The organism is Candidatus Schmidhempelia bombi str. Bimp (genome assembly GCF_000471645.3).
In the GTDB taxonomy this organism is placed as follows: Bacteria; Pseudomonadota; Gammaproteobacteria; order Enterobacterales; family Orbaceae; genus Utexia; species Utexia bombi.
Window position 1 is genome coordinate 1 of sequence record NZ_AWGA01000073.1, and the last position, 51,284, is coordinate 51,284.

Here is a 51,284-nt window from a genome sequence, read left to right on the forward strand (position 1 = left end):
GGCTAGCAAGCTGGTTGCCATGTTCCTAAAAGATTAACTTACGGCTAAATGAGTAAAGTTATTTAAGACCCTCAAATGCGATCATAAAAATTAAGCAACACGGTTATTTACCAATACAAAACGAACCAAAAATTTTGCCTAGTAAATCATCAGAAGTAAATGCACCTGTTATCTGACTTAGTGCTTCTTGCGCTAATCTCAGCTCTTCTGCTAATAATTCACCCGCATAAAACACAACTAATTGCTGGTGACCTTGTTCTAGGTGCTTAGCAGCCTGATCTAAGGCTTGCAAATGCCGACGACGAGCAAGAAAGCCCCCCTCGGTACTGCTGGTAAAACCGATACTCGCTTTTAAATGTTCGCGTAATACCTCAACCCCAGCTCCAGTACGCGCGGATAATTTTATCAGAGGATAACCATCAACCTCAGTGGCGCCTAACGCTTCGCCTGTCATATCCGCTTTATTACGGATCACCGTTATCGGTATTCCCTTAGGTAAGCGCTGTATAAATTCTGGCCATAATTTTTCCGGACAACTTTCTTGTGTTGTTGTACCATCGACCATAAATAATACCCGATCAGCTTGCTCGATTTCCTGCCATGCTCTGGCTATCCCAATACGCTCTACTTCATCGCTTGCTTCACGCAATCCTGCTGTATCGATAATATGTAACGGCATACCATCAATATGGATATGTTCGCGCAACACATCACGCGTGGTACCCGCAATATCAGTCACAATCGCGGCATCGTGACCTGCTAATGCATTAAGTAAACTTGATTTTCCCGCATTAGGACGCCCTGCTATGACCACTTTCATCCCTTCTCGTAATAGCGTGCCTTGTTTCGCCTCTTGGCGTACTGATTGTAAATTGTTCATCACTTTATTTAATTGTGACTCAATTTTTCCATCCGATAAGAAATCAATCTCTTCTTCGGGGAAATCAATCGCGGCTTCGACAAAAATTCTTAGGTTAATCAATTCATTAACTAATTCATTGATCTTTTTTGAAAAATTACCTTGTAAAGATAACATTGCTGATTTTGCCGCTTGTTCTGAACTCGCATCAATTAAATCAGCTATCGCTTCGGCTTGGGCTAAATCGAGCTTATCATTTAAAAATGCCCGTTCAGAGAATTCACCGGGTTTAGCAATTCGTACATCACCAACTTGCAATACCCGTTTTAATAACAGATCTAAAATAACCGGTCCACCATGGCCTTGTAATTCAAGCACATCTTCACCTGTAAACGAATGAGGATTAGGAAAAAATAAGGCAATACCCTGATCTAAAATAGTTCCATCTTGTTGATAAAAAGGCAGATATTCAGCTTGTCGCGGCTTGGGCACTTTGCCTAAAATGGCTTTTGCTACGGTTTGAGTATGAGAACCTGAAATACGCAGTATACCTACACCCCCGCGTCCTGGGGGAGTGGCCTGTGCAACAATAGTGTCTAAATTCATATTTACTTTTACAACTTTAACTTAATCATTATTTCATCACATCATAATAACATGTTCAAAAAAATAAACTATTTTCGTGATAAAAATTATGTCGTTGAAATGAGTTTTCAATTAGCTAAATTTAAAGCAAATACGCACGTTTTATACAAAATAATAGCGATTATCCACTATTTTTAATGGACTGGCGCAAATAACCCTATACTTATTTATTACCTCAGTGCCAATAGATCACGTCATGTGAAAAATAAACATATTAGCCATTTGGGGTTGGCTAATCATGGGCTTCTAAGCAAAAACCATCAATTATCCTTTTAATCAAACTATTTTCCGTTTTTTAGCGATAGGGGATGACTAACACAGGTCACGATATGATCATTAACCAATCCCATTGCTTGCATAAAAGCATAACATGTTGTTGGACCAACAAACGCAAATCCTCGTTGTTTCAGCGCCTTTGACATTTTTTCACTTATCGGTGTACGGGTTGGGATATCTTCAAGACGGCAATAATGATTAATAATAGGTTGATGATCAACAAATTGCCAAATAAAATTAGAAAAATCTTCACCATGATGTTGCATAGCTAAATAAGCAGAAGCATTCTTAATAATTGCCTTGAGTTTTAAACGATGGCGAATCAAACCTTTATTGTTTAACAAGGCTTCTATATCCGTAATAGTAATCATTTTCTGAGGGTTAAAGTCATAAAAACAGCGTCGATATTCAGACCGTTTCTTTAAAATAGTAAGCCAAGATAATCCTGCCTGCTGGCCTTCCAAACAGAGTTGTTCAAATAATTTTTGACTATCTTTTTCAACGTGTCCCCATTCATGATCATGATAATCAATATCTATAGGATCAGCGCTAACCCAACCACAACGTCGCGTTTGATTTTCCATGTTTTTTACCTTTCTGATTTACCTTCAATGTAAATTTTTTATTTTATAGTTAATTTGCTAAGATTAGCACTTCCCCTATAATTACGAAACAGGATAGAATAGTAGGCTATTCTATCGCTTTGTTATTTTAAAATAACCTAAAATATAAACAGATACTAATCATGCAAAAGTTTGATGTTAAGACCTTTCAAGGGTTAATTCTTACCTTACAAGCCTATTGGGCTAATCAAGGTTGTACCATTATACAACCATTGGATATGGAAGTGGGTGCAGGGACATCGCATCCCATGACGAGTCTACGAGCGTTAGGTCCAGAGCCTATCCGCGCTGCTTATGTACAGCCGTCAAGACGACCAACCGATGGACGTTATGGTGAAAATCCAAATCGTCTACAACACTATTATCAATTTCAAGTTATCTTGAAACCCTCACCAGAAAATATTCAAGAACTTTACTTAGGTTCTTTGCAGCAACTTGGTCTTGATCCGACCATCCATGATATTCGCTTTGTCGAAGATAACTGGGAAAACCCAACTTTAGGTGCTTGGGGACTTGGCTGGGAAGTTTGGTTAAATGGTATGGAAATTACGCAATTTACCTATTTCCAACAAGTGGGTGGATTGGAGTGTAACCCTGTGACAGGTGAAATCACCTATGGGCTTGAACGCTTAGCAATGTATATTCAAGGCGTAGATAGTGTTTATGATTTAGTTTGGAATAAATCACCCACAGGTTTAGTGACCACTTATGGTGATGTCTTTCATCAAAACGAAGTAGAACAGTCAACCTATAATTTTGAATACGCGAATATCGATTTCTTATTCTATAGTTTTGATCAACATGAAGCTGAAGCCAAATACTTACTAGAGCAAGAGAAACCGTTACCCCTTCCTGCTTATGAACGAATTTTAAAAGCCGCACATTGTTTCAATCTACTTGATGCTCGTAAAGCCATTTCGGTGACCGAACGTCAGCGTTATATTTTACGTATTCGCACGTTAACCAAAATGGTGGCAGAAGCGTATTACGCCTCGCGTGAAGCGCTGGGCTTTCCAATGTGTCAAAAAGAGAATAATCAGGAGCGTAAGTAATGCAACAAACATTTTTAGTTGAACTTGGCACAGAAGAGCTACCACCAAAATCGTTGCGTCTATTCGCCGAAAGTTTTGCTGCTAATTTTATTGAACAATTAAATCAACATCACCTTGAGCATGGGCAAGTAGTTTGGTACGCCTCTCCACGTCGTTTAGCACTAAAAGTGCTTAATTTAAATGATACACAGCCTGATACTGAAATCGTTAAACGTGGTCCTGCCGTCGCACAAGCTTTTGATGCCGATGGCAAACCCACTAAAGCTGCTGAAGGTTGGGCACGTGGTTGTGGGATCACAGTTGAACAAGCACAACGCATTGCCACCGATAAAGGTGAATGGCTCTCTTATACCTTAAAACAGAAAGGCAAACCGGTTGTTGAATTACTCAGTGCAATGGTCGAAACGGCTCTAGCCAAGTTACCCATACCAAAACCAATGCGCTGGGAGGCCAAAAGAACCCAATTTATCAGACCAACGCACACTTTAACTATGTTATACGGTGATCAGTTAGTACCAGGTACGATTTTAGATGTAACATCTGATCGCATAATCCATGGTCACCGCTTTATGGGACAACAACAAATCACCATTACTCATGCGGATCAATATCCCCAAATTTTGGAAGAAAAAGGTAACGTCATTGCCGATTATGATAAACGAAAGACGATTATTCGCGAACAAGCAGAATTAGCCGCTAAAGCGTTGAACGGTCGTGCTGACTTAAGCGATAGTTTATTGGAAGAAGTGACCTCATTGGTTGAATGGCCGGTTGTATTGACTGCTAAATTTGAAGAGAAATTTCTTGATGTCCCCGCTGAGGCCTTAGTCTATACCATGAAAGGCGATCAGAAATATTTTCCCGTTTATGATCACCAAAATAAATTATTACCTAACTTTATTTTTGTAACCAATATCGAATCTAAAGATCCGTCCGTTATCATCAGTGGTAATGAAAAGGTGGTTCGCCCACGATTAGCGGATGCAGAGTTTTTCTATAGAACCGATTTAAAACAGCCTTTAGCGGCGCGCTTACCAAGTCTAGATACGATTTTATTTCAACAGCAGCTTGGTACAATTGGTGATAAATCGAAACGTATTGAACATTTAGCAGGATATATTGCCGATAAAATTGGGGCAAATGCTATCGATGCTAAACGGGCTGGTTTATTATCGAAATGTGATTTATTGACGAATCTCGTCTTTGAGTTTCCTGAAACCCAAGGCGTAACTGGTATGTATCTGGCCTTGCACGATAATGAAAATTCGGTCGTTGCAACAGCCATTAATGAACAATATATGCCACGTTTTGCGGGTGACCAATTACCTAGCTCGTTAGAGGCCGCCGCGGTGGCGATAGCCGATAAAATAGATACCTTAGTCGGTATTTTTGGTATCGGTCAACACCCGAAAGGGGATAAAGATCCCTTCGCGTTAAGACGTGCGGCTATCGGGGTTTTACGTATTATTGTTGAAAAACAGCTACCATTAGATTTGGTTGAATTAGCGCAAGAAGCAGTAAAACTTTATGCGGATAGGCTGACTCATCAGCAAGTGATGACGGATGTGGTTAACTTTATGCAGGGGCGTTTCCGTGCTTGGTATCAAGAAAGAAACTACGCGATTGATACGATTCAAGCTGTGTTAGCACGTAACCCCACTCGCCCAATTGATTTTGATGCGAGAGTAAAAGCAGTAACCCATTTTAGAACATTAGATGCCGCCTCAGCCTTAGCTGCCGCTAACAAACGGGTATCCAATATTCTAGCTAAAGCTGATATCACAATACCAGACACCGTTAATCATGATTTATTGCAAGATAATGCAGAACAGCAATTAGCTAAGACATTAATGAACTTAACTGATAAATTAGCCCCTTATTTTACTCAAGGTAATTATCAGCAAGCATTAATTGAATTAGCTACGTTACGTGAGCCTATCGATAAATTCTTTGATGAAGTCAAAGTAATGGATGATGATCCGCAAATTAAGCTTAACCGTTTAGCATTACTAGCTCAACTGCAAGGTTTATTCCTTAAAGTTGCTGATATTTCGCTTTTACAATCTTAGTCTAAGTAACGATGGGTCATCTGACCCATCTCCTTAAGAGAATTTTAAATAAGGAATTATTTCATCATGCAATTATCCTTTTCCTCTCTTTTGTTGGATACCAAAAATTTTATCCATAATAAATTTAAAATCATATTGATGGCCCTAATCGCTGTCGCCGTCATTGAACAACTCATTTGTATGGTTTTTATGCCTGATCCTGCTACATTAGCGCCTATTCAACATCTACTGAATCACACCATTAGCACTTACGGTGATAATTCAATGCAATCTATGCAAAAGATGATAGAAAGTATGTCTCCTGAGCAGCAAAAACAGCTGTTTAGCACGATATTTTCTTATGTATTTCAATTTGTCACGCTTGCTATTGCTATTTCATGTTTGACCACGGCGTTTAATTTGTCTCTAATTTCCAATTTGGTTAACTATACTCCGCTTAATAGTAAAGAGCTGTTTTCAAAAGCGACAAAAAGCCTATTGACCATATTCTTATCTTTGTTGGTAGGTATTCCCTATTTCGCTATATTATTTATTTTAGCCTCCCTGCTGTTTCCACTGATGTTCTATATTATTGCTGCTGGTGTCTTGTTTTATACCATTATTTTTAATCTATTTATCGTTTATGATGTTGAGGCACACAACCTACGTTTTGTTGAAAAATTAAATAACAGCTGGCAAATATTTAAAGCGCAATATAAATCAATCTTACTGATTACGGCTATCTGGTTGGGATTGTTGATGGTATTTAATTTGCTTAACTCCCCGTATGATATAGATAATCACTTTATCTTAAATGTAGGGATTAGTTTTAGCAGTTTATTGATTAATTTCTTTATGTTTACCTATCTATATAGACTATGCTCGCTGATTAGGATAAATAATTAATGACGCCAGCTGTCGCGATAGTAAAAAAACACCACATCAAATTTTGTCTCCATCAATATGAGCATAATGCTAGTGAGACGCATTTTGGTGCAGAAGCGGTTGCCAAGTTAGATCCTAAACTTGGTCTAACCGCTGACCAAGTATTTAAAACATTAATTGTGCAATTGAATGGACAAAATAAGCAATTGGCGGTTGTTGTACTGCCAGTTTTAAAACAACTTGATTTAAAAGCTATTGCTCGTATTCTCAAATGCAAAAAAATTGAACTAGCCGATCCGAAACTCGCCGAAAGATCATCAGGATATGTTGTTGGTGGTATGAGTCCGTTAGGTCAAAAACGGCAGTGGCCAACTTTAATTGATAGCAGCGCCCTTAATCAATCAACTATAATCGTTTCTGGTGGACGAAGAGGCTTAGAAATTGAACTTAATCCTCAAGATTTAGCCGCGTTACTTCAGGCTAAGTTTGAAGCAGTGACAATCTAAATCTCCATCTCTTACCTTAGCTCAATATGATGGCTATTTTTTAGCGTGGACAATATCAATTTAATCGATGCAACACACTTGATTACGTCTGGCGGTGACGTGCCATTATTCATTAACCAATAATCCGTAGTCCAAGAAATAAAAGCAACGATATTGCTTATAAATAGCTTATCAAGTAATACGTAAGTACATGTAATAAAAGTGTAATTGTATAGATTAGCAGCTAAATGACGGTTGCAGTTCAGCACATTATCCCTGATAATTTAACCTATACATAAAAATTATTTTTTTGCTTATTTAATTAATAATAACCACATGAAAAAAAATCAAGAAATACACGCTGTTTTCTCATTTTCGCTATTACATCCTCGTTACTGGTTAACATGGTTAGGCATTTTTAGTCTCTATTTGGTCGTTATATTATTACCCTACCCGATTATTCGCTTTATTGGTAAACAATTCGGTTTACTGACCATGACGTTGTTAAAACGTCGAGTCAATATCGCGAGACGTAATTTGCAACTCTGTTTTCCCAACATGCCCATTACTGAACGTGAAACGTTATTACGTGAAAATTTTATCTCCACGGGTATCGCTATTTTTGAAACAGGAATGGCATGGTTTTGGTCAGATAAACGGGTGCGTCGCCATGCTGAAATTGTTGGTGATGAGCATATTCGACACATTCAAGCCACTAAACAAGGAGTACTTTTAGTTGGTATTCACTTTTTAACGTTAGAACTGGGTGCTCGCATTTTAGGCTTAAGTCATCCTGGCGTTGGGGTTTATCGACCTAACGATAATCCTGTTATGGATTATATACAGATTAAAGGTCGTCTAAAGTCAAACAAATATATGTTAGACAGAAAAAATATCAAAGGAATGATTCGTGCCCTTAAACAAGGGGAGCTACTTTGGTATGCGCCAGATCATGACTACGGTCCTAAAAATAGTGTCTTTGCGCCGTTTTTTGCAGTTGAGAACGCCGCGACAACTATCGGCACCTCAATTTTGGTCAGAATGGCCAATCCAGCGATTATTCCATTTATTCCCAAACGCGTTGGTCAACATTATCAGGTGATCGTTGAAGCACCATTAGTTGGATTCCCTAAACAAGATGAAACAGCGGCGGCCATTTTTATGAATAAAGCCATCGAGAAAGAAATATTAATGGCGCCAGAACAATATATGTGGTTACACCGACGATTTAAAACCCGTCCACAAGGTGAACCCTCTTATTATTCCTAATCAACATCAATCGTTAACATCAAATACGTAGATATCACTGTCTACGTATTTGGCACGATATCCCCCTCCCAATAAAGCTATCTTTAATCCATATTAATTTTTTACTTTCTGTTTTATTCTTCCTTTCAGCATAAATTGCGATTATCATTAACAAAAGAAGGGATATATTATCCCGATAAAAATAAAGCAATGAAAATTTCAATGTCAGTCTCTATTTAAGGAGTCCGTATGCTAGTTAGCCGTAGACAGTTCTTTAAGATCTGTGCAGGGGGCATGGCTGGAACAACGATTGCTGCATTAGGTCTTGCACCCAATGTCGCACTTGCTCAGACACGTCAATACAAATTATTAAAATCGAAAGAAACGCGTAATAATTGTACTTACTGTTCAGTTGGCTGTGGTATGTTACTTTATAGCCGTACTGATGGCGCAAAAAATGCCGTTTCTTCTATTTTCCATGTCGAAGGTGATCCCGATCATCCTGTTAGTCGTGGTTCGCTATGCCCTAAAGGTGCGGGTGTGTTGGACTATATAAAAAGTGAAACACGACTTAAATATCCAGAATATCGGGCTCCTGGCTCTAACCAATGGCAACGTATTAGTTGGGATGAAGCGATTGATCGTATAGCGAGACTGCTTAAAGCAGATCGTGATAAAAACTTTATTACAAAAAATGAACAGGGCACCACGGTTAATCGCTGGACGACAACGGGTTGGCTAGTTACATCCGCAGCCAGTAATGAAACAGGTTGGCTTGCGGCGAAAGTTGCCCGCTCATTAGGTCTACTTCCCTTAGAAACCCAAGCCCGGGTCTGCCATGGTCCTTCTGTCTCCAGTTTAGCTGCTACCTATGGACGTGGCGCCATGACTAACAATTGGAACGATATTAAAAATGCCAATGTCGTAATTATTATGGGAGGCAACGCCGCAGAAGCACATCCTGTCGGTTTTAAGTGGGTTATTGAAGCTAAAATTCATAATGGCGCAGAATTAATTGCCATTGATCCCCGTTTTCAGCGTACCGCCGCAGTCGCTGATCTTTACGTGCCTATTCGCACCGGTTCTGATATTGTGTTTTTACTTGGTGTGATTAACTATCTTATCACGCATAATGAAGTTAATTTTGATTACTTAATTGCTAATTCCAATGCCAGTTTGCTTGTGGATGATGATTTTGACTTCCACGAAGGCCTATTTAGTGGCTTTGATTCTCAATCAAAAAAATATGATCAAACCACATGGGCTTATCAAACCGATGCCGATGGCTTTGCCTTAAGGGATAAAACACTGAAACACCCGCGCTGTGTATGGAATTTATTAGCGAAACATGTTAGTCGTTACACGCCCGACGTCGTCAATAATTTAACAGGAACGTCCATTGAACACTTTTTACATGTTTGTCGTTCACTCGCGAGCACTAAAAGTAATGATAGAGCCGCCACCTTTTTATACGCATTAGGCTGGACACAGCATAGCTACGGTACCCAAATCATTCGCGCAGCCGCCATGATTCAACTTATTTTAGGTAATATTGGTGTAATGGGCGGCGGGATTAATGCATTACGCGGACATTCTAATATTCAAGGTTTAACGGATGTTGGATTGCTGTCAAATCGATTACCTGCCTATCTCGATTTACCAAAAGAATCCCAACCGACATTAACCCAATACTTGCAAGAAAAAACCCCAAAAGCGTTAGGTATTAACGAGGTCAATTTTTGGCACAACTACTCGAAATTTTTTGTTAGCTTGATGAAATCAATGTATGGCGATAAAGCAACCAAAGAAAATAATTGGGGTTACGACTGGTTACCAAAATGGGATAAGGTCTATGATATCTTGCAATTTGGTAAAATGATGCGAGACGGAGAAGCTAATGGACTGATTTGTCAAGGTTTCAATCCATTAGCCGCGATCCCAGATAAACAGAGTGTACGTGAAGGTTTATCAAAATTAAAATTCTTAATTAGTATTGATCCCTTAATGACCGAAACCGCTGAATTTTGGCAAAATCATGGAGAAGTCAACGATGTTGACCCAAGTACCATTCAAACCGAAGTCTTTAAATTACCATCTAATTGCTTTGCCGAAGAGAATGGGACGATAGTTAATTCAGCACGTTGGTTACAATGGCATTGGGCCGCTGCCAATCCCCCTTATGAGGCGATGAATGATCCAGATATCATTGCTCGTATTTTCTTACGTATCCGCGAACTTTACCAACAAGAGGGGGGGACTTATGCTGAGCCTATTCATTATCTCACTTGGGATTATGCCGACGCCAATGCGCCCTCAGCCGAAGAGCTAGCTAAAGATTATAATGGTAAAGCATTAGCTGATCTTACCGATCAAAATGGGAATATTGTTGTTAAAAAAGGACAACAACTAAGTAGCTTTACCCAGTTGACCGATGATGGCAAAACGTCGTGTGGTATTTGGATTTTCTGTGGCAGTTGGACCGAAGACGGTAACCAAATGGCAAGACGCGATCCGATTGACCCTTCAGGGAAAGGAATTCATTCAGATTGGGCTTGGGCGTGGCCGCTTAATAGACGTATCCTCTATAATCGTGCTTCTGCGGATGCCAATGGACAACCTCTTGATCCAAAACGTTTATTGATTAAATGGAATGGCGAGCGCTGGGTGGGCAATGATGTACCTGACTACACATTAACCTTAGCACCAAGTGCAGAAGCGGGACCCTTTATTATGAATAATGATGGTTTAGGTGGGCTATTCTGTCTTAATCGATTAGTTGATGGTCCTTTTCCTGAACATTACGAACCGTTTGAGACACCCATTAAAACCAATCCATTACACCCAACTCAGATAAATAATCCAGCAACGCGTGTCTTCCCAGAAGATCGTGCAAGATTAGGCACCGCGGATAATTATCCGTATGTTGCCACAACCTATAGTTTAACGGAACATTTCCATTTTTGGACTCAGCACTCCCTATTAAATGTCATTGCTCAGCCAGAACAGTTTATTGAAATTGGCGAGAATTTAGCGCAGCAAAAAGGCATTAAGTTAGGTGATACCGTCAAAGTAAGTTCAAAACGTGGCTATATTAAAGCCAAAGCAGTGGTAACAAAACGGCTACCTACTTTAACCATCAATGGACAACAGGTCGAAACGGTTGGTATACCGATTCCATTTGGTTACGCAGGGGTAATGAAAAAATCATTTTTAGTTAATACCTTAACCCCTTACTTAGGCGATGCCAATTCACAAACGCCTGAATATAAAACATTTTTAGTCGATATCAAAAAAATCTCTGAATAGTCAATAGGAAATTATTATGTCATTACAATCTCAAGACATTATTAAACGTTCAGCCACCAATCAATTGACGCCAGCCCCTAAAGCAAGAGATTTTCAACAAGAGATCGCAAAATTGATTGATGTTAGCGTCTGTATTGGTTGTAAAGCTTGTCAGGTTGGTTGTAGCGAGTGGAATGATCTGCGTGATAAGCCGGGCCACAATGTTGGTGTTTATGATAACCCCGCCGATTTAAGTCCTAAAAGCTGGACCGTTATGCGTTATTCTGAAGTAGACGTGAATGGTAAATTTGAATGGTTAATACGCAAAGATGGCTGTATGCATTGTAGCGAACCAGGATGTTTAAAAGCTTGTCCATCAGAAGGCGCAATTATTCAATACGCTAATGGTATTGTTGATTTTCAATCTGAGCACTGTATTGGATGTGGTTACTGTGTTGCCGGCTGTCCATTCAATGTGCCCCGAATTAGTAAAGAAGATAACCGTGCTTATAAATGTACCCTTTGTGTGGATCGGGTCGCGGTTGGACAAGAGCCCGCTTGTATCAAAACCTGCCCAACAGGTGCGCTACATTTTGGTACTAAAGCAGATATGATCGAATATGCCAATCAACGTGTTGCTGAACTTAAACAGCGCGGGTACCAACAGGCTGGATTATATAATCCAGAAGGCGTCAACGGTACTCACGTGATGTATGTATTACATCATTGCGATCAGCCTCAACTCTATCATGGATTACCGAAAGACCCACACATTAGCCAAGCCGTCAATTTCTGGAAAGGCGCCTTAAAACCGCTATCTGCCGCAGCGTTTTTGACAACCTTTGCCGGTTTAGTCTTCCACTATATGGCTGTTGGTCCCATTGAGGTCGATGAGGAAGATATCAAAAATGAAAAAGAAGCAGAACGCCAATTAAATCAGCAGTTTAGTAAACCAACTAATCATTCACAGGAGAAATAACGTGGAGAAAAAGAAACTTATTTATCGTGTTTCATTACCAGTTCGTTTTTGTCATGTTTTTATTGTGATTTGCTTTGCTTTAGCTGGATTATCGGGCTTATCGCTGTTTTTTCCATCACTATCAATTTTAGGGAAAGTCCTTGGTACACCACAATTATTACGTGTATTACATCCCTTTATTGGCGTAACGGTTTTTCTGCTACTAGTATTTATGTTTATTCATTTAGTTAAACATAATATTCCTAATCGCGATGATCTACGCTGGATTAAACGAATAGATAAAATTATTGCGGGCAAAGAGCCAGAAGATATCCCAATAGGTAAATATAACGCTGGGCAAAAATTCCTGTTTTGGTGCATTATGGGGCTAATTTCTGTGCTCCTGATAACGGGTCTTATCATGTGGCGACGATATTTTGCTGATTATTTTCCGATTGAAATTGTCCGTTTTGCCATTTTAATTCATGCGATGGCGGCTATCAGCTTGATACTTTTAATTATGGGGCATGCTTATATGGCTATTTGGGTAAAAGGCTCAATTAAAGGAATGATTCTTGGCTATGTTTCACGTCCGTGGGCTAGAAAAAATCATTCTCAATGGTATGTCGACGAGATGCAAAAAACCTATAAAACTAAAAAAAATCTACCGCCATCAAAGGAGGCCTAATTAGGAATATTGCGATGACTATTCATATCACGCCACAACAACAGTTAGAATCTAAATCACAGCAAGGTATTAATCAGGGAGCGAAGCTCCCATTACTCTACTTACCTCATCCGAAGCGTATCTACCAACATAGAAAACAGCGATTTATGCAATTAGCCAAAGCCAATCCACTGGCGCATTATTTTTCACTATGTGCTAAAATTAATGCGTTACAATTGACCATCGTTGATCAATCGCCTATTACCCAAAACATTAAGGTTGCTGCTAATAACCTCATTACCGCTAACAACTCTGCATTACTATCCGCCAATAACTTATTCAATCAGCAGTGGCAAGATTATTTAACCCAGATTATTAATGGGTTAACTGATTTTCAACCTCAAATTGACCCCATTATTCAGTCATTAAATAATAAAACGCGCCAAGAAAAACAACAGTTGGCCACCGATTTACTTAGTGGCGCCTTTACAAAAGTAAATAGCGGTGAAGCACTGTTTATTTGGTCTGCTTTAGCCTGCTATTATACGCAGCTTGCCGCGCAGCTAACGGGGGAAACGGCAGCAATAGCTACACGAGCACATAATTCTCCTTTATGTCCCCTTTGCCATAGCCATCCTATAGCGAGTATCGTCCATTTAGGATCTGAAAACGGTCTACGCTATTTACAATGTAGTTTATGTGAAACACAGTGGTATAGCCCACGTGTAAAATGTACCAACTGCCAAGATATGTCCGCTATTGATTATTACTCTCTGGATAAAGAATTAGCCGCGGTTAAAACCGAATGTTGTCATCATTGTCATGGCTACTTAAAAATATTCTATCAAGATGTCGATCCCAAACTGGATATCGTCGTCGACGATTTAAATACCCTTATTTTAGATCAAGAAACAGAAAACGCTGGTTTTAGTAAAACGGGTTTAAACCCTATGCTATTTCCTTAACTAATTTTACTGCTTTATAATAGTGCTAACGACATTAATATTAACTAGAAAGGAAACTTATTTTGACTAACGCCAAACACTATTTTTTTACTGCGTTGATTCCAATGATGCTATTTTTTACGGCATGCAGTTATGCGCTACCCACTCCTATTCCTTTCCGTTTTATCCAAGAAGCCGCGAAGGAAGGAGATGCAGAGGCACAGTTACTGGTAGGCATTGCTTATGATAAAGGCGATCCATTAGAAAAAGATCAGGATAAAGCGGTCTATTGGTATTTAAAAGCAGCCGATCAAGGTAATGCTAAAGCGCAGTACAATTTAGCATTAAGTTATGAGCATGGCGAAGGGGTAGAAAAAGACATGGAGATGGCGCTACTTTGGTATACCAAAGCGGCGGAACAAAATAATAGTAATGCTCAGAATAATCTAGCGGTTATGTACCAATATGGTGAGGGGACAAAAGCCAATATCGATAAAGCGTTATATTGGTATAAAAAAGCTGCTGAAAATGGTAATGCTCAGTCGCAATTTAATTTAGCCAGTTTTTATTTAGCGGGTAAAGGCATGACCACCCCAGATAAACTACAAGCCTTTGCGTGGTATCATATTGCTTTCGAAAATGGTAATACCGAGAGTAGTGCTCAATTGATTCGAATCTGGAAAACATTAACCGATGAGGAAAAACATGAAGCGCGTAGATTGGCTAGTCAATATGACTTGCTTTATTTCAATTATGAAAATAATGCCATGACCAAATAAACGAGCATGATCCCACGTGTGATTAATCCTCTCACACTCAATCAGCTTAAAACCCAATAATAAAACGCAATAAAAACATTTATGTTTAACATTAAGATATTGTGTTATTCATACTAATATTAACGAATAAGGGATTAATTTAATGCTAAAAAACAGCGGTAAATATCTTATAGCGATACTGATGACAACTACTTTTATATTCGCTACATCGACTTATGCACAATCGTCGAAAGAACCGGATGCTATTCGATTTATTCGTATCTCCGCCAATAAAGGAGATGCCGAGGCACAGTATTATTTAGCTTTAGCTTATGATGCGGGTGATGGTGTGGAAAAAGATCCAAAAAAGGCTATCGAATGGTATCAAAAATCTGCCGAGCAAGGTTATGTTGATTCCATGTTTAACTTAGCGGTAAGTTATAATGATGGCGAAGGCATTGAACAAAATAAAGAATTAGCGCTTTTATGGTATACAAAAGCCGCAGAAAAAGGGGACTCAGATGCGCAAAATAATCTTGCTTTTATGTATGAGCAAGGTGATGGCGTAGAAGCAAATATGACTTTAGCGCTTGAATGGTATCGAAAATCAGCGTCACAGGGCAATCCATTAGCTCAAGTTCATTTAGCTGAGATGTATGCAAATGGTAAAGGTTTGGCTAAGGCACATAACGTCGAAGCTTACGCGTGGTATCGGGTCGCCAGTGCCAATAACAATCAGCGCGCGGCTCAACAAGCAGATGCCATTTTTCAACAACTTAATGAGGATGAGCAAAAACAGGCTGAGGAATTAGCACAAAAATACAGTGCTGATTATCTTAAACAAAAATGAGTAGTACGCTAATTTAACCACAAAACGCATAATAACATTTTGATTATTATGCGTTTTTTTATTTTTTCTTTATCTATTAGATATATAATACCCCGTCTTTAATATTTTTATATTGTTATTATTACTATTTATCGTTTTAACCAATACCCACAAATTATACTTAACTTTTAGCGAAAGTAAGTTACAATACAGTATCTTTGTACTAGTTTAAGGGTATTTATGTATTATCTATTTCGTTGTATAGCGGTTATCATTTTAACTATTTTTTCGATAAACTGGACTAGTGCTAAAGAAACTAAATATGTTGCCATTACGGCCATTATTGAGCACCCTTCGTTAGATAAGATTAGGCAGGGCATTGAAGATGAACTTGTCGACCAAGGTTATACTATTGGTCAAGACCTCATTATTCGCTATCAAAGTGCCCAAGGCAGTAGCGCCACCGCCGCACAAATTGCCAAGCGATTTGTGGCGACCAAACCCGATGTTATCGTTCCTATTACGACACCAAGCGCTCAAACTGTCGCTGCTGCAACAAAAACGATTCCTATCGTGTTTGCTGGCATTACCGATCCGGTTGCGGCAAAATTAATCAAAAATTGGCAGCCAAGTAAAACCAATATCACAGGCGTTTCAGATGCCCTACCATTAGCGCCACAAGTAGCGTTAATGCTAAAATTAAAACCTGATTTAAAAACGGTCGGTTGCGTATACAGTCCAAGTGAAATAAACTCAACCACCGTATTAAAAAACTTACGCCAAGCATTAGCAGAACACCACATTGATCTACTTGCGGTCCCTGCTCAAAAAACCTCTGATGTCGCGCCTGCCGCGCGTAGCCTTAAAGGGAAAGTCGATCTTATTTATACCACGATAGATAATAATGTGGTTTCTGCTTATGAGTCCTTAGTAAAAACGGCTGTAGAGAGTAAATTACTACTATTGGCATCGGATCCAGATTCCGTTGAACGCGGTGCGGCTGCGGCTTTAGCGATCGGTTATTATCAGTTTGGACGACAAGCGGGACAAACTGTGGCACGTATTTTAGGTGGTGAACATCCTGGTGATATCGCGCCAACGATTAGCAACAGTACGGTCTTAATCCTTAATCCAGCCTCAGCCAGTCAACAGGGTTATTCATTTTCCCCTGATCTACTTAACACCGCTGACCAGATTATTTCTGCGAATTAAATGGATAAGAGCCTAGCTATTTGACGTATTCGGTTAAATGGCTAAGGCAACTAATTTCCGACACGTTTAAACATCATTAATTAGCATTGCCTATATGTAAACTTTTATTTACATATAGTGCAATTTACTATATACCTTATCATATCCATTGCATTACGGGCATTTCAACGCTAATATAACATCATTATTGTAATGTGAAATTTACAAGGTGATAATAATGAACTCACTATGCCAAAAATTTTTTACCGCTGTCATTGTACTGATGACGTCATTCATTACCTCTGCGCAGGAGAAAAGCCACTACGTTGCGATCACCGCAATTGTTGAGCACCCTGCCTTAGATAACGTCCGTAAAGGCGTAGTAGATAGACTCACCGAGCAAGGTTATATAACTGGAAAAAATCTTAAATTACAGTTCCAAAGTGCACAAGGTAGCAGTGCCAATGCCGCCCAAATTGCCAAACAATTTGTCGCCAGTAAACCTGATGTGATTGTAGCTATAGCGACCCCAAGTGCCCAAGCACTTGCCGCAACAACCAAAACCATTCCTATTGTGTTTACGGCTGTCACCGATCCGATTGCTGCAAAATTAACACGCAGTTGGCAAGCGACAGGAACTAATATTACTGGCGTTTCTGATGCCCTATCTTTAGACAAACAAGTTGATTTAATGTTAATGATTAAGCCTGATTTAAAAACCGTGGGATCGGTCTACAGTCCTAGTGAAATTAACTCTACCCAGACATTAAGACAGCTTGAGCCCCTATTACAAGCAAAAGGGATTAAATTGCTTTCAGCCTCTGCGCAGCGTACTTCTGATATTCCCGCCGCGGCAAGAAGTTTAAAAGCCAAAGCGGATCTGATCTATACCACCACTGATAATAATGTTGTCTCAGCTTATGAAGCTATCGCCAAGATTGCCAATGAAAGTAAAATTCCATTAATAGCCTCTAATCCTGATGCGGTCGCACGTGGAGCAACGGTTGCGCTTGGTATGAGTTATTACGATTTGGGTCGACAAGCAGCAGATATCGTTATCCGTATTCTTAATGGTGAAAAAGCAGGGGATATCGCTCCGCAAATTGGTAATGTCACCGAGTTAATCATCAATAAGACGGCAGCAAATCGCCAAGGTCTTGCGTTGTCTGAGGAAATCCTAAAATCAGCTCAACATATCATTGAATAATAATAAATAAGAATGATTAATTTAAATATTAAGAGGTCATGGCTAATGCGTTGTTTTTTTCTTCCAATATCTATTTTTATGGTAATCACATCCGTTATCTTTTCATGCCAAGCAAATGAAAAACCCGCTTACGTTGCAGTGACGGCTATTATTGAACATCCAGCACTAGATAGTGTCCGTAATGGCGTGTTAGATGAATTAAAACAAAATGGTTATATTGAAGGTGAAAACCTAAAATTTCAGTATCAAAGTGCGCAAGGTAGTAGTGCCAATGCTGCGCAAATAGCTAAGCAATTCGTAGCCAGTAAACCCGATGTCATTGTTGCAATTGCCACCCCCAGTGCTCAAGCATTAGTGGCAACAACCAAAACCATACCGATTGTCTTTACTGCCGTAACCGATCCCGTTGCCGCACGTTTAACAAAACAGTGGGGAACAACAGGAACTAACGTCACTGGGGTCTCTGATGCGCTACCGCTAGATAAACAAATTGAACAAATGCAAAAAATTAAGCCAAATTTAAAAGCAATCGGCTATGTTTACAGTCCTGGTGAAATTAATTCCACCCATATTTTAAAACAACTTAATGACTTATTGACTCCAAAGGGGATAAAAGTTATTGCTGCGCCGGCACAGCGTACTTCTGATATTCCTGCCGCGGCGCGCAGTTTAAAGGGTAAAGTGGATTTAATTTATACAACAACCGATAATAATGTGGTTTCTGCTTACGAATCACTTGCTAAAGTAGCAAATGAAAGTAAAATTCCTTTGATCGCATCGGACCCTGTGGTAGCGACACGCGGAGCAACCGCCGCTTTAGGAATGAGTTATTATGATTTAGGTCATCAAGCAGGGAAAATGGTTATTCGTATTCTTCAAGGTGAAAATCCTGGCGATATAGCGGTTGAAACGGGTAACGTTATGCAATTCGTGGTAAATAAATCAGCCGCTGAGCGTCAGGGCGTAACACTGTCTGATGACGTATTAGCCTCAGCGAATGAAATTATTAATTAATTATATAAAATTATAGAGGAATCACAGCTCCTCTATTGGTAAGAAAAATAAATGGATCTAATGTAATGTCTTTTGAAATCGCATTTGGAACACTGGAGATCGGCCTTATTTATGCGCTGGTCAGTTTGGGCGTCTTAATTTCGTTTAGAATACTAGACTTTCCTGATTTAACCGCAGATGGTAGTTTTCCTTTAGGTGGTGCTGTCTGTGGCGTTTGTCTATACCTAGGAGTCAATCCATGGTTAGCCACCTTATTTGGTATGCTTGCTGGTGCATGTGCTGGGGTTATTACCGCTTGGCTATATGTAAGATTAAATATTATGCAACTGCTATCCAGTATTATTGTAATGATTGCACTATACTCAATCAATTTACGTATTTTAGGTCTCGGTCCATTTTTACAGCACGAAACACCGCGTATGTCGGGATCGCCTAATTTACCGTTATTAGATGCTGAGACTATTTTCACCCCATTTATTAATGCAGACTATAGTAATCAATATTATCTTCAGCCATTAATCATATTAGCCTTTGTGGTTATATGCTGGAGTTTACTCAATTCATTTCTAAATACCCAACAAGGCTTAGCACTACGCGCCACCGGTGCCAATGCCCGTATGGCCAAAGCGCAAGGCATTGCTACGGGAAAAATGGTTATCCTTGGTATGGCCATTTCAAATGGATTAATTGCCTTAGGCGGTTCATTATTTGTACAAACCCAAGGCAATGCAGATATCTCGATTGGTGTCGGAACGATTGTTATAGGGTTAGCCGCTGTGATTCTTGGTGAAAATTTATTATCTTCTAAACGTATAGGATTAATGACCTTAGCGGTTATCTTAGGTTCAATTGTCTATCGTTTCTTTATTGCCTTAGCACTGGGTAACGAAACCTTACAACGTATTGGGATTGGTACGGAAGATTTGAATCTTATTACTGCTATCTTGGTCACGTTAGCGTTAGTTTTACCAAAGCAATTAAAAAAATGGAAAGCACGTCGAGGAGCTAACGCATGATTAAAGTGGAAAATATACAGTTAACCTTTAACGCAGGTACGCCAATCGAAAACCATGTACTGCGCAACTTAAGTTTAACTATTAAGGAAGGTGAATTTGTTACTGTTATTGGTAGCAACGGTGCGGGTAAAAGCTCACTATTAAATATTATTAGTGGCGATCTATTAGCCGACTCTGGCTATGTAATTATTAATAATCGTGACGTCACCCGCTACCCTACATGGAAACGCGCTAATTTAGTGGCTAGGGTATTCCAAGATCCAATGGCAGGTACCTGTGAAAAATTGACGATAGAAGAAAATTTAGCGCTTGCTTATAAAAGAGGGCAACCAAGAACATTATTACCTGCGCTTAATCGTCAAAATAAAGTATTATTTAAAGATAAACTCGCACGCTTAAATCTTGGTCTAGAAAACCGGTTAAATGATCTAATGGGATTACTATCAGGAGGTCAGCGCCAAGCGGTAAGCTTATTAATGTCATCTTTACAGCCATCTAAAATTTTACTGCTTGATGAGCATACGGCAGCGTTAGATCCGAAAACAGCGCAGTTTGTTTTATCCTTAACTAACCAAATTGTACAAGAGAATAAACTAACTACGCTTATGGTAACTCACTCAATGAAACAAGCACTTGAGTATGGTACGCGTACTATCATGCTTCATCAAGGACAAGTAGTGTTGGATATTTCCGGTGAACAACGTAGTAAATTAGGCGTTAGTGATCTACTAAATATGTTTGAAAAAACGCGCGGAGAAACCATTACTGATGATGCATTATTATTAAGTTAATAGGTAAAATCTGCTCACTTATTTTAACTACAGTCTTATATTGATATAAACTGTAGTTAAAATAAATTTAATCTGGAATATGAGTGAGTTTGATGACCAATACATAGACACTATTTATGTGAATCACTATCTATTCATATCGCTTATTAATAAACAATAAAAATCAGATTATTCGATTTTTATATCACCAATCAAATGATAAAGACAAAACTCATTATCCAGCTTTAATCATCTTCATATTAAATACGTATTGAGTGAATTCCATCCAATGGCAATACTAGATTATATATGGGTTGCTACAAATAGATATCCTTGACGAGGTATAGACCTCATTCTTATTTTTACAGACAATAGATAAGCAAATTTGATAAATGATTCTATTTAAGACTGTGGTTATGCAGGAAATGACATTGAAAGAATAGAATAATACGCATCAGATTTAAAAAGTATTGTTGTTTATATAAGTAGCGTAAATGAGTTAATTGAGTTTTTAAACAAGCGCAAAGAAAAGATTGATTAAGGCTTGTTACATTTATGTTCACGGCGTTTTAAATTATGCTTCCTTTCATTAAACAACCATAATCCAAAAAAGAAAGTATACAAGCAACCACACCAGCAAAAATCGAGATGACATGGTCCGATGTGAATATTGAAAATATATTAGTAATAGAAGTAGGATATGGTTTAATTCCTATGGTAGACCAAAACCAAAATGGCGAATTATTAGGACGTATTCGTAGTTTACGCAAAAAATTTGCGCAAACATTAGGATTTTTACCTCCACAGGTTCATATCTGAGACAACCTTTTGCTCTCACCTTATCAATAAAAATTTTTATAAAAGGCGGCGAAATTGTAAATAACAAATGGCTAGCAATCAATCTAGATAATGTCACAGATACCATTGAAGGCCTTTAGACAGAGTAATTACACAACAGTGGTTACCTGGTTCTGATCCATTAATGTGATAGGACTCAACATCAACTTAGAACGCCTGCTATTTATTACAAGCGTTACAAAACACCAGTAATCTAGAACTAGGATTAGCAGAACATATTATTGAACAAATGAAACAAGCCATTGAATAACAAAATGCCATTGGTGTACCGCCTGTTTTATTAGTAAACCCAATATTAAGACCAATGTTATCACAGTTTTTACGCCAGAATTTTCTACAATTATCGGTATTATCAAACTTAGAAATCATCGACAACCGAGAAATAAAATTAACCTATCAAGTTGGGGCATAATAAAATTAAATCACTATTTAGATAACCAATAGTCATTAAAAAAGCGGCAGTTTTCTTTAAAAGTGCTACATTGTCGCTATTCAATTTTAATATTCTACTCATCTGATGAATTTTTTATTAATCCATTAGCTCATTTTTAACACACCGATAATATCGATCTTGGGGGGGATTACAGTGTACATAGCAAAGACCAACCAGAAAAATCATTGATTTTATTTATTTTTTAGCAAAATCAATGATTTAAACAATTAAATAGTTAATAATATGCTTTATTTTTTATGGTTAAATAACAACGCTGTTTTAATGTATAAAATCAGATATATAAATTAAGTAATTTATTGTTACTAAAAAAGTAATTATTAAAAAAACAATTGGATAGTGTTCATCGCTATTCTAAAGTAACAAAACGTTGACATTCACAATGCGGTTATCGCATCAAGGTTTAATGATACTACACCTTATAAGCTTTTTAATGAAACATGAACCTCATCAACAATGATAAATTGACCATCAGATTGTTTTAACCAAATCTCAACATCGATACAACGACAATTATCAAAATAACACTCAAGTATACTATTATTATCAATCCATGTAACGATATGCCGCCCAAAATCGAAATCAGCATACTCTTCAGGGTACTCGACACCCAATTTTTCACTTATCTCGTAATAGCGTAAATTTAAAAAATCGCTCGCTTTGAATTCAGTTAACGGTGTACCAAAATCCGGTCGTTCCATGCTTAAATTAAATTTTTTAAACTTTTGAACTTCAACTTCATCGTGAGCTTTAAAGGCTTGAGATTTTTCTGAGTCGACGTCAACGCATGGTGCTTTCAATTTTTGGAAAACCGCGCTAAGATTCTGTATTTGCAATTTTAACCATATAAAAATCAACATAATAAAAGTGCCTATCTATTCTAATGAGATGAATTTATTTTAGTATATATTTTGATATAAAAAATTATTTAAATAAATAACTATTTTAATCATTTATTACGCAAAAAGTTGCATGCGATGCTAACTAGCAATGATACCGATTGAATACACAGCATGAAAACAAACAGCATAATTATCGCAGTGAATGCTAAGTCTAGTATAGTTTGAATTATTAACTGTTAAGTTGCTAAAATAATAGATGATTATTTAATAACTTTTTTCACTAAAAATTTTACAGAATAGGATTATTTTTATAATACTCTTTTTAATAAAAAGGATTATCCTATTAAGCGCTAAAGATAATTATCCCTTATGTTAATTAAAAAGAATGAAATTATATAATCTTCCTGGTATCAAAATTAACTGTGTATTTATATCCTCGTGTGTCAGTAATCCTTAACAATATAACTGGTTTTATTAAAGATTTAATAACAGGAATAACCATTGGTATTATTACTATACTATTAGCCATGGTAATTGCTATTACTAGTGGCGTGTTACCACAACATGGCTGACACAATCGTTACTGTGGCTACCTTAATGGTATTGATTGTTTAGTTAAAGCTAAAAGTTAAGATATCGCGACATTTACCAGCACTATAGATTGTTAGAACGTATATTAGAACAACAAGGCTCGGTATAAAGCAAAATAAAAAAAATAGATGAAAGTATTTTTGCTCATGATGCGGATATCACAACTTATGCTTGTCGTAATGGAATATCTCTTCCAGATGACGATTTTACAGAGGTCAATGGTGTAGCAGGACAAGAAAATAGTCCAGCTCAATATAAAGCCAATTATTGGGAAGTCAACGTCCGTGCTATGGAAATGCGCAGTGATTATAGTAATACCTACGGTTCAAAAAATGAGATTAAAGCTGTAGAGAATTATAATGAAGTCATAACAAATTATAAATTAGAGAAAATCATATATGATTATTTATTAAAACAATATCAAAATAAGTTGGAAGTTTATCATCAAGCAATCAGTAAGGGGCAGCAAATGGAAAAACCGCAGCCTATATCACCGCCTATAAAACCTAAAGATTACGATTTAAATAAAGAACGCTACGACAGTATAATTATAAGAGATAGGAATGAAAAAGATAGCGGGGGTCCTATTATGCCAAAAGGTGCATGGTATGCACCAAAAACAGGTAAAACACCATTAGGTTTAAAATCTGGGCTTTTAGAGTATAAACCGAAAATTTAAACAAAGGTTAAGTATGATTATAAGAAAATTTAACAGTAAAAACGTGTCAATTATAGCTATAGTGACCATTTTACTTATAAGTTATACCAGTTGGAGATATCACAAAATGAATTATCAAATGGCAATATTAGAAACAGCTACAGATTGGGACTCTCCGGATTTTCCATCCAAAAAAGTATATTTTGATGCATCAAAATGGTTAAAACAGAAACAATATATAAAAATAGATGATTACCGTCTTTTAAATTTAAACTATGAAAAATTTGATTTATTATATGAAACTGAAATGGAATCTGGTTGGTCGTTTATTTCATCAGCTTTTCTACAAGCAATCGCAGATGCTGGGGGAGATATAGGCAAAGAATTAAATGAACTTAAAAAATTAAACTCACTACAACTGAAAAAAATATTATCCCCAATCCTCAAATGGCAGTATTTATATACTGAATTCGATAAAGAGACATTGTTACCAACATTAGATTATTTTTTATTTGAATTTGATTATAAAGGTAAAATATATGAACTTTTGCTAATAAGAACAATTTATGAAGACGAATTTATATTTTTGAATTTCTTTGGTTTAGATTATAAAGGTTGGACTGAAAGAGATTTGCCAGATAATTTTCTTACCTATAAAAAGTATCTTGAAAAGAATCATTTATCTACTTTACCTGTAGATTAATTTTTTCTTGAAAAATAGATACTATTCAAGCTAAAAACATCCTCTTTGTTTATTTGTAAAATATATCTTCATCGTTAAATTAAGTACTACAAGAGCTTAATGGTAAATAGCTATTAACTAGCTATTTACTCATCACTAAACCGTCCTTTTCTGATAAGTATCTTTAATATTGACTGGCTTATTGAGCTGTCTGTCTAAAAAGTTAGCACAGTTTATTTCTATGATGTAAATAAAATATATATATTTTGCCTAAATATCTTTATTTTTATTAAAAAAATAAATCATTAATAATCATCATGTTATGATTTTTTTTGCAATTTTTCACTAATATTTTTTTATATAAAATAGTGTTAAATATTCTTAATATATTCAATCATTTAAGTTAAATATTTTTATTTTATAACGAATAAAAAACAAAATACTGTCCTAAAGTACAGCTTCTCTTTCATCTTAAATTTTGCTAGCATATACAAATTGATAACTATTTATGTGAAATGGAATTATTGGAGGTAATAGTATAATAATCTTCTTCTTAGGGAGCTAGAATAGCTACACATAATCATATAATTAATTACACGCAATAATATAAGTGACAGCGTTAACGAATTACATATTGTAAGATTGTCAGCCCTATATTTATTGTCTAATTCTTTATTTAAGAAAAGAGAGATGTTAAAAAAATGATTAAATTTAAAAATATGCTTCATACCAGAATATATCAGGTTCAGACAACCAATGTTAGCTTTAATAAAAAGCTCGGCTTATCACTGAGCTTAATTATGATTATTTAACTTTAGAAGCCGCTTATTCAGCGGAAGAATTGACATATTAAATACTACTTATGTGAAATTTTCTCAGCCACCTATTCGGCGGTGGTGAAGGATTATATCAAACGTCGTGCATTATTTTAAAGTAAAATTACGCTATTTTTAGATAAAGTACTTTTTATAAAAAAGGAGATAAATAGAAAAATGTTAAATATTAACTTAATAAAGCCATTGAAGGAAAACCGAAATGGAAAATCTTATCAAAAAGCAAAAACCCCAGATGCGGTCACATCTGAGGTAATATCATTAATTCCAACAAGACAAAGCGAAATTAACCCTATGAAGAATAACATAATTTACAGAGACAGTCCAATTATAGCCGACATCGCTATTACCGTAGATGCAAAAGGCCGTTTTAATCTTAATGCGTTGCATAAGGCGAGTGGATTAGATAGCAACAAATCACCTACGTTGTGGTTGAAGACTCAAATCACACAAGATTTAATTAAAGAACTAAGGCAGAATCCTGCCTTCCTTCAAGAATCAACCGATATGCGAAAACGTACATCACTGATGATTAAACGTGGTATTAATCAAGAATTTTTTGCCCATGAACTTCTAGCTATATCTTATGCTGGCTGGATTGGTCCTAAATTTCAATTAATGGTTAATCAAGCCTTTTTGAATTACAAAAAAGTGAAACTTGCACAAACAAAGACGATACAAAAATATTATTTACTGGAATATCGTCAAGCCAAAGCGATGGAGCTATCTGTTAAATTATTAGATACAGTGTTTAGTAACCTTACTCATTTTAGCGAAAAATCTAAGCAAGTTATTTATGCAAATACTTTAAACCTTATTGCGGGTAAGGAGATAATCCCACAACCACCATTAGAAAATAAAACATACACGGCAACAGAAGTGGGTAAACGGTTAAATATATCCGCAAATAGAGTTGGCCGTATAGCTAATAAGCTTAACTTAAAAACAAAAGAATATGGGATATTTATATTAGAAAAATTACATTCTTGCGATAAATATGTTGAGTCTTTTAGATATAATGAAAAAGCAATTAGAGAGATTAACCATTATTTAGATGAAAAATAACTGGTTTAAAAGTATGAAGGGATAACACATTTTACCAATAAAATTTATTAGGAAAATGTGTTATCCACTTACACGCTATCTTATAAAATTTTTCCTAACATAACACAACTAAAAAGTAAAATTTTTATTGGTAGAAATAAAAAATGGATTTAAATATAAAAGATGGCATTATACTAAACTGTGTCAATAGTAAAAGCGTCTGAAGCAGACACATCTACTAAATAGCGAATAATATAGTATTAATATTGCTATCTTATTAAAGTAAAAACCAAAAAATTTTATTACGATCCTCTTTTATATTTTTATAATCGGCGTATGTTATTCATGTTTTTTAATTATTAGGAACATCGTTCATTAATGAATTTAATCTTAAATAAATCCTCATTCCGTTTTAATAGTATTGGTCGATTTTTCGATACCTAATACGATAACGCGTTCTTTATTTACTGGCCCCTTATTTGGTACTGACGATGATTAGTTGTAGCAAATGAGCGATAAATTTACTTATTTAACTTAACAGCAAAAGATCAAAATGAAATGGCATCATCTTAGTCGCATACAAATAGGCAGTGCTTTTCGCGCAGCCTGCTTTGAACAAGCATATAATCGAGTACGATTTGTAAACGATCTCATTGCCGGGATCACGGTTGGCATTATTGCTATTCCGCTGTCCATGGCATTGGCAATCGCAAGCGGTGTACCTCCTCAGCATGGTTTATATACGGCAATTATTGCTGGGGTTGTTATCGCGTTAACAGGTGGTTCGCGGTTTAGTATTTCAGGACCAACTGCCGCATTTGTGGTCATGCTTTATCCAGTATCGTTACAATTTGGTTTGTCTGGTTTATTCGTTGCCACCCTATTGTCTGGCCTGTTTCTTATTGTGATGGGCATTATTCGATTAGGCCGCTTAATCGAATATATTCCGTTGCCAGTGGTTTTAGGTTTTACCTCTGGTATCGGTATTACCATCGCAACAATGCAAATTAAGGATTTTTTTGGGTTGTCTATTTCATCAATGCCTGAAGATTATATCGGGAAAATGATGGTTATTATTCGACAATTTCCTACATTATCCGTTGCGGATACGTTGGTGGCGATAAGTACATTATTGACGCTGATCGTTTGGCCAAAATTACGTTTAAAATTTCCAGGACATTTACCTGCATTGATTGTCGGTGTGCTTGTGATGTTTTTATTACAAGGATTCGGTTATTCGGTAGATACCATCGGATCGCGTTTTAGTTATACGTTGACCGATGGCTCAATTGGGCATGGTATTCCAGCTCTATTACCTGAATTTACGTTACCTTGGAAACTAACTGATTTTGATTGGAATTGGGCGACAATTTCGGCATTAATTCCGGTTTCTTTAACGATGGCAATGTTATGCGCTATTGAATCACTGCTATGTGCCGTAGTGTTAGATGAGATGACCCACACAAAACATAACTCTAATAGTGAATTAATTGGGCAGGGGTTAGGGAACGTGCTCGCTGCCTTTTTTGGTGGGATATCCGCGACAGCGGCAATTGCACGTTCGGCGGCTAATGTTAAAGCGGGGGCGACATCACCAATATCATCTTGCATACACGCGTTAGTGGTCTTATTGGCTTTAGTCAGTTTAGCTAAATATCTCTCTTTTCTACCATTGTCAGCGATGGCGGCACTGTTATTAATCGTTGCTTGGAATATGAGTGATGCTAAACGAGTCGGCTATATTATTAAACGCGCGCCTAAAGACGATATTATTATTTTATTGATTTGTATGTTATTGACGGTATTAGCGGATATGGTTGTTGCCATAACAGTAGGCATTGTCTTAGCTTCGCTATTATTTATGCGCCGTATTGCTCATATGACAAAAATTGTCGAATTGCCACAAAGCACACCAACTACCTTGGTTGTTCGTATTAGTGGTCCGCTGTTTTTTGCCGCAGCAGAAAAAACATTTTTAGCTTTATATAATCGTATTAATGGTTATCAGCATATTGTTTTACAGTGGGATGCGGTACCACTTTTAGATGCTGGGGGATTAAATGCACTTATCCATTTTATTGATGCTTTACCTGAACATGTCGATTTAGCTATTACCGAGTTACAATTTCAACCATTGAAAACGTTAGCCAGAGCCAATGTGATGCCTATACCAAATAAATTAATGTTTTATTCTACTATTGATGAAGCGTTGGCAGATAAATCGCTATAAAAGGTAATCGATCCAGTGCTGTACATGCAGCACTGACAATTCATCGCATTGTTAGGCTAAAGAGCAAAATGTTATCCCATTATACAAAATATAAACTGACTAAAGACGCTATTCAATGAAAAAAGATTGACTGGAAAATACGCGAGTTTTTATCCTTTTCCTGTTTCTCTACTAATAGTAAATATCGCACTGTTTACCATTACTCAACATTAAATAATTTAAAATAAGGGTATTGTTCGTCATTTGTTTTTAGACTATTTATTATCATCATAACTGTTTGATGGCGATAGGCTAGTCAATGGTTGTTTTGTTGTCTAATAAATGGGGGATTAAAATTAATTACCTTACCTTACCTTACCTTACCTTACCTTACCTTATCGCATAAGTTATAAGCGCTATTAGTTTGTTTTATATGCTTATTGTTCATTTTATGATTTGCTTATATCTCTAGTTTTGTACTTTACAAACTACAATCAGTGCCCTATATTCAATTAAAATCCATCATTATTGATTGTTTTTTCTTCAAAAATAACTTTTTTAACTTTATTAATTGTAGGTTTATGGATATGGCAAAAAAACCTTTAATTGCTATTCATGGCGGAGCAGGGACCATGACTCAATCATTATTGAGTAGCAGCAAAGAAACGGACTATTTAACGTCATTAAACGCGATTGTTGCTGCCGGACAAGCTATATTAGCCAAAGGCGGTAGTGCTTTAGATGCGGTGACAACGGCTGTGTGTCTATTAGAAGATAATCCTTTGTTTAATGCAGGTAAAGGTGCGGTATTTACTCATTCAGGAAAGAATGAATTAGATGCTGCAATTATGGATGGTGCTACTTTAAACGCGGGGGCGGTAGCAGGTGTTTCTCATATTCGTAATCCTATTTTAGCTGCTAAAGCAGTGTTAAACCATGGTAAGCAAGTTTTTTTAATTGGCAAAGGCGCAGAAGCATTTGCGGCGGCTAACGGTATTGAGTTAGTTGATTCCGATTATTTTTTTACTCAAGAACGCTATGATCAATTACAGGCCGCATTAGCGATAGGGCAAGAGAATGTGTTAGATCATGATAGTCAATCACTATCACTAAACCACATTAACTCTGATCCGATTGATCCTAAAAATAAGTTGGGTACGGTAGGCGCTGTTGCATTAGATGCCCATGGTAATTTGGCGGCGGCTACTTCAACTGGTGGTTTGACAAATAAAGTTGATGGACGAGTGGGTGATTCCCCCATTATTGGTGCTGGCTGTTATGCCAATAATAATACCGTTGCCGTATCAGCAACAGGCACAGGAGAGATGTTTATTCGTGGTGTCGTTGCTTATGATGTTTCGGCATTAGTTGAGTATGCCGGTTTATCTTTAGAACAAGCAGCCCATCGAGTTGTCATGGATAAATTGCCTAAAATTAATGGTCGAGGAGGCATCATTGCTATTGATCATTTAGGTAATATTGCCATGCCATTTAATACGGAAGGTATGTATCGCGGCTTTGGTTATGTAGGTGACGCACCAAAAGTTGCTATTTATAAGACATAAAAGATTAATAACTAAGCTAAGTCGGCAGCCGGATAATTTTTATTAGGGTGACGATCAATTATGGTATAGGGGCACATTACAATGAATAAGCAAGCACCTTCTTTGACGCGACAAAATAGATCACGGCGTGTAACCGATAATGCTCGTCCAGTGATTGAGGTAAAAGATCTTTGTGTTGATTTTATCAGTGAGGATCATCATGTCCAAGCTGTTCGCCATCTTTCATTTCAGGTAAAGGCTGGGGAAACTTTAGCTATTGTTGGCGAATCTGGATCGGGTAAATCGGTGACATCGCTTTCGTTAATGCGTTTAGTTGAGCAAGGGGGAGGCAAAATTACCCAAGGCGAGTTATTATTTAATTTGCAGGAAACGATCGTTGATTTAGCTAAAGCGGATAGCAAGACCATTCGCGCCTTACGCGGTGCAAATATCGCTATGATTTTTCAAGAGCCGATGACTTCGCTTAACCCTGTCTTTTCTGTTGGGGAACAAATCGCCGAATCAATTCGTCTTCATCAACATAAAACTCGGGCTGAGGCGCGATTAGAAGCATTAGCCATGCTTAAAAAAGTACGTATACCTGAAGCAGAAAATGTGTTAAATCGTTATCCGCATCAATTATCGGGCGGTATGCGTCAACGCGTGATGATTGCCATGGCTTTATCTTGCAAACCAAATTTATTAATTGCGGATGAACCCACTACCGCACTGGATGTGACCATTCAATCACAAATTTTACAGCTTATTAAAACGTTACAAGCTGAAATGAATATGGCGGTTATCTTTATTACGCACGATATGGGCGTGGTTGCTGAAGTAGCAGATCGCGTATTAGTTATGTATCGCGGTGAGAAAATCGAAGAAGGGCTGGCTGCGGATATTTTTGCTAATCCAAAACAGACTTATACGCAAACCTTATTAGCCGCTGTACCAAAACTAGGCGCCATGCAAGGTAGTGATTTACCCGCTAAGTTCCCATTATTAAATAATACCAATTTATCAAACCCGCAGGAGTTAGTTAAACCAGTTGATTATAGTCAGCCACCTATTTTATCGGTTGATCAGTTAGTTACACGCTTTGATATTCGTAGTGGTTTATTAAATCAAGTCACCCGACGGGTCCATGCGGTTGAAAAAGTGAGTTTCGATCTCTATTCAGGAGAAACTTTATCCTTAGTCGGTGAGTCTGGATGTGGTAAATCGACAACAGGACGTGCTTTACTGGGGCTCGTCGCTAATCAAGGCGGCGCAATTTATTTTGATGGACAACGCATTGATCAGCTTTCGGGCGCCGCCTTGCAAAAATTACGACGTGATATTCAATTTATTTTTCAAGATCCTTTCGCCTCCTTAGATCCTCGTTTAACCGTTGGTTTTTCTATCATGGAACCCTTATTAATTCATGAAAAAATATCTCGCCAAGCGGCAGAATCGCGTGTGGCTTGGTTATTAGAACGCGTAGGATTAAATGCACAGCACGCCAAACGCTATCCGCATGAATTTTCGGGCGGTCAACGCCAACGTATCTGTATTGCCAGAGCCTTAGCACTTAACCCTAAAGTGATTATTGCTGATGAATCAGTTTCGGCGTTAGATGTCTCGATTCAAGCTCAGGTGATTAATCTGCTATTAGAATTACAGCATGAATTCGGTATTTCATTGTTATTTATCTCTCATGATATGGCCGTTGTTGAACGGATTAGCCATCGCGTGGCAGTCATGTATTTAGGTCAGATTGTTGAAATGGGATCGCGTCGTGAGATTTTCGAACATCCACACCACCCTTATACCAAAAAGCTAATGGCCGCAGTGCCAACCCCTGATCCAGCAAGACGTCATGTGAAACGAGAATTAATGACTAGCGAAATACCAAGTCCTGTTAGAAAAATAGGTGATGAGCCACATATTGAACCATTGATTCGCATTAATGATCAACATCTGGTCGCTATGCATTCGGTGTCAGCACTATATTAAATAAAAAAATCATGGATTAAAGGAGAAAACAATGCTTAAAAGATATCGTTATAAGAGCTTATTAATGACTGGGCTTGCGGTTTATATGAGCCTAATTGCATTTCCTAGTTATGCCACGAAAGAGGTCACGATTGCTGTTTATTCCAATTTTTCTAGTTTAGATCCTTATGATACCAATGATACGTTATCCCAAGCCATGGCGAAATCGTTTTATCAAGGACTGTTTGGTTTTGATCAAGATTCAAAATTAGTCAATGTACTGGCAGATAGTTATACCGTTAACGAGGCTGGCACGGAATATACCATCTTTTTACGCAAAGGCATAAAATTTCATGATGAGACTGATTTTAATGCAGATGCGGTCAAAGCGACCTTTGATCGGGTGACCAATCCCGATAATCATTTAAAACGATATAACCTATTTAGTCGTATTATTAACACGGAAGTCATTAATTCTTACACGGTTAAATTTACGTTAAATCAGCCTTTTTCGGCATTTATCAACACGCTAGCTCACCCATCGGCGGTGATCATTTCTCCAACGGCATTAGCTAAATATGGTAAAGATATTGCCTTTCATCCAGTCGGTACGGGCCCATTTGTGTTTACTGAATGGAATGCCACCGATTATGTCAAAGGCAAAAAATTTGACCAGTATTGGAAAAAGGGTTTACCGAAAATAGATACCATTATCTGGCGTCCAATTATCGAAAATAATACACGTGCAGCGATGATACAAACTGGGGAAGCGCAATTTGCTTTTAGCATTCCTTATGAGCAGGCAAAGCTATTAGAAAAAAATGATAAATTAGTCTTGGTTTCGACGCCTTCTATTATTGCTCGTTATATTAGTTTAAATGTTACAAAGAAACCTTTTGATGATGTACGTGTCCGCCAAGCGCTTAATTATGCTATTAATAAAGAGGCGTTAGCCAAAGTTGCGTTTGCTGGTTACGCAACGCCAATACGTGGCGTCGTACCGGCTGGGGTTGATTTTGCTGTCGATTATGGTCCATGGCCTTATGACCCAGATAAAGCCCGAGAATTATTAGCTGAAGCGGGTTATCCTACCGGTTTTTCTACGGTGCTATGGTCTAGCTACAATCATACCACCGCTCAGAAAGTCATCCAGTTTATACAACAACAATTAAAACAAGTTGGGATAAATGTGGCAATTGAGGCAATGGAAGTGGGACAACGGGTTGCGCGCGTTGAAAGTGTGCCATCCGTTGATGACGCTGAGGTTAAAATGTATTACACGGGTTGGTCATCATCCACGATGGAATCTGATTGGGCGATCACGCCATTATTAGCCACTTCATCTTGGCCGCCAAAAATGTATAACACGGCATATTACAGTAATCCTGTAGTTGATGAAAAACTTCAACAAGCTTTGCTAACCAACGATCGTGAGACGAAAAAGATATTATATAAAGAGATTCAGGATCAAATTTGGGCGGATGCGCCGTGGATATTTTTATTGGGTGATAAACAATTGTATGTGCATAGCAAAAATTTAACGGGTATGAGTGTGATGATTGATGGATCTTTCTATTTTGAAGATATCGATTTGCACTAATTAACAAAAAATAGCGATCTATGCTGATAACTAGCATAGATCTTCACTTTTATATTCGAACATAAATCGTTACCAATAATGACGAATAGGTAAGTTTATTTTATTGGATTTGCAATATGCTAAATTATTTTATTAAGCGGTTGTTAGGTTTAATTCCCACCTTATTTATTGTGATGACCGTGGTGTTTTTCTTTATTCATTTACTGCCGGGCGATCCTGCTCGATTAGTTGCAGGTCCTGAGGCGGACGACACGGTTGTCAATATGATTCGTCATGAATTGGGATTAGATAAACCCTTATGGCAGCAATTTGGTCAATTTTTTATCAATATTATCAATGGTGATTTTGGGATTTCAATCCGCACTAAGCGACCCGTTATTGATGAAATTGCAATGCGGTTTATGCCAACCTTATTACTTACATTAACCAGTATGTTCTGGTCTGTGCTTGTAGGTATGGCAATTGGAATGGTTTCTGCGGTATGGCGAAATAAATGGCAAGATCGTTTAGGTATGGCGTTTGCCGTCACAGGGATCTCTTTTCCCTCTTTTGCTTTAGGTATGATGTTAATTCAGATCTTTTCTGTCAAATTAGGGTGGTTACCAACGGTAGGGGCGGCAAGTTGGCAACACTATATTTTGCCTTCATTAACACTTGGGGCATCGGTTGCGGCTGTAATGGCGCGTTTTACGCGTTCTTCTTTTATCGATGTATTACATGAGGATTATATTCGTACCGCTAGGGCAAAAGGGCTTAAAGAGTCGGTGGTAGTGATTAAGCATAGTTTACGTAATGCCATGATACCCGTCATTACTATGATGGGATTACAATTTGGATTTTTATTAGGTGGTTCTATTATTGTTGAAAAAGTGTTTAATTGGCCAGGACTTGGACGCTTATTAATTGATTCGGTTGAGGCTCGCGATTATCCGATTATCCAGATAGAAGTCCTTTTATTTTCCTTAGAATTTATCTTAATTAATCTAGTTGTCGATTTTTTATATGCGGCAATGAATCCAACTATCCGTTATCAATAAGGTATCGATATGCATACTAATGGTTCTACCACTATTGATGTAACATCGGCGTCTCAGGGGCAAGTGCGTACCCCTTGGCGTGAATTTTGGCGTAAGTTTAAACGACAAAAAATTGCCGTAGTTGCAGCAAGTTTTATTTTATTATTGATTGTCGTTGCGATCTTTGGGCGTTGGTTAGCCCCATACGATGCAGAAAATGATTTTGATTATATGCTGATTAATGAAGGTCCCTCAATGGCACACTGGTTTGGCGTTGATGCCTTAGGTCGGGATATTTTTAGCCGTATTTTAATTGGGACACAACTATCGCTAACTGCGGGCTTTTTTTCGGTAGCGTTAGGGGCAGTTGTTGGTACGATGATGGGGCTGATGGCGGGCTTTTATGGCGGTTGGTGGGATCGCATTACCATGCGGATTTCTGATGTACTATTTGCTTTCCCAGGAATGCTATTGGCTATTGGTGTTGTTGCTATCATGGGCAATGGCATGATTAATGTGATTGTTGCGGTATCTATTTTTAGTATTCCGGCTTTCGCACGGTTAGTACGCGGTAATACGTTAGTCTTAAAGAATATGACCTATATTGAAGCGGTAAAAAGTATCGGTGCTTCTAATTGGACAATTATTATGCGCCATATATTACCTGGCACGGTATCGGGGATTGTTGTTTATTTTACGATGCGTATAGGCACATCGATTATTACCGCGGCAAGTTTATCCTTTTTAGGTTTAGGCGCGCAGCCACCTACCCCAGAGTGGGGGGCGATGTTAAATGAGGCGCAGGCGGATATGATGATTGCTCCCCATGTTGCTATATTTCCAAGTTTAGCGATATTTTTTACGGTACTTGCCTTTAATTTGTTAGGTGATGGATTACGTGATGCGTTGGATCCAAAATTAGACCAAAAATAGTGATTTATAGATAAGAATAAATAGTGTCTCGTGCATGGTATTGCTATTGTGATATCAAAACAGAGGAACAACTAACGACAAATGATAATAAAAAAGATCCCACGCATAGGTAAATTAAGATCGGGTGAATTAGATTTGATTACCGATATTGCTGGTATAACCGTTGGACACTGTACCTTGGATCAAGGTGCAATCCAAACGGGTGTTACCGTTATTAAGCCACATTGCTTGGATCCTTATTTACATAAAGTCCCCGCCGCGGCGACGGTGATTAACGGTTTTGGTAAAAGTGTTGGTTTAATGCAGTTGGATGAATTAGGCGTATTTGAAACCCCTATCGCCTTAACTAATACGTTTTCGGTGTCTAGCGTCGCACAGGCACAAATTAAACAGGCTATTACCCTGAATCCAGAGATTGGCCGTGCTTGGCCCACCATTAATCCCTTAGTTTTTGAATGCAATGATGGATATCTCAACGATATTCAAGCGATGTCTATTACTGCCGAGCACTATAATACTGCCTATTCTCAAGCCGATCGTTATATGCAGCAAGGATCAGTTGGAGCAGGTCGTGGTATGTCATGTTTTAATCTTAAAGGTGGCATTGGCTCAGCGTCGCGCCTAGTAACATTAAATCATCAGCAACATTATTGTGTTGGTGCTTTGGTTCTGGCAAATTTTGGCATTTTATCGATGTTAACGTTGGCGGGTCAAGCACTCGGTCAGCAGCTAGCACCATGTTTACAACAAATGATGTCTGCCACCGAGAAAGGGTCAATTATTATGATTTTGGCCACCGATGCCCCATTAGATTATCGACAACTAAAACGGCTATCTTTACGGGCAGGGATTGGATTAAGCCGTACAGGTTCGTTTTGGGGACATGGGAGCGGTGATATTGCTTTGGCATTTTCCACGGCTTATACCCTCCCCCATGATCCTGAGCAACCCATGCCTGCCACCGCATTTATTCATGAGACATTATTAGATCCCTTTTTTCAAGCTGCGGCTGAAAGTGTTGAACAAGCAATTATTCATGCCTTATATCATGCACAAGCCGTACAAGGGCGCGATAATCACCAACGTTATAGCCTATCTGAACTCTATCCAGAATGGTTAATTTGAATCGGTTAATGAGCAGTAATGGTAAAAGTATATTAAGTATAAGGGCAAAATAATGCATATATTGATTTCCACAGATATTGAAGGTATAGCAGGTGTCTTCCATTCAGAACAAACCCGAGCAGGTAACAACGAATATGAGCAGGCTCGACGATGGATGGCAGCTGAAGCCAATGCCGCTGCATTAGCGGTATTAGACTATGCTCCTAACTATCAAGTGACTGTCAATGATTCACACGGTCATTTCAGGAATATGAATCCAGATAGTTTTGATCCACGCGTTCAACTAATTCAGGGTAAACCGCGTTATTTAAGTATGGCTTCAGGTGTTGAATTGGCGCCAGATGCTTTATTTATGATTGGATACCATGCCAAATCAAAATCTCGCGGTATTTTAGCACATACCATTAATGGCTTTGCTTTTTCACGGATTTGGTTAAATGATCTTGAATTAGGCGAGGCGGGGCTATACGCGGCCCTCGCTGGTGAGTTTAATGTTCCAGTCGCAATAGCAAGTGGTGACGATTGTTTTATTGCAGAAACCCAACTCTTATTACCTCATGTTACTTTTATTGAAACCAAGCAGGCACAAGGTCAATTTAGCGGTGTATCGCTGACGCCAAAGGCGGCATGTGATAAAATTTATAGTACTGTTCATCAATTTATGCAAAATAATCCATCATTACCGCTATTTCAACTTGTTGCACCTATAACGTGTCAACTACAGACCCAAACGCCCGCCTTAGCGGATTTATTTGCGCAGTGGCCAATAGTTGAAAGAGTCTCAGGTGATATGATTCAATTTAATGCTGATGGTGTACAATCTGCAATTCGGATCATAAATTGTTTTTCCGCTATGTCATTTATGTTACGTTAGTAAAAAATGCTTATAATTGTTTAGTCGTTTTTTGCCCAAATAGCTTGGTGAGATGGTATTGAATTGGCTATAAAAATTATTTAATATTCAATATAACCAACACTAATATGCTAAATTTAGCGCATTAGTTATTAATAGATACATGCACTATTTTGGCTAATTTAATTCTTTCTATTGATCTTAGTCAGCATCGTTGGTAATTTAAATAAAAGATGTTAACTCTAAAAATTATCGTTATAATGTTTTTATTATATCGATCAGTTTTTAGCTTTTATTATAAAAAAATAATAGGAAGGTATATGAATAATGATATTACCTCAATTTCTGATAAAGAGATTAGAAAAACCATATTGGAATTTTTACAGCAACGTCTTATCAATAATCAACATTATAAATTGGCTTCAGCTAAACTTGAAAAAGCACAACAAGCGAATAATTTAGACGCAATTAATGAAGCCAAACAGTTATTGTGTGAAATTAACCAGCGTTTTGAATTTGAAAATTGGATGGAAGATGCGCTCAATCGGCGGGCAGCATGGTTCAAAATTGCTACTCATTTATCAAAAGCTATTCATCCTAGTTCTAAAGGTTGCAATGTCAACTATAACACTTTTCAGGCAAAAAACCCTTCATCTTATATTAGTTCAGCAACGGTTGCTGGTTTACCTAATGATGCCACTGGTAATGCTGCTGCTTTGGATATTTTTTCATTGTTGAATCAAAAAGTTAATGAAAAAACTAATCTATTACAGCTTATCATTGATGATCATCCCGCACTACAGTTGGCTTTTTCGGATGACAAAGACAAAGCGGAAATTTATCTTAATAACTTAAGACGCATTATTTATGATTCTTGGCAAACACCACAAGCCTCTGAGTTAAACAAACAGTTTTATTGGCCAACGAGTAATAAAGCTTATTTAGCGAAACAGGACAACAGTTATAGCGTATTAATTCCATTACATCCATCATCACTTTGCCAAGTAATGTACCAAAAGATACAAGCACGATTTTCAGAAGCGAATAAACAAGCTATAGCTAACAAAAACAAAAAAGGCACGGAAAAGCAAGCCTATTTTACCTTTCATGATTTAGCGGTTATTGGAATAGGTGGTAGTAATCCTCAAGGCGTTAGTCAACTAGCAAGTAGCCAAGGTGGAAATTATTTATTGTTACCTTCTCTGCCACCTAGGTTTAATGTATTTCGACCGATCCGTTTAGGTAAAAAACAAAAAACAATTTTTCATAGAGGACTATATTATCATTGTCGCACTGGCTTTGAGGCGTTATTTTATGTTGTTAATTCCAATTTGCATAACAAGGCGATACGGGATAAACGTAAACAAGACGCTTTTCAAGTGATTATTGTTGAACTTTTGCAAGTAGTAAAACAATTACAAACCACTTTTAAACCTGGTTGGAGTAAAGATTACCCTAAATTAAATATTTATCAACAATATTGGCTCGATCCACAACGAGGTCAGTTAGACGGTGAAAGTGATTTTGCCTTCAAATATGAACAAGGTGATTGGATAAAAGAAATTGAAAAACAATTTGCACTTTGGATTTATGCTATTTTGCAAAAAAAATATGAGGATATGGCTGAGGCGTTTGATGATGCTGAAATAAGAGAGTGTCAGCGTGAATTCAAAAATGCAATTAAAGCCAGTCAGCGTAAACAAGAGGGGATTTTCTAGTGAGTGATGTTAGTTATTATTTATTATTTGATCATATTGAGATTCATGGCGCAAATGCAATATCGAGTCCTTTAACTTATGGTTTTCCCTCCATTACCGGTTTTTTAGGTGCAATTCATGCTTTAAGTCGTAAAATTGAATCTGAGTATAATCAATCTATTTGTCTAGATGGCGTGATGATTGCTTGTCATGACTATGAGTTACAGATTTATCGAAAAAATCATTTTGCTGATTACCGATTTAAATTAACGCGTAATCCCATAGGGAAAAATGGTAAACCACAAGCGATTATTCAAGAAGGAAAAGTCCATCTTGAAGTGTCATTGGTGGTGGAAGTGCGTTGTCATAGTCAATTATTGTGTCATCAAGATCAGCAAATCGCCTTTCAAACATGGGTAAAACAGCAGTTATTGCAACAACGTATCGCGGGTGGTAGCGTATTATCTATTGAAGATGTCTGCTTATTTGATGCGATGCAAGATCCACAATCTATCATAATGCGTTTATTGCCCGCGTATGTGCTTATTGATGCAAATCAACAATTGCAAGAGATCACGCAAGAACTACAGGCAATCGATCCAGATATGACGGGTTTGGATGCTTTAGTTGAAACAGCTAAGTTACATCACATACCCGAAAAAGATAGCTGGCAAACCCGATCCGTTAAAAAAGAGCGTGGTTGGTTAGTGCCAATTCATATGGGCTATCAAGCCATATCCCCGTTATTTGCAAAAGGCACGGTGGCACATGTTCGCGATGAACGTTATCCCGCACAATTTGTTGAATGTCTTTACGGCTTAGGTGAATGGGTTTTTCCTTATCGATTAAACGATCATTTTGCCAGTGCTTTTTGGCATTATAGAACCGTATCAACAGAAAATGTTGGTAATCTTTATTTAATACAGCAAGACCAAATCAATATATAAAATAATGAGGTAATCAATGTCTACTAAAAATAAATTAGAAACAGCAAGTGTTTTGGCTTTTAATCGTCATTTTGATATCTCCGATGCTATCTTTTTTCAACAACATAGTCATTCTGATAAAGAAACAAGCCCAATCCTAGTTACTGAAAAGTCAGTTCGTGGTACGATTTCAAATCGATTAAAGAATGCTATCGCCAATGATCCTTTAAAATTAGATGCTGAAATAGAAAAAGCTAACTTACAAAGAGTAGATGTAGCTATGTTAGATAGCGATAAAGATACGTTAGTGGTGGAATGGACATGTAAGGTATTACCTTTTGATGGTAAACCATCAATTTGTAACAATATAATCTATCAGGACCAACTTGTGTCTACTATCCAAAGCTATATAAAAGAGCAAGGTTTTACTGAATTAGCCTTACGCTATGCTACTAACATATTAAATGGGCGCTGGTTATGGCGTAATCGTATTTCAGCTGAAACGATTGCCATTGAGGTAACGCCGTTAGATATGCTTCATCGTAAAAGTCAGGCACCCATTAATATCGCGGATTGTAAACAGCTGTCATTGGTTGATTTTACTGATAATCAAACCGCGATTCAACAGCTAGCGAATTTAATTGAGGAGGGATTATCAGGCCAATCTTTTGTTATCTTTAAAGTACAAGCTAAACTCAAAATGGGCTTTGGTCAGGAGGTGTATCCATCACAAGAGCTGATTCTTGATACCGATAAAAATAAAAGTAAAATTTTATATAGCAAAAAAGACAATCAAGCGGCCATGCACTCTCAAAAAGTTAGTAATGCAATTCGTACCATTGACACTTGGTATGATGATATGGCCGAATTCCCTATCGCTATTGAGCCATATGGCGCAGTGACTACCATGGGACATGCTTTCCGTCAACCTAAGCAAAAACTCGATTTTTATACGTTATTTGATAATTGGATAATCAAAGGGGAAAAACCAGATATTTCACAGCAACATTATATTGTTGGGGTATTAATTCGTGGTGGTGTCTTTGGCGCAAGCGGCAAGGAGTAATAGTAATGTTAACCCATTATTTTGAATTACGCGCCATTCCTCAACTTGAGTTATCGGACATTGAGGTAATGAATCAAGTAATGCAATCTTTGCATTACTGTTTAGCTAAATATCAAGGACAAATAGGGATTTGCTTTCCTTGTTACTCAAAAAAACGCCAGACGCTAGGTGGCATTATTCGTTTATTTGGTACAGAACAACAGTTAAATGCACTTAAGCAAGCATTGAATCAGCAATATATCGTCCAAGATTACACCATAATGATGGCTATTCAACCTATCCCAATGACCAAGGACGATGGAGGGCATCGTTATTTATTAGTTAGTCGTGTTAGAACAAAGGGAATGAGCGCATTAAGACGCTCAGAAAAAAGATTAACGGCGCAAGGCGTATGGAACGAGGATGTACGACAAGCTATGATTAAAAAATGGGGAGACGTCTCACTGTCTTATCCGCATTGCCATCTTAAAAGTGTCAGCAATGGACAACATTTTATATTATGGGTAAATCAACGTTTTGTTGCCAAGGAGCACGCTGGGAACTTTAATAGCTATGGTATGAGCCAATCCGCTACTGTTCCTCATTTCTAGTGATAGAGTAATGGTTATTTATAAGAAAATTGGGTCGATATTCTATGACTAAATAGCAGGTTTGCTATCTTTATGGATAATCAGATAGTCAATTTTCATTTTGTTTGTTTTATGAGGTCAATACTCACCCTTAAATAAAATTTATTGGTGAGTATTTTAATAATTAGCCTCATTAACGACTAATAATTTGACAATTAAATTGCGTATCAGGAAGGATGTTCTGTTGCCAAGGACGCTGATAATTAAATTGTAATTGTCCCGTACCTTTTGCGTTAACTCGATAATACCAGATTGATTTAATTGGTTGACCTAAGCGTGTATCATTTGGTTGATTTTGATAAGTATTTTTTTGTGAGTCAAGTAGGGTTAAAAATGGTGGTTGATTAGCCAGTAACCAGTCGTATCCTGTGGAGGGATTACTCTCTAATGCAAGCTTAATTCTTTGCCCCACTTTTACATACAACGGTTTACAACTACGATCATTTTCCAGTTTGATTGTTGAATGTAAATTACCCGCACAAGCACTTAATGCAGTAGCACTGATCACGCCTATCATCATTTTACTCAATTTCATTTTGTACTCCTCTATGTACATTTGAGATATTTATTAATAAACTCGTTTTATACTTCCTGTATCAATACCTTATTTTATAATCTGCTCATAAACTATGGTATCTATTGATGATTATTTAATCTGCTATTTTTTCGCTGTCACTCTAACTAACCATGCACACCGTTTTCAAATAGATAATATTTATTCTCTATTATTTTTATTTTATGATTATATAGTATATAAAATAGTTTATGCATGATATGAGCCAATAAATTGATAAATTACTGTAATAATCTGGAGTGGTGATAGGCAATTAATAATCGATATTAACAGTATTGGTATTAGGAATGAGTCATCACCCATTGATAACGTTAATTATTTTTTAGGTAAGGTCCTAATAGGATAACTATTTGACTATTTATAGAGATATTATCATATATAACTCGACAATACGGGGGAGGTGTGGCGGTAATTATAGTGCTACTCAAATCACAGATACTGAACATTTTACTACTTAGAATACCGATAATTTTGGTTTAAAATGTATATCATGGTTTGATTATTTGTTTTATCAATGCACATGGGCAAAGTGAGTAACTTTGCCATTAATAATACAGATGATTAGCTCCAAAAAACAGTGATTGCCATTTAACCGTTTTATTTAACTAATAGAGATAGATAAGTGAGTAGCGGTCTTTAACTACGGTATAAATCGGGTATATTTGTATTTCTCTTACAGGTTTTTTTATAAGAAAATTAGTATTTCATTTCGTTATAACAAACTGCATAATTTATCAAAATAATGGTTGTTCTATTTCGATAATAGGTTACGGACGCAACTTGTTATAAGTGATGGATATACTCAAATTAGTACTGAATATTAATCTGTTGTATCTGCTATTTGATCAAATAACGATTATTGATATTTGATCAAAATTGCGTGAGCTAGTTCTTGCATAAAATTTATCAAACTCATTAAAAATAGCTTACGGAATCGTATTATACGATTCTGTAGAGAATAATCTTTGCTAGTACTATTGAGCAATCGACTATTAATAAATCCTACTACTGATAATTCTCTTATTTAGTGTAGAAATTAGTGAAAATGGCTACGTAATTCAATTAACTTTTCTTCAAGAATAAAGGTTAATGCTTCTCGAATACCTGAATGCTCAATGATAATGATGGCCTTAACTAATGCCAAGCATTGTTCAACTAACTCATCCGTATTCAGGTCAATAGTTTGCGTCTGGTAAGGGGTAGATTGCTCAAAAAGTTTACATGACGTAGCTGGTTGTGTAACGTTAGCGTGGGCTGTCGATAGATAAGAATTATGCTTAGCCCTAGGTAAGGTGGTGTATGCCATAATAATTCTCCTCAAAAACAATAGTAGTTATTATATCGTTGATATGACTAATTATCGTATTTACCACTGTATATATAAACAGTTAAATAGTATCATTTACTTGTCAGAACTTCAATTAACAATACCATTAAATTAGAGACAAATTACAACCCATCTATCGCTGTTATCATTATTGCTTTTTGGTTATGGTAAAGGGTTGTATATTGTTATTCACCTCAGGTTGGTATTTTTTCTTGGATACCGATAAAAATTGATGGACGATTTAAAAAATCGTGATCAGTCGCATTTTTGATTTTTTCTAACCCATGACGCTGAGGTAATAATATCTTGAATCTAGGGTCGAATCAGAATAGGACGGAGCAATATAACTGTGTTATCTATGACGTGTTGATATTGTTATATCATTGACCCAACACGCCTTAGATGAATAGATTGGAAGCTAATAAGATTATTGTGATATTAAACGTTAATCACAATAAGATACCGTAATCGCTAAGCCGCCTAATGATGTTTCTCGATATTTAGCATGCATATCTTTGCCTGTTTCATACATGGTGGCAATGACATTATCTAGGGATACTTTAGCCGCCGATGAGCGTCTTAATGCCATGCGTGCTGCATTGATGGCTTTAACCGCAGCAATAGCATTACGTTCTATACAAGGCACTTGTACTTGTCCACCGATAGGATCACAGGTCAACCCTAAATTATGCTCCATGGCAATTTCTGCCGCCATACAAACTTGTTCAGGATTTCCGCCTAATAATTCCGCCAGCCCCGCCGCAGCCATAGAGCATGCAACCCCAACTTCACCTTGACATCCTACTTCAGCACCGGATATAGAAGCATTGAGCTGATACAGCATACCAATCGCACCGGATGTCATAAAGAAACGAACATATAGATCCGGCGTAAGACTTTTTACAAATTGATCATAGTAGGCAAGGATGGCCGGAATAATACCACAGGCACCATTAGTTGGTGCGGTAACGACTCTGCCACCAGCTGCATTCTCTTCGCAGACGGCTAGGGCAAACATATTTACCCAATCAAGGATCATCATCGGATCAGTAGACATTTTATTTTGCGACATCAGCAGCCGATGTAAAGCAAAGGCGCGACGCGGTACGCGTAGGGGGCCTGGTAGTAATCCTTCTGTGCTAATGCCTCGGGAAATACATTCATTCATTACTTCCCCAACATGGGTAAAATAGCGTTCAATTTCTTGATTGGAATGCAAGGTTAATTCATTTTTCATCACAATACTTGAAATAGATAATGAATATTCTCGACAATAAGTTAATAGTTGCTGTGCCGTTGTAAAAGGAAAGGGTAAGTTGTTATCGGTTATTGGTTGTTGTCCTACTTCTGCCGTGGTCACCACTTTTCCGCCCCCCACTGAATAGTAAGTTTGAGAATAAAGTGGTTGCTGATCAGCGTATGCAGTTAGTGTCATCCCATTTTCATGTAGCGGCAGAAAAGTGGTATGAAAATTCATGCTACTTTCCAAAGCAAAATCAACTTCATATTTTCCTTGATAAATGACTAAACGTTGTTGTTTTTCTACTTGCTGAATAAATGTTGGTATCGAATCAATATCGACCAAATCTGGGGTATTTCCCGCTAAGCCCATAATAATGGCAATATCGGTTTGGTGCCCTTTTCCAGTTAATGATAGAGAGCCATAGACGTCTGCGGTTAGACGTGTCACTTGCCCCATGAGATCTAATTTAATTAATTCGTCAATGAACAGTTTTCCTGCTTTCATTGGGCCAACCGTGTGAGAACTTGATGGTCCAACACCTATTTTAAAAATATCAAATACACTGCCCATGTCACTTCCTCAACTACGGCTTAATTATTTTATTAATAAAAAGATTATGTTAAATGATCGATTGCTGTGGATGGGATAATTGGATTCACCACGATACTAAAAAGATAATTTTCTTTGATTTACTAGTAGTTGCATAGCCTAAAATACCGATATCCACATAAGTCATTTAAATGATAATTATCCTCGATCAGATACCGCTATTATACCTAATAGATTTAAATTTAAAGTAATAGTATTCAACTTAGTTATAAATGATTAAGTTTATAGCATTTATCTTAAAAAATCTGTTTTATTCGAGCAGGGTGGTGTGGATTAGTCCTACTTACCGTTATCGGTAAGTGGCTAATATATTAAAAATATTGTTTTACCTAATCAATTGAATAAGGGAAATAAAATAGTCAATTTTCCTATCATAAAAAGCGGAAATGGATAGTGTTTTCTATCATAGCGCTTACAGTCATTAATCATTTAACGCCTTAACTAACTTATAGTGTATGCGTTTTTTTATTATTGTAAGCTTAAGATTATTTACGCAATCTGAGCAGAGTAATTTTTTATTCAAATTATTAATAAATAATATTTTTTTATACTTTATTTCGCTAGTATACAGCCATTCATGTATCGTTATTTAGACATAAATAAAAGATAGTGACATGTTGATGTAGAGAAAAGACATTGTGTGATAATTCCCTAATATGTTTTTTAATATCAATTAAATATCTGCATCAAGGAATTAAGGATAGTCCATTTATTAGGAGATATAGCATTATGGATAAAACAGCTACATATGGTTATCACCATAGTCATGCATCATGGGGAAGTATTATCGCCGGTGTGGTGACGGTACTCGCCGTTGGCTTATTATTATCAACGTTAGGAACTGCACTTAGCTTTTCGGTGATTCACCCGCTTTCTGATCATCCAACCTCAGGGCTAAAAACGACGTTTGGTTTATGGTCGGCAATTGAAATTATTGTTAGTTTAGCTTGTGGTGGCTATATTAGCGGACGCTTGGCAAAACGAGATGGTCTCATTCACGGTTTCTTAGTGTGGGGATTAGCATTTATTCTTTCTGTTATTTTAGGCGGTATGATGATTTCTTCAGCCTTTAATTCAGTAAAAAATGTGGCTTCCAATACTTTATCTGCGGCCAGCTCAATGGCTTCTGATATCGGAGCAAGTTTAAGTGAAAATATCGACGATATAAAAGATAATCTGAGTAATAATTTTGATTTAAGTATTGATGGCGATAAAGCAAGGGATGATATAGAGCAATTATTACGCGATACTGAAGTCCCTACTTTACAACCTAACTATTTACAGCAACAGTTAAATGCCGCACAACAAGATATCCGAGTTGCTTTTCGTCAATTAGTCAACAATCCACAGGAGTATGACACTATTTTTAAACAATTAACAGATAAAATTAGTCATAGAGTCAACGGGATCACCAGTAACGTAGATAAAAATGCGGCAATTAATGCATTAGCTAAAAACCGTAATATTTCACGTGATGAAGCCGCTCAGATTGTTAATAACTTAATTAACAACTTCAATTATAGTGTGGCTAAAGCTAAAGACCAGCTTGGCAATATTCAAATGCAAGTTAATCAGTTTAAAGATGAAACGCAACAATTAATTCAAGAGGCACGTAAACAAGCAGATAAAGCGACCAAAGCTATTGCAAAATCGGCACTATTTATGTTTATTTCGCTATTAGTTGGCGCATTAGTCAGTGCAGCGTTTGGCTATTTAGGAACACGTAATCGTTTTAATTTCTAATTATTGTTTTAGTCACTTATCCCAATGCTAAGCATTGGGATAAGATTAATCCGCTATTTTATAAGCCACTCTTGTTCAAAACGTCTAACAAATTCAAGTAAAAATTGATGTCTTTGCTGAGCAATCTGTTTGGCTTTAGCTGTATTCATTTGATCTTTAAGTAAAAAAAGTTTCTCATAAAAATGATTAATAACGGTATTCGGGTGACGGTATTGGGCTTCAGTCAGTTGTTCTCTCGGTTTTATATTTGGATTATGCATTGTATGCTTTTTATTTCCGCCATAATAAAACGTTCGACCAATACCAATTGCTCCAATGGCATCAAGCCGGTCGGCATCTTGCACAATACAACCTTCTAGTGAAAGTGAGTGTTTAACGTGTAGATTTTTACGATAAGACATTGATTCAATAATGGTCATAATATGATCAATGTCATTCTCAGCGACCGCTTGCTGTTGTAGAAATAGCACCAATTGTTGTTTAGCTTGTTCACTATTTGTGGTTACTTTATCATCTATCACATCGTGTAAATATGCACTCATAATAACAATAAAAGCATTGGCCTTAGGTTCTGTGGCTAATAAGGTTTTGGATAGCTGCACAACTCGCATAATATGTGCAATATCATGACCAGAATAATCCTCCATGAGTTTATGACTAACATAAAGGTGGACATGATTAATTATATTCATCTGCGATTCAGTTAGATAAAAAGTATTCATTATTGCCTTTATTTTTGAGTAAATAAGCGCCGAAAGTATAGCATGTGTCCTTTTATACAGCTAGTTCGCATCAATTTAATGTGATATATATGTTATAGGGGAAGACGTTATAAATAACTTAATGTGCTATTTAAATTGTCCCTAGTTTATATAATAAAAATTTGAACATGCACGTTAGCGCCACTTTTTTTCAGCGCGCTAATTTAAGTTCTTTTTAATAGAAAAGATAGGGATAATTTCACTTTGGTCTGCGGTAAGTGATAAGGACTGTTTCATTCCTTTAATGATAAATAAGACAAAAGTAGATAAATGTAACTAGATCTTTATGTCAATTCGTTGATCATTTATCTAAAGTAAGCAATTATGACGTTATGCCAATCTGATTTCGTCGTTAAGCATTAAGTCAGGATAAGGATAACCATAGTGATCGCTGGGTATAATGTATTTTTTAATATATACATTTCGTCTTTACCGTAATAACTTGGCAAGATAAATAGTAACAATGAGTCAGGTGCTTAACGGTAAACGGATCGATTTAATTCGATAGCATGATTCAGTGAATATCTGGGAAAAGGTGTTTGTCCATTGTGAGCAGCTTAATATCTAAGATTATCACGGATATTGACATCATTTGAACGCTAATCAAAGGAGATTGAAAGATCGTGATGTTCCCTTTATTCATAATGTTTCTATTTATTCAATTAAAAAGAACCAGTTGTTAATCGATTTATTGGAAACGGGGCAATTAACGGCGCTATTTACCGTTTTTATGTCAAATGGGTTCACTTATTGTTCTAGAGCGTTAGGTTACTTATTCGCTAACGTTATACAAAAGCAACCGCATTCTTTTGCTCAAGGACATTATGTGTCAATTATTCATATTATCAAAATTAAAAAAACACGCTATTGAAGTCAGCCCTGAGAGGTTAACCAATTATGTTGATTATTCGATCAGTCGAAAAATGTACGGTAACAAAGACGCGGAAAGTATACGACTGATCGATCTTGGTTAATTGAAGCGTCTCGATAAGCACATAAACTACTTTTATTTAGTTGAAATAAAAAGCGTTTTTAAAGTAATAGATCGATGATGGCTGATTTTCATATGCACTATGCCAATACTATTTGAACAAACAGTCATTAATAGCAGACTATTTTTCCTGTATTTTAACCCAAATTATTGAGAGATTATTATGTTAAAAGTTGCACTAGGACAATTTGTTGTAAGCCGTAGTTGGCAAGACAACTTAGCGACGACCATTACATTAATGCAACAAGCGGAAGCAGCCAATGCACACTTGTTAGTATTGCCAGAAGGTATTTTAGCAAGAGATATTAATGATCCTGATTTAAACAGTAAGCAGGCTCAACCTTTAGATGGCCCATTTGTTAACTCCCTTCTAAATATAAGCCAAACCATGTCATTAACAACGATTATGACTATCCATACACCCGCATTGGAGGGGTTGACTTACAATACCTTAATTGCCATTCACCAAGGAAAGATTGTCGCAAAATACAGAAAACTGCATCTTTATGATGCATTTACGGATAAAGAATCGGCAAAAGTGATCGCTGGCGATCAAATTCCGCCGTTACTTGATATCGCTGGCACTAAGATTGGATTAATGATTTGTTACGATTTGCGCTTTCCTGAATTAGCCCGACGTCTTGTGATAGATGGGGCAGATGTGTTAGTTTTACCTGCTGCTTGGGTGAGAGGCCCATTAAAAGAGTCACACTGGGAACTACTACTGCGTACACGTGCTCTAGAAAATACCGCGTATATGATTGGCGTAAGCGAATGCGGTGTTCGCAATATCGGTTGTAGCATGGTCGTGGATCCCTTAGGGGTTGTCGTTACCCAAGCCACGGAGCAACCGAGCTTAATCTTTGCTGAAGTAGATAAAAAACGGATAGCTTATGCGAGAAACATTTTACCCGTGCTTAAAAATACGCGTTTTAATAAGCCACAATTGACTTAAGTCAATTTGTCTTTAATCATTTGTAGGATGTTTAAAATAGGTTTAAAAAGGTAATATTATTATCCGTATATTTATCGTTATTTACTGCACTAAAAAGAGAACCAATCATTGAGATCGGTAAGCAATAAAGAGATATAATGGACTTCATTCACTAGAACCCATTTTTAATGTCAGTTAGTGGTTGCAAGAAATCCAGAAACAGCTGAAACCCTTGTTCGAGAAGGTGGGTACCGACTTTTTAAGCCGCCGGCGCGGCGGTTAAGAGCGTGGGTACCGAACGTAAAAAAGGGAGAGGATTCCCCTTTTTTGTTTCTATTTTTGTACCCGTTATTTATATGATGATTTTATTTTAGCTTTTCTGCATGGCATTGAATAAGTAAGTTAAAAGATAAATGGACCACAAAAGGCCTTTTATTTTCTTTTTCCAGACTATCAACTTATGATTATAAATTTAATTTACTAATTTATAACAATTTGATTTTTTGCGTAAATTTTAAACGAGTTTATAACCGGTTTTTTTTATACTTAAGTTTGCGCTTTTTAGGTTTGTGGTATAGTTTGGGCATTTCTAGCTTTGAAACCACAAACACAAAATATAAACCAAGAAAAAGTGCAGAAAATCCAAGAAAGGCATCAATATCATGATCAGCAAATGCATTAAAAATAAAGGTGCTTACAATCCAAAAGCATCTAGCATAAGCAATACCAAACTTTCTTTTTCTATTGAGCCGCCTATCACTCTTAAAGTCATATAAAGTAAATTGCTTGAAGTAATGTTTCATCCAAAATC

General features: G+C 37.1%; 44 protein-coding genes. 36 read left to right on the forward strand and 8 right to left on the reverse strand.

Features of this window, described 5'->3' with window-relative positions; genetic code table 11:
• Positions 1-103: 103 nt before the first annotated feature.
• Together mnmE and O970_RS08055 are read right to left on the reverse strand one after the other, a co-directional pair.
• On the reverse strand, positions 104-1,465 hold the full coding sequence (gene mnmE, locus O970_RS08050; RefSeq protein WP_024496599.1) for a tRNA uridine-5-carboxymethylaminomethyl(34) synthesis GTPase MnmE: 1,362 nt from the start codon (positions 1,463-1,465) through the stop codon (positions 104-106).
• Between the two features lie 320 nt (positions 1,466-1,785).
• A complete protein-coding gene (locus tag O970_RS08055) occupies positions 1,786-2,364 on the reverse strand; it encodes a DNA-3-methyladenine glycosylase I (protein WP_024496600.1) in 579 nt (192 codons plus the stop codon).
• A gap of 161 nt (positions 2,365-2,525) precedes the next feature.
• Between O970_RS08055 and glyQ the strand changes: the two genes are divergently transcribed.
• From glyQ to O970_RS08140, 17 genes are all read left to right on the forward strand, one after another.
• Positions 2,526-3,455, forward strand: coding sequence for a glycine--tRNA ligase subunit alpha (gene glyQ, locus O970_RS08060; RefSeq protein ID WP_024496601.1), 930 nt, complete (start codon positions 2,526-2,528; stop codon positions 3,453-3,455).
• Positions 3,455-5,524: a glycine--tRNA ligase subunit beta gene (gene glyS, locus O970_RS08065; protein ID WP_024496602.1), complete on the forward strand. Its 2,070-nt coding sequence runs from the start codon at positions 3,455-3,457 to the stop codon at positions 5,522-5,524. Before glyQ ends, glyS begins: the two co-directional genes overlap by 1 nt.
• A 66-nt stretch (positions 5,525-5,590) precedes the next feature.
• The gene (locus O970_RS08070) at positions 5,591-6,409 is read left to right on the forward strand and encodes a YciC family protein (protein WP_024496603.1); all 819 of its coding nucleotides are present in this window, start codon (positions 5,591-5,593) and stop codon (positions 6,407-6,409) included.
• Positions 6,409-6,894, forward strand: a complete 486-nt coding sequence (ybaK, locus tag O970_RS08075) for a Cys-tRNA(Pro) deacylase (protein ID WP_024496604.1) — start codon at positions 6,409-6,411, stop codon at positions 6,892-6,894. Before O970_RS08070 ends, ybaK begins: the two co-directional genes overlap by 1 nt.
• A gap of 315 nt (positions 6,895-7,209) precedes the next feature.
• The gene (locus O970_RS08080; protein WP_024496605.1) at positions 7,210-8,142 is read left to right on the forward strand and encodes a Kdo(2)-lipid IV(A) acyltransferase; all 933 of its coding nucleotides are present in this window, start codon (positions 7,210-7,212) and stop codon (positions 8,140-8,142) included.
• Between the two features lie 228 nt (positions 8,143-8,370).
• Complete coding sequence (gene fdnG, locus O970_RS08085; RefSeq protein WP_081685294.1) at positions 8,371-11,427, forward strand: formate dehydrogenase-N subunit alpha; 3,057 nt, start codon at positions 8,371-8,373, stop codon at positions 11,425-11,427.
• Between the two features lie 16 nt (positions 11,428-11,443).
• On the forward strand, positions 11,444-12,385 hold the full coding sequence (gene fdxH, locus O970_RS08090; RefSeq protein ID WP_024496607.1) for a formate dehydrogenase subunit beta: 942 nt from the start codon (positions 11,444-11,446) through the stop codon (positions 12,383-12,385).
• A gap of 1 nt (position 12,386) precedes the next feature.
• The gene (locus O970_RS08095; RefSeq protein WP_024496608.1) at positions 12,387-13,052 is read left to right on the forward strand and encodes a formate dehydrogenase subunit gamma; all 666 of its coding nucleotides are present in this window, start codon (positions 12,387-12,389) and stop codon (positions 13,050-13,052) included.
• Between the two features lie 14 nt (positions 13,053-13,066).
• The gene (fdhE, locus tag O970_RS08100; RefSeq protein WP_024496609.1) at positions 13,067-13,996 is read left to right on the forward strand and encodes a formate dehydrogenase accessory protein FdhE; all 930 of its coding nucleotides are present in this window, start codon (positions 13,067-13,069) and stop codon (positions 13,994-13,996) included.
• 62 nt (positions 13,997-14,058) lie between these two features.
• Positions 14,059-14,754 (forward strand): tetratricopeptide repeat protein, encoded by a 696-nt coding sequence (locus tag O970_RS08105; protein WP_024496610.1) that lies wholly within the window; start codon positions 14,059-14,061, stop codon positions 14,752-14,754.
• 181 nt (positions 14,755-14,935) lie between these two features.
• Complete coding sequence (locus O970_RS08110) at positions 14,936-15,583, forward strand: tetratricopeptide repeat protein (RefSeq protein WP_238610617.1); 648 nt, start codon at positions 14,936-14,938, stop codon at positions 15,581-15,583.
• Between the two features lie 219 nt (positions 15,584-15,802).
• Positions 15,803-16,774 (forward strand): ABC transporter substrate-binding protein, encoded by a 972-nt coding sequence (locus O970_RS08115; RefSeq protein WP_024496612.1) that lies wholly within the window; start codon positions 15,803-15,805, stop codon positions 16,772-16,774.
• A gap of 217 nt (positions 16,775-16,991) precedes the next feature.
• A complete protein-coding gene (locus O970_RS08120) occupies positions 16,992-17,960 on the forward strand; it encodes an ABC transporter substrate-binding protein (RefSeq protein WP_036563088.1) in 969 nt (322 codons plus the stop codon).
• Positions 17,961-18,038: 78 nt separating this feature from the next.
• Positions 18,039-18,974, forward strand: coding sequence for an ABC transporter substrate-binding protein (locus tag O970_RS08125; RefSeq protein ID WP_420885471.1), 936 nt, complete (start codon positions 18,039-18,041; stop codon positions 18,972-18,974).
• Between the two features lie 65 nt (positions 18,975-19,039).
• Positions 19,040-19,990, forward strand: coding sequence for an ABC transporter permease (locus O970_RS08130; RefSeq protein WP_024496615.1), 951 nt, complete (start codon positions 19,040-19,042; stop codon positions 19,988-19,990).
• Positions 19,987-20,781 carry an ABC transporter ATP-binding protein gene (locus tag O970_RS08135; protein ID WP_024496616.1) on the forward strand — a complete coding sequence of 265 codons (795 nt, stop codon included), beginning with the start codon at positions 19,987-19,989 and terminating at the stop codon, positions 20,779-20,781. Before O970_RS08130 ends, O970_RS08135 begins: the two co-directional genes overlap by 4 nt.
• Positions 20,782-21,408: 627 nt before the next feature.
• A complete protein-coding gene (locus O970_RS08140; RefSeq protein ID WP_123056902.1) occupies positions 21,409-21,579 on the forward strand; it encodes an FHIPEP family type III secretion protein in 171 nt (56 codons plus the stop codon).
• 909 nt (positions 21,580-22,488) lie between these two features.
• Here the strand turns inward: O970_RS08140 and O970_RS08145 are convergent.
• A complete protein-coding gene (locus tag O970_RS08145; protein WP_024496617.1) occupies positions 22,489-22,929 on the reverse strand; it encodes a hypothetical protein in 441 nt (146 codons plus the stop codon).
• Between the two features lie 422 nt (positions 22,930-23,351).
• Between O970_RS08145 and O970_RS10210 the strand changes: the two genes are divergently transcribed.
• The 16 genes from O970_RS10210 (at position 23,352) to cas6f (ending at position 42,252) form a co-directional block, all read left to right on the forward strand.
• Positions 23,352-23,483, forward strand: coding sequence for a hypothetical protein (locus tag O970_RS10210; RefSeq protein ID WP_275055023.1), 132 nt, complete (start codon positions 23,352-23,354; stop codon positions 23,481-23,483).
• 308 nt (positions 23,484-23,791) lie between these two features.
• On the forward strand, positions 23,792-24,181 hold the full coding sequence (locus O970_RS08150) for a hypothetical protein (protein ID WP_024496618.1): 390 nt from the start codon (positions 23,792-23,794) through the stop codon (positions 24,179-24,181).
• Positions 24,182-24,299: 118 nt separating this feature from the next.
• The gene (locus O970_RS08155; protein WP_238610618.1) at positions 24,300-24,863 is read left to right on the forward strand and encodes a hypothetical protein; all 564 of its coding nucleotides are present in this window, start codon (positions 24,300-24,302) and stop codon (positions 24,861-24,863) included.
• 971 nt (positions 24,864-25,834) lie between these two features.
• Entirely contained in the window at positions 25,835-26,740 is a 906-nt protein-coding gene (locus tag O970_RS08160; RefSeq protein ID WP_024496620.1) for a KilA-N domain-containing protein, read from the forward strand.
• A 532-nt stretch (positions 26,741-27,272) separates the two neighbouring features.
• Positions 27,273-28,949 (forward strand): C4-dicarboxylic acid transporter DauA, encoded by a 1,677-nt coding sequence (dauA, locus tag O970_RS08165; protein ID WP_024496621.1) that lies wholly within the window; start codon positions 27,273-27,275, stop codon positions 28,947-28,949.
• A gap of 566 nt (positions 28,950-29,515) precedes the next feature.
• A complete protein-coding gene (locus tag O970_RS08170) occupies positions 29,516-30,493 on the forward strand; it encodes an isoaspartyl peptidase/L-asparaginase family protein (protein ID WP_024496622.1) in 978 nt (325 codons plus the stop codon).
• Between the two features lie 81 nt (positions 30,494-30,574).
• Entirely contained in the window at positions 30,575-32,467 is a 1,893-nt protein-coding gene (locus O970_RS08175; protein WP_024496623.1) for a dipeptide ABC transporter ATP-binding protein, read from the forward strand.
• A gap of 31 nt (positions 32,468-32,498) precedes the next feature.
• Positions 32,499-34,046: a glutathione ABC transporter substrate-binding protein GsiB gene (gsiB, locus tag O970_RS08180; protein ID WP_024496624.1), complete on the forward strand. Its 1,548-nt coding sequence runs from the start codon at positions 32,499-32,501 to the stop codon at positions 34,044-34,046.
• Between the two features lie 116 nt (positions 34,047-34,162).
• Positions 34,163-35,083, forward strand: coding sequence for a glutathione ABC transporter permease GsiC (gsiC, locus tag O970_RS08185; RefSeq protein ID WP_024496625.1), 921 nt, complete (start codon positions 34,163-34,165; stop codon positions 35,081-35,083).
• A 9-nt stretch (positions 35,084-35,092) separates the two neighbouring features.
• Entirely contained in the window at positions 35,093-35,995 is a 903-nt protein-coding gene (gene gsiD / locus O970_RS08190) for a glutathione ABC transporter permease GsiD (RefSeq protein WP_024496626.1), read from the forward strand.
• Between the two features lie 81 nt (positions 35,996-36,076).
• Positions 36,077-37,120, forward strand: a complete 1,044-nt coding sequence (locus tag O970_RS08195; protein WP_193553288.1) for a P1 family peptidase — start codon at positions 36,077-36,079, stop codon at positions 37,118-37,120.
• Between the two features lie 52 nt (positions 37,121-37,172).
• Positions 37,173-37,994, forward strand: a complete 822-nt coding sequence (locus tag O970_RS08200; protein ID WP_024496628.1) for a M55 family metallopeptidase — start codon at positions 37,173-37,175, stop codon at positions 37,992-37,994.
• Between the two features lie 299 nt (positions 37,995-38,293).
• Positions 38,294-39,691, forward strand: coding sequence for a type I-F CRISPR-associated protein Csy1 (gene csy1, locus O970_RS08205; protein WP_024496629.1), 1,398 nt, complete (start codon positions 38,294-38,296; stop codon positions 39,689-39,691).
• Positions 39,691-40,617, forward strand: a complete 927-nt coding sequence (csy2, locus tag O970_RS08210; protein WP_024496630.1) for a type I-F CRISPR-associated protein Csy2 — start codon at positions 39,691-39,693, stop codon at positions 40,615-40,617. Before csy1 ends, csy2 begins: the two co-directional genes overlap by 1 nt.
• A gap of 16 nt (positions 40,618-40,633) precedes the next feature.
• A complete protein-coding gene (gene csy3 / locus O970_RS08215) occupies positions 40,634-41,662 on the forward strand; it encodes a type I-F CRISPR-associated protein Csy3 (RefSeq protein WP_024496631.1) in 1,029 nt (342 codons plus the stop codon).
• A 5-nt stretch (positions 41,663-41,667) separates the two neighbouring features.
• On the forward strand, positions 41,668-42,252 hold the full coding sequence (gene cas6f, locus O970_RS08220; protein WP_036563095.1) for a type I-F CRISPR-associated endoribonuclease Cas6/Csy4: 585 nt from the start codon (positions 41,668-41,670) through the stop codon (positions 42,250-42,252).
• Positions 42,253-42,424: 172 nt separating this feature from the next.
• Here cas6f and O970_RS08225 read toward each other — a convergent pair whose 3' ends face one another.
• The 3 genes from O970_RS08225 to O970_RS08235 form a co-directional block, all read right to left on the reverse strand.
• On the reverse strand, positions 42,425-42,826 hold the full coding sequence (locus tag O970_RS08225) for a protease inhibitor I42 family protein (RefSeq protein WP_024496633.1): 402 nt from the start codon (positions 42,824-42,826) through the stop codon (positions 42,425-42,427).
• A gap of 1,075 nt (positions 42,827-43,901) precedes the next feature.
• The gene (locus O970_RS08230) at positions 43,902-44,171 is read right to left on the reverse strand and encodes a hypothetical protein (protein ID WP_024496634.1); all 270 of its coding nucleotides are present in this window, start codon (positions 44,169-44,171) and stop codon (positions 43,902-43,904) included.
• Positions 44,172-44,637: 466 nt separating this feature from the next.
• Entirely contained in the window at positions 44,638-46,005 is a 1,368-nt protein-coding gene (locus tag O970_RS08235) for an L-serine ammonia-lyase (protein WP_024496635.1), read from the reverse strand.
• A gap of 768 nt (positions 46,006-46,773) precedes the next feature.
• On the opposite strand from O970_RS08235, the gene O970_RS08240 reads away from it, so the two are divergent.
• The gene (locus tag O970_RS08240; protein ID WP_024496636.1) at positions 46,774-47,787 is read left to right on the forward strand and encodes a hypothetical protein; all 1,014 of its coding nucleotides are present in this window, start codon (positions 46,774-46,776) and stop codon (positions 47,785-47,787) included.
• A 53-nt stretch (positions 47,788-47,840) separates the two neighbouring features.
• Here the strand turns inward: O970_RS08240 and O970_RS08245 are convergent, their stop codons facing one another.
• The gene (locus tag O970_RS08245; protein WP_238610619.1) at positions 47,841-48,509 is read right to left on the reverse strand and encodes an HD domain-containing protein; all 669 of its coding nucleotides are present in this window, start codon (positions 48,507-48,509) and stop codon (positions 47,841-47,843) included.
• A 631-nt stretch (positions 48,510-49,140) separates the two neighbouring features.
• Between O970_RS08245 and O970_RS08250 the strand changes: the two genes are divergently transcribed.
• Positions 49,141-49,419: a hypothetical protein gene (locus tag O970_RS08250; RefSeq protein ID WP_166667098.1), complete on the forward strand. Its 279-nt coding sequence runs from the start codon at positions 49,141-49,143 to the stop codon at positions 49,417-49,419.
• Positions 49,420-49,702: 283 nt separating this feature from the next.
• Entirely contained in the window at positions 49,703-50,494 is a 792-nt protein-coding gene (locus O970_RS08255) for a deaminated glutathione amidase (protein WP_024496639.1), read from the forward strand.
• Positions 50,495-50,997: 503 nt separating this feature from the next.
• On the opposite strand, the gene O970_RS10155 is transcribed toward O970_RS08255, so the two are convergent.
• The coding region (locus O970_RS10155) for a hypothetical protein (RefSeq protein WP_238610620.1) at positions 50,998-51,284 on the reverse strand (287 nt) is incomplete at its 5' end.

What these genes read in the sequence shown, in the direction of transcription:
- mnmE (WP_024496599.1), bottom strand. Translation starts at nt 1,465, where the DNA reads ATGAATTTAGACACTATTGTTGCACAGGCCACTCCCCCAGGACGCGGG.
- O970_RS08055 (WP_024496600.1), bottom strand. Translation starts at nt 2,364, where the DNA reads ATGGAAAATCAAACGCGACGTTGTGGTTGGGTTAGCGCTGATCCTATA.
- glyQ (WP_024496601.1), top strand. Translation starts at nt 2,526, where the DNA reads ATGCAAAAGTTTGATGTTAAGACCTTTCAAGGGTTAATTCTTACCTTA.
- glyS (WP_024496602.1), top strand. Translation starts at nt 3,455, where the DNA reads ATGCAACAAACATTTTTAGTTGAACTTGGCACAGAAGAGCTACCACCA.
- O970_RS08070 (WP_024496603.1), top strand. Translation starts at nt 5,591, where the DNA reads ATGCAATTATCCTTTTCCTCTCTTTTGTTGGATACCAAAAATTTTATC.
- ybaK (WP_024496604.1), top strand. Translation starts at nt 6,409, where the DNA reads ATGACGCCAGCTGTCGCGATAGTAAAAAAACACCACATCAAATTTTGT.
- O970_RS08080 (WP_024496605.1), top strand. Translation starts at nt 7,210, where the DNA reads ATGAAAAAAAATCAAGAAATACACGCTGTTTTCTCATTTTCGCTATTA.
- fdnG (WP_081685294.1), top strand. Translation starts at nt 8,371, where the DNA reads ATGCTAGTTAGCCGTAGACAGTTCTTTAAGATCTGTGCAGGGGGCATG.
- fdxH (WP_024496607.1), top strand. Translation starts at nt 11,444, where the DNA reads ATGTCATTACAATCTCAAGACATTATTAAACGTTCAGCCACCAATCAA.
- fdhE (WP_024496609.1), top strand. Translation starts at nt 13,067, where the DNA reads ATGACTATTCATATCACGCCACAACAACAGTTAGAATCTAAATCACAG.
- O970_RS08110 (WP_238610617.1), top strand. Translation starts at nt 14,936, where the DNA reads ATGACAACTACTTTTATATTCGCTACATCGACTTATGCACAATCGTCG.
- O970_RS08115 (WP_024496612.1), top strand. Translation starts at nt 15,803, where the DNA reads ATGTATTATCTATTTCGTTGTATAGCGGTTATCATTTTAACTATTTTT.
- O970_RS08120 (WP_036563088.1), top strand. Translation starts at nt 16,992, where the DNA reads ATGAACTCACTATGCCAAAAATTTTTTACCGCTGTCATTGTACTGATG.
- O970_RS08125 (WP_420885471.1), top strand. Translation starts at nt 18,039, where the DNA reads ATGGTAATCACATCCGTTATCTTTTCATGCCAAGCAAATGAAAAACCC.
- O970_RS08130 (WP_024496615.1), top strand. Translation starts at nt 19,040, where the DNA reads ATGTCTTTTGAAATCGCATTTGGAACACTGGAGATCGGCCTTATTTAT.
- O970_RS08135 (WP_024496616.1), top strand. Translation starts at nt 19,987, where the DNA reads ATGATTAAAGTGGAAAATATACAGTTAACCTTTAACGCAGGTACGCCA.
- O970_RS08140 (WP_123056902.1), top strand. Translation starts at nt 21,409, where the DNA reads ATGACATGGTCCGATGTGAATATTGAAAATATATTAGTAATAGAAGTA.
- O970_RS08145 (WP_024496617.1), bottom strand. Translation starts at nt 22,929, where the DNA reads ATGTTGATTTTTATATGGTTAAAATTGCAAATACAGAATCTTAGCGCG.
- O970_RS08150 (WP_024496618.1), top strand. Translation starts at nt 23,792, where the DNA reads ATGGAAATGCGCAGTGATTATAGTAATACCTACGGTTCAAAAAATGAG.
- O970_RS08155 (WP_238610618.1), top strand. Translation starts at nt 24,300, where the DNA reads ATGGCAATATTAGAAACAGCTACAGATTGGGACTCTCCGGATTTTCCA.
- O970_RS08160 (WP_024496620.1), top strand. Translation starts at nt 25,835, where the DNA reads ATGTTAAATATTAACTTAATAAAGCCATTGAAGGAAAACCGAAATGGA.
- dauA (WP_024496621.1), top strand. Translation starts at nt 27,273, where the DNA reads ATGAAATGGCATCATCTTAGTCGCATACAAATAGGCAGTGCTTTTCGC.
- O970_RS08170 (WP_024496622.1), top strand. Translation starts at nt 29,516, where the DNA reads ATGGCAAAAAAACCTTTAATTGCTATTCATGGCGGAGCAGGGACCATG.
- O970_RS08175 (WP_024496623.1), top strand. Translation starts at nt 30,575, where the DNA reads ATGAATAAGCAAGCACCTTCTTTGACGCGACAAAATAGATCACGGCGT.
- gsiB (WP_024496624.1), top strand. Translation starts at nt 32,499, where the DNA reads ATGCTTAAAAGATATCGTTATAAGAGCTTATTAATGACTGGGCTTGCG.
- gsiC (WP_024496625.1), top strand. Translation starts at nt 34,163, where the DNA reads ATGCTAAATTATTTTATTAAGCGGTTGTTAGGTTTAATTCCCACCTTA.
- gsiD (WP_024496626.1), top strand. Translation starts at nt 35,093, where the DNA reads ATGCATACTAATGGTTCTACCACTATTGATGTAACATCGGCGTCTCAG.
- O970_RS08195 (WP_193553288.1), top strand. Translation starts at nt 36,077, where the DNA reads ATGATAATAAAAAAGATCCCACGCATAGGTAAATTAAGATCGGGTGAA.
- O970_RS08200 (WP_024496628.1), top strand. Translation starts at nt 37,173, where the DNA reads ATGCATATATTGATTTCCACAGATATTGAAGGTATAGCAGGTGTCTTC.
- csy1 (WP_024496629.1), top strand. Translation starts at nt 38,294, where the DNA reads ATGAATAATGATATTACCTCAATTTCTGATAAAGAGATTAGAAAAACC.
- csy3 (WP_024496631.1), top strand. Translation starts at nt 40,634, where the DNA reads ATGTCTACTAAAAATAAATTAGAAACAGCAAGTGTTTTGGCTTTTAAT.
- cas6f (WP_036563095.1), top strand. Translation starts at nt 41,668, where the DNA reads ATGTTAACCCATTATTTTGAATTACGCGCCATTCCTCAACTTGAGTTA.
- O970_RS08225 (WP_024496633.1), bottom strand. Translation starts at nt 42,826, where the DNA reads ATGAAATTGAGTAAAATGATGATAGGCGTGATCAGTGCTACTGCATTA.
- O970_RS08230 (WP_024496634.1), bottom strand. Translation starts at nt 44,171, where the DNA reads ATGGCATACACCACCTTACCTAGGGCTAAGCATAATTCTTATCTATCG.
- O970_RS08235 (WP_024496635.1), bottom strand. Translation starts at nt 46,005, where the DNA reads ATGGGCAGTGTATTTGATATTTTTAAAATAGGTGTTGGACCATCAAGT.
- O970_RS08240 (WP_024496636.1), top strand. Translation starts at nt 46,774, where the DNA reads ATGGATAAAACAGCTACATATGGTTATCACCATAGTCATGCATCATGG.
- O970_RS08245 (WP_238610619.1), bottom strand. Translation starts at nt 48,509, where the DNA reads ATGAATACTTTTTATCTAACTGAATCGCAGATGAATATAATTAATCAT.
- O970_RS08255 (WP_024496639.1), top strand. Translation starts at nt 49,703, where the DNA reads ATGTTAAAAGTTGCACTAGGACAATTTGTTGTAAGCCGTAGTTGGCAA.